The 50,867-nt window shown below is 63.9% G+C and carries 53 protein-coding genes and 1 pseudogene; 36 read left to right on the top strand and 18 right to left on the bottom strand.

Annotated features, from left to right (window positions below):
* The 11 genes from msrB to VNS12_RS03445 form a co-directional block, all read left to right on the top strand.
* Positions 1 to 362 (top strand): peptide-methionine (R)-S-oxide reductase MsrB (gene msrB, locus VNS12_RS03495; RefSeq protein WP_325486455.1); only part of this gene is annotated, 362 nt, incomplete at its 5' end.
* A gap of 81 nt (positions 363 to 443) precedes the next feature.
* Entirely contained in the window at positions 444 to 1,148 is a 705-nt protein-coding gene (locus VNS12_RS03490; RefSeq protein ID WP_325486454.1) for a glutamine amidotransferase-related protein, read from the top strand.
* A gap of 200 nt (positions 1,149 to 1,348) precedes the next feature.
* On the top strand, positions 1,349 to 2,635 hold the full coding sequence (locus VNS12_RS03485) for an extracellular solute-binding protein (RefSeq protein ID WP_414693054.1): 1,287 nt from the start codon (positions 1,349 to 1,351) through the stop codon (positions 2,633 to 2,635).
* A gap of 97 nt (positions 2,636 to 2,732) precedes the next feature.
* The gene (locus tag VNS12_RS03480) at positions 2,733 to 3,623 is read left to right on the top strand and encodes a carbohydrate ABC transporter permease (RefSeq protein ID WP_325486452.1); all 891 of its coding nucleotides are present in this window, start codon (positions 2,733 to 2,735) and stop codon (positions 3,621 to 3,623) included.
* On the top strand, positions 3,620 to 4,462 hold the full coding sequence (locus VNS12_RS03475) for a carbohydrate ABC transporter permease (protein WP_325486451.1): 843 nt from the start codon (positions 3,620 to 3,622) through the stop codon (positions 4,460 to 4,462). Before VNS12_RS03480 ends, VNS12_RS03475 begins: the two co-directional genes overlap by 4 nt.
* Complete coding sequence (locus tag VNS12_RS03470) at positions 4,459 to 5,340, top strand: ROK family protein (protein WP_325486450.1); 882 nt, start codon at positions 4,459 to 4,461, stop codon at positions 5,338 to 5,340. Before VNS12_RS03475 ends, VNS12_RS03470 begins: the two co-directional genes overlap by 4 nt.
* Positions 5,337 to 6,083 (top strand): GntR family transcriptional regulator, encoded by a 747-nt coding sequence (locus tag VNS12_RS03465; protein ID WP_325486449.1) that lies wholly within the window; start codon positions 5,337 to 5,339, stop codon positions 6,081 to 6,083. The genes VNS12_RS03470 and VNS12_RS03465 overlap by 4 nt, the downstream gene beginning before the upstream one ends.
* 21 nt (positions 6,084 to 6,104) lie before the next feature.
* Positions 6,105 to 6,896: an SIS domain-containing protein gene (locus tag VNS12_RS03460; RefSeq protein WP_325486448.1), complete on the top strand. Its 792-nt coding sequence runs from the start codon at positions 6,105 to 6,107 to the stop codon at positions 6,894 to 6,896.
* Positions 6,897 to 6,977: 81 nt separating this feature from the next.
* Positions 6,978 to 8,066: an ABC transporter ATP-binding protein gene (locus VNS12_RS03455; protein ID WP_325486447.1), complete on the top strand. Its 1,089-nt coding sequence runs from the start codon at positions 6,978 to 6,980 to the stop codon at positions 8,064 to 8,066.
* On the top strand, positions 8,063 to 9,211 hold the full coding sequence (nagA, locus tag VNS12_RS03450; protein ID WP_325486446.1) for an N-acetylglucosamine-6-phosphate deacetylase: 1,149 nt from the start codon (positions 8,063 to 8,065) through the stop codon (positions 9,209 to 9,211). The genes VNS12_RS03455 and nagA overlap by 4 nt, the downstream gene beginning before the upstream one ends.
* A gap of 17 nt (positions 9,212 to 9,228) precedes the next feature.
* Positions 9,229 to 9,621, top strand: coding sequence for a GFA family protein (locus tag VNS12_RS03445; protein ID WP_325486445.1), 393 nt, complete (start codon positions 9,229 to 9,231; stop codon positions 9,619 to 9,621).
* Positions 9,622 to 9,727: 106 nt separating this feature from the next.
* Here the strand turns inward: VNS12_RS03445 and VNS12_RS03440 are convergent, their stop codons facing one another.
* Positions 9,728 to 10,423 (bottom strand): fumarylacetoacetate hydrolase family protein, encoded by a 696-nt coding sequence (locus VNS12_RS03440; protein ID WP_325486444.1) that lies wholly within the window; start codon positions 10,421 to 10,423, stop codon positions 9,728 to 9,730.
* A gap of 70 nt (positions 10,424 to 10,493) precedes the next feature.
* On the bottom strand, positions 10,494 to 10,922 hold the full coding sequence (locus tag VNS12_RS03435; protein WP_325486443.1) for a VOC family protein: 429 nt from the start codon (positions 10,920 to 10,922) through the stop codon (positions 10,494 to 10,496).
* A 98-nt stretch (positions 10,923 to 11,020) separates the two neighbouring features.
* Here VNS12_RS03435 and VNS12_RS03430 point away from each other — a divergent pair, with 98 nt between their 5' ends.
* The gene (locus VNS12_RS03430; RefSeq protein ID WP_325486442.1) at positions 11,021 to 11,947 is read left to right on the top strand and encodes a LysR substrate-binding domain-containing protein; all 927 of its coding nucleotides are present in this window, start codon (positions 11,021 to 11,023) and stop codon (positions 11,945 to 11,947) included.
* Here the strand turns inward: VNS12_RS03430 and VNS12_RS03425 are convergent.
* Both VNS12_RS03425 and VNS12_RS03420 read right to left on the bottom strand, forming a co-directional pair.
* A complete protein-coding gene (locus VNS12_RS03425; protein ID WP_325486441.1) occupies positions 11,944 to 12,717 on the bottom strand; it encodes an HpcH/HpaI aldolase family protein in 774 nt (257 codons plus the stop codon). The two genes, VNS12_RS03430 and VNS12_RS03425, sit on opposite strands and share 4 nt — an antisense overlap.
* Positions 12,718 to 12,762: 45 nt before the next feature.
* Positions 12,763 to 13,749: a LysR substrate-binding domain-containing protein gene (locus VNS12_RS03420; RefSeq protein WP_325486440.1), complete on the bottom strand. Its 987-nt coding sequence runs from the start codon at positions 13,747 to 13,749 to the stop codon at positions 12,763 to 12,765.
* 160 nt (positions 13,750 to 13,909) lie between these two features.
* Here VNS12_RS03420 and VNS12_RS03415 point away from each other — a divergent pair, with 160 nt between their 5' ends.
* The 9 genes from VNS12_RS03415 (at position 13,910) to VNS12_RS03375 (ending at position 22,307) form a co-directional block, all read left to right on the top strand.
* Positions 13,910 to 14,728, top strand: a complete 819-nt coding sequence (locus VNS12_RS03415) for an aspartate dehydrogenase (RefSeq protein WP_325486439.1) — start codon at positions 13,910 to 13,912, stop codon at positions 14,726 to 14,728.
* A gap of 9 nt (positions 14,729 to 14,737) precedes the next feature.
* Entirely contained in the window at positions 14,738 to 15,523 is a 786-nt protein-coding gene (locus tag VNS12_RS03410; protein WP_325486438.1) for an SDR family oxidoreductase, read from the top strand.
* 29 nt (positions 15,524 to 15,552) lie between these two features.
* Positions 15,553 to 16,227: an RraA family protein gene (locus tag VNS12_RS03405; RefSeq protein ID WP_325486437.1), complete on the top strand. Its 675-nt coding sequence runs from the start codon at positions 15,553 to 15,555 to the stop codon at positions 16,225 to 16,227.
* A 64-nt stretch (positions 16,228 to 16,291) separates the two neighbouring features.
* The gene (locus VNS12_RS03400; protein ID WP_325486436.1) at positions 16,292 to 17,569 is read left to right on the top strand and encodes an RNA polymerase subunit sigma-70; all 1,278 of its coding nucleotides are present in this window, start codon (positions 16,292 to 16,294) and stop codon (positions 17,567 to 17,569) included.
* 67 nt (positions 17,570 to 17,636) lie between these two features.
* Positions 17,637 to 18,101, top strand: a complete 465-nt coding sequence (locus VNS12_RS03395; RefSeq protein ID WP_325486435.1) for a RidA family protein — start codon at positions 17,637 to 17,639, stop codon at positions 18,099 to 18,101.
* A gap of 42 nt (positions 18,102 to 18,143) precedes the next feature.
* Positions 18,144 to 19,235: a hypothetical protein gene (locus VNS12_RS03390; RefSeq protein WP_325486434.1), complete on the top strand. Its 1,092-nt coding sequence runs from the start codon at positions 18,144 to 18,146 to the stop codon at positions 19,233 to 19,235.
* Between the two features lie 160 nt (positions 19,236 to 19,395).
* Positions 19,396 to 20,928: a tripartite tricarboxylate transporter permease gene (locus VNS12_RS03385; RefSeq protein ID WP_325486433.1), complete on the top strand. Its 1,533-nt coding sequence runs from the start codon at positions 19,396 to 19,398 to the stop codon at positions 20,926 to 20,928.
* Positions 20,925 to 21,449, top strand: a complete 525-nt coding sequence (locus VNS12_RS03380; protein WP_325486432.1) for a hypothetical protein — start codon at positions 20,925 to 20,927, stop codon at positions 21,447 to 21,449. The genes VNS12_RS03385 and VNS12_RS03380 overlap by 4 nt, the downstream gene beginning before the upstream one ends.
* Positions 21,450 to 21,455: 6 nt before the next feature.
* Positions 21,456 to 22,307, top strand: coding sequence for a sulfite exporter TauE/SafE family protein (locus tag VNS12_RS03375; RefSeq protein WP_325486431.1), 852 nt, complete (start codon positions 21,456 to 21,458; stop codon positions 22,305 to 22,307).
* Here the strand turns inward: VNS12_RS03375 and pip are convergent, their stop codons facing one another.
* The 8 genes from pip to recQ form a co-directional block, all read right to left on the bottom strand.
* Positions 22,308 to 23,270, bottom strand: a complete 963-nt coding sequence (pip, locus tag VNS12_RS03370) for a prolyl aminopeptidase (protein WP_325486430.1) — start codon at positions 23,268 to 23,270, stop codon at positions 22,308 to 22,310.
* Entirely contained in the window at positions 23,263 to 24,474 is a 1,212-nt protein-coding gene (gene pqqE / locus VNS12_RS03365) for a pyrroloquinoline quinone biosynthesis protein PqqE (RefSeq protein ID WP_325486429.1), read from the bottom strand. The genes pip and pqqE overlap by 8 nt, the downstream gene beginning before the upstream one ends.
* Positions 24,471 to 24,797 (bottom strand): pyrroloquinoline quinone biosynthesis peptide chaperone PqqD, encoded by a 327-nt coding sequence (gene pqqD / locus VNS12_RS03360; protein WP_414693053.1) that lies wholly within the window; start codon positions 24,795 to 24,797, stop codon positions 24,471 to 24,473. The genes pqqE and pqqD overlap by 4 nt, the downstream gene beginning before the upstream one ends.
* Positions 24,794 to 25,558: a pyrroloquinoline-quinone synthase PqqC gene (gene pqqC / locus VNS12_RS03355; protein ID WP_325486428.1), complete on the bottom strand. Its 765-nt coding sequence runs from the start codon at positions 25,556 to 25,558 to the stop codon at positions 24,794 to 24,796. Before pqqC ends, pqqD begins: the two co-directional genes overlap by 4 nt.
* Entirely contained in the window at positions 25,555 to 26,463 is a 909-nt protein-coding gene (gene pqqB / locus VNS12_RS03350; RefSeq protein WP_325486427.1) for a pyrroloquinoline quinone biosynthesis protein PqqB, read from the bottom strand. The genes pqqC and pqqB overlap by 4 nt, the downstream gene beginning before the upstream one ends.
* A gap of 28 nt (positions 26,464 to 26,491) precedes the next feature.
* Positions 26,492 to 26,572 carry a pyrroloquinoline quinone precursor peptide PqqA gene (pqqA, locus tag VNS12_RS03345; protein ID WP_041528725.1) on the bottom strand — a complete coding sequence of 27 codons (81 nt, stop codon included), beginning with the start codon at positions 26,570 to 26,572 and terminating at the stop codon, positions 26,492 to 26,494.
* Between the two features lie 135 nt (positions 26,573 to 26,707).
* Positions 26,708 to 27,712, bottom strand: a complete 1,005-nt coding sequence (locus tag VNS12_RS03340) for a LysR family transcriptional regulator (protein WP_325486426.1) — start codon at positions 27,710 to 27,712, stop codon at positions 26,708 to 26,710.
* 86 nt (positions 27,713 to 27,798) lie between these two features.
* Positions 27,799 to 29,634, bottom strand: coding sequence for a DNA helicase RecQ (gene recQ, locus VNS12_RS03335; RefSeq protein WP_325486425.1), 1,836 nt, complete (start codon positions 29,632 to 29,634; stop codon positions 27,799 to 27,801).
* Between the two features lie 141 nt (positions 29,635 to 29,775).
* On the opposite strand from recQ, the gene VNS12_RS03330 reads away from it, so the two are divergent.
* Positions 29,776 to 30,318 carry a TRAP transporter small permease gene (locus tag VNS12_RS03330; protein ID WP_325486424.1) on the top strand — a complete coding sequence of 181 codons (543 nt, stop codon included), beginning with the start codon at positions 29,776 to 29,778 and terminating at the stop codon, positions 30,316 to 30,318.
* Complete coding sequence (locus tag VNS12_RS03325) at positions 30,315 to 31,637, top strand: TRAP transporter large permease (RefSeq protein ID WP_325486423.1); 1,323 nt, start codon at positions 30,315 to 30,317, stop codon at positions 31,635 to 31,637. The genes VNS12_RS03330 and VNS12_RS03325 overlap by 4 nt, the downstream gene beginning before the upstream one ends.
* Here the strand turns inward: VNS12_RS03325 and VNS12_RS03320 are convergent, their stop codons facing one another.
* A complete protein-coding gene (locus VNS12_RS03320; RefSeq protein ID WP_325486422.1) occupies positions 31,638 to 32,498 on the bottom strand; it encodes an SMP-30/gluconolactonase/LRE family protein in 861 nt (286 codons plus the stop codon).
* A 177-nt stretch (positions 32,499 to 32,675) separates the two neighbouring features.
* On the opposite strand from VNS12_RS03320, the gene VNS12_RS03315 reads away from it, so the two are divergent.
* From VNS12_RS03315 to VNS12_RS03290, 6 genes are all read left to right on the top strand, one after another.
* On the top strand, positions 32,676 to 33,698 hold the full coding sequence (locus tag VNS12_RS03315; RefSeq protein WP_325486421.1) for a TIGR03557 family F420-dependent LLM class oxidoreductase: 1,023 nt from the start codon (positions 32,676 to 32,678) through the stop codon (positions 33,696 to 33,698).
* Positions 33,698 to 34,507 (top strand): coenzyme F420-0:L-glutamate ligase, encoded by an 810-nt coding sequence (gene cofE, locus VNS12_RS03310; protein WP_325486420.1) that lies wholly within the window; start codon positions 33,698 to 33,700, stop codon positions 34,505 to 34,507. Before VNS12_RS03315 ends, cofE begins: the two co-directional genes overlap by 1 nt.
* 449 nt (positions 34,508 to 34,956) lie before the next feature.
* Positions 34,957 to 35,883: a putative F420-0 ABC transporter substrate-binding protein gene (locus tag VNS12_RS03305; RefSeq protein WP_325486419.1), complete on the top strand. Its 927-nt coding sequence runs from the start codon at positions 34,957 to 34,959 to the stop codon at positions 35,881 to 35,883.
* A 2-nt stretch (positions 35,884 to 35,885) separates the two neighbouring features.
* Positions 35,886 to 36,944, top strand: coding sequence for a putative F420-0 ABC transporter permease subunit (locus VNS12_RS03300; protein ID WP_325486418.1), 1,059 nt, complete (start codon positions 35,886 to 35,888; stop codon positions 36,942 to 36,944).
* On the top strand, positions 36,941 to 37,747 hold the full coding sequence (locus VNS12_RS03295) for an ABC transporter ATP-binding protein (protein ID WP_325486417.1): 807 nt from the start codon (positions 36,941 to 36,943) through the stop codon (positions 37,745 to 37,747). The genes VNS12_RS03300 and VNS12_RS03295 overlap by 4 nt, the downstream gene beginning before the upstream one ends.
* Positions 37,748 to 37,929: 182 nt before the next feature.
* Positions 37,930 to 38,931 (top strand): TIGR03842 family LLM class F420-dependent oxidoreductase, encoded by a 1,002-nt coding sequence (locus VNS12_RS03290; protein ID WP_325486416.1) that lies wholly within the window; start codon positions 37,930 to 37,932, stop codon positions 38,929 to 38,931.
* A 280-nt stretch (positions 38,932 to 39,211) separates the two neighbouring features.
* Here VNS12_RS03290 and argE read toward each other — a convergent pair whose 3' ends face one another.
* The 4 genes from argE to eutB all read right to left on the bottom strand — a co-directional run bounded on the left by argE (position 39,212) and on the right by eutB (position 43,665).
* Positions 39,212 to 40,402: an acetylornithine deacetylase gene (gene argE / locus VNS12_RS03285; RefSeq protein WP_325486415.1), complete on the bottom strand. Its 1,191-nt coding sequence runs from the start codon at positions 40,400 to 40,402 to the stop codon at positions 39,212 to 39,214.
* 68 nt (positions 40,403 to 40,470) lie between these two features.
* Positions 40,471 to 41,655: a M24 family metallopeptidase gene (locus VNS12_RS03280; RefSeq protein ID WP_325486414.1), complete on the bottom strand. Its 1,185-nt coding sequence runs from the start codon at positions 41,653 to 41,655 to the stop codon at positions 40,471 to 40,473.
* Positions 41,656 to 41,683: 28 nt separating this feature from the next.
* A complete protein-coding gene (gene eutC / locus VNS12_RS03275; protein ID WP_325486413.1) occupies positions 41,684 to 42,676 on the bottom strand; it encodes an ectoine utilization protein EutC in 993 nt (330 codons plus the stop codon).
* On the bottom strand, positions 42,676 to 43,665 hold the full coding sequence (gene eutB / locus VNS12_RS03270; protein WP_325486412.1) for a hydroxyectoine utilization dehydratase EutB: 990 nt from the start codon (positions 43,663 to 43,665) through the stop codon (positions 42,676 to 42,678). Before eutB ends, eutC begins: the two co-directional genes overlap by 1 nt.
* Positions 43,666 to 44,064: 399 nt before the next feature.
* Here eutB and ehuB point away from each other — a divergent pair, with 399 nt between their 5' ends.
* The 6 genes and pseudogenes from ehuB (at position 44,065) to VNS12_RS03240 (ending at position 48,028) form a co-directional block, all read left to right on the top strand.
* Complete coding sequence (gene ehuB, locus VNS12_RS03265) at positions 44,065 to 44,925, top strand: ectoine/hydroxyectoine ABC transporter substrate-binding protein EhuB (protein ID WP_325486411.1); 861 nt, start codon at positions 44,065 to 44,067, stop codon at positions 44,923 to 44,925.
* 174 nt (positions 44,926 to 45,099) lie between these two features.
* The gene (gene ehuC / locus VNS12_RS03260) at positions 45,100 to 45,771 is read left to right on the top strand and encodes an ectoine/hydroxyectoine ABC transporter permease subunit EhuC (RefSeq protein WP_325486456.1); all 672 of its coding nucleotides are present in this window, start codon (positions 45,100 to 45,102) and stop codon (positions 45,769 to 45,771) included.
* A gap of 4 nt (positions 45,772 to 45,775) precedes the next feature.
* Positions 45,776 to 46,468 (top strand): ectoine/hydroxyectoine ABC transporter permease subunit EhuD, encoded by a 693-nt coding sequence (gene ehuD / locus VNS12_RS03255; protein ID WP_325486410.1) that lies wholly within the window; start codon positions 45,776 to 45,778, stop codon positions 46,466 to 46,468.
* Complete coding sequence (gene ehuA / locus VNS12_RS03250) at positions 46,465 to 47,244, top strand: ectoine/hydroxyectoine ABC transporter ATP-binding protein EhuA (RefSeq protein WP_325486409.1); 780 nt, start codon at positions 46,465 to 46,467, stop codon at positions 47,242 to 47,244. The genes ehuD and ehuA overlap by 4 nt, the downstream gene beginning before the upstream one ends.
* A 256-nt stretch (positions 47,245 to 47,500) precedes the next feature.
* Positions 47,501 to 47,641: pseudogene (locus VNS12_RS03245) on the top strand (winged helix-turn-helix transcriptional regulator); the annotation flags it as partial.
* A gap of 114 nt (positions 47,642 to 47,755) precedes the next feature.
* Positions 47,756 to 48,028 carry an Lrp/AsnC ligand binding domain-containing protein gene (locus VNS12_RS03240; protein ID WP_325486408.1) on the top strand — a complete coding sequence of 91 codons (273 nt, stop codon included), beginning with the start codon at positions 47,756 to 47,758 and terminating at the stop codon, positions 48,026 to 48,028.
* Between the two features lie 12 nt (positions 48,029 to 48,040).
* Here the strand turns inward: VNS12_RS03240 and VNS12_RS03235 are convergent, their stop codons facing one another.
* A complete protein-coding gene (locus VNS12_RS03235) occupies positions 48,041 to 48,970 on the bottom strand; it encodes an aldo/keto reductase (RefSeq protein WP_325486407.1) in 930 nt (309 codons plus the stop codon).
* A gap of 223 nt (positions 48,971 to 49,193) precedes the next feature.
* On the opposite strand from VNS12_RS03235, the gene VNS12_RS03230 reads away from it, so the two are divergent.
* Entirely contained in the window at positions 49,194 to 50,684 is a 1,491-nt protein-coding gene (locus tag VNS12_RS03230; RefSeq protein WP_325486406.1) for an NAD-dependent succinate-semialdehyde dehydrogenase, read from the top strand.
* The last annotated feature ends 183 nt before the right edge of the window (positions 50,685 to 50,867 follow it).

The following is a 50,867-nucleotide window of genomic DNA, read 5'->3' as shown; positions in this document are numbered from 1 at the left end:
AGTGGCGCGAAAAGCTCAGCGACATGCAGTATTTCATCCTGCGCGAACACGGGACCGAACACGCGTTCACCTCGCCGCTAGACAAGATCTACGATCCCGGGACCTACCACTGCGCTGGCTGCGATCAGGCGCTCTATTCCTCGGAGGTCAAATTCGACAGCCGCACCGGCTGGCCCAGCTTCTGGGAGGCGCTGCCCGACGCGGTGGGAACCTCCATGGATACGACCCTGTGGATTCCCCGCGTCGAATGCCATTGCGCCAATTGCGGCGGGCATCTGGGGCACATTTTCGATGACGGTCCCCCGCCCACCGGCAAGCGCCATTGCATCAACGGCGTAGCCCTCTCGTTCGTCGCCGCCTGACCGCTGGCAGCGGCCCGGGGCTTGCCAAGCCTTGCCGCGACTGCCATCAAGCCGTCCCGTTACGGCTCTGGGAGGACCGCAATGAAGCTGACGATTTTGGAAACCGGCTTTGTGCCGGCGTCGCTGGCTGACACTTTCTCGACCTATCCGCAAATGATTGAAGCCGCCCTCAAAAGGGGAGGCGCCACGCCCGAGATCACCGTGGTCGGCGTGGCGCAGGGCGAAGCGCTGCCCGACCCGCAAACGCTGGAGGCGGTGGTGATCACCGGGTCCTCGGCGGGGGTTTACGAAGACCACGCCTGGCTGCCGGGGCTGCGCGACTTTCTCCGCCGCGCCTATGCAGCCCAAACCAGAATGATCGGCATCTGCTTCGGCCACCAGATCATCGCCGACGCGCTGGGCGGCGAGGTGCGCAAATCGGAAAAGGGCTGGGGGCTGGGCCGCCATACCTATGATGTGCTGGCCGCACCACCGGTGTTCGATCCCGGGGTCAAAACCCTCTCGATCGCCTGCTCGCATCAGGATCAGGTGATCACCCCGCCCGATGGCGCGAGGGTGGTGCTGCGCTCGGAATTCGCCCCCAATGCGGGGCTGCTTTATGACAATGACGCCATTCTCACCCTCCAGCCGCATCCCGAATTCGAGGACGATTACGCCCGGGCGCTGATCGATCTGCGCGAAGGACGAGCCCCGGAGGCGACGCTGGAAAAGGCGCGCGACTCGATGGCAACGCCTTCGGACAGCGCGATTTTGGCGCGCGCGGTGGTGGATTTCCTGTCGCGCTAAACGGCTGATTCCTCGCTCGAACTGAAAGGAAGATCCTCGCAGATGGAGCGGGGGCGGGTGTTCGGCACTCTTCAATCCTGACATTCGAATGCGGACTGCGCTTTGGGGCGCGGTCCGCTTTTTTTGTGCATTGACAGGACGACATGTTGTTATAACCTATTTGCGAAGGTCGGAGGGACCTTTTTCCACTCCAAAGGGGAATGAACGTGAAACTTCATCATGCATTATCGTTGTCGCTCCTCATGGGCATTTCGGGGACGACATTCGCGCAGGCGGTTGAGATCAGCTATCTCACGCACTGGGCACCCGAAACCGTGGCGCTGCTCGAACAGGCAGCAGCCCGCTACAGCGAAGAAAATCCCGATGTCTCGGTGAGCGTGCGCGCCGTGCCGTTCGGTGATCTGTTGACGACGATCCGCTCGCAGACCGGGTCTGCCGGTCCCACCATTTCGGGCATTTACGACCTGTGGCTGCCCGAACTGGTGCGCGACGGGCTGGTCGATCCGGCCCCCGAAGCCGCTGCGGGCGACGTCAACGCCGCCTGGCCGTCGGGTATCGCCGCCGCCGCGACCGTGGACGGGACGGTTTATGGTTTCCCCAACGAAATCAACGTCTATGCGCTGAACTACAACAAGGCGCTGTTTGCCGAAGCCGGCATCGACGCAGCCCCGGCCAATTGGGATGAATTCCTCGCAGCCGCTGAAGCGCTGACCGATGAGAGCAAGGGCCAGCAGGGCTTTGGGCTGATCAACTCGTGGAACTCGGGCGTCGTGCATCCCTTCGCCTCGTTCCTCGTCTCTAATGGCGGTGCGCTGATCGACGAGAACGGCCCAGCGCTTGATACGCCGCAGGCCGGTGAAGTGTTCGGGCTCTATGAGCAATTGGTGTCCAATGGCTGGTCGCGCCCGGAAATGGGCACCGCCGACGCCAATACCACCGGCCCCTATCTCGACAATTTCGTCTCGGGCCGCACGGGCATGATCGTCATGGCCAACTGGTGGGAAAGCGCCCTGCAAGGGGGCATGGGCGACAATTTCGCCAATGTCGGCACCGCGCCAATTCCTGTTGGCCCCTCGGGTGACGCGCCCAGCTCGATCTCCTATTCCTGGCTGACCGTGGTCAACGGTTCGGCGTCCGACGCAGAACAGGACGCCGCCTGGGGCTTTTTGAGCTGGCTCAATGGCGAAGGCACCGGCGAGAACGGCAGTTCGGCCATGGCCGATATCCTGCTCTCGATGGGCATCCTGCCCTCGCGCAGTTCGGACGTCGAGGCTAATGCCAGCGCTTTGGATCGCGAATTCCTCGCCGGCTATGTCTCGGTGCTTGAAAACGCCCAGGCGTTCCCGCTGGTGCTGGGCGGACAGGAGTTCACCGACGCCATCCAGCAGGTGCTCGAAAGCCTCGAATACGGTCAGATCACAGCCGAGGAAGCGCAGCAGGACGCGCAGGCGGACGCCGAAGTGATCCTCGAACGCGCCGCGCGCTGATCGCTCTTTAACCCGTGCCGGGCGCAGTGGCGTCCGGCACGTCTCAATCGTTTGCTGCCCGCCCGGCGGGCGAAAGTTCCTCGTATTCGGCACATCCATGCGGTCACACTCCTCAGCCAATGTCGCGGTCATGCTCGGACCGGCGGTGCTCCTGATCGGCATCTTCATTCTGGTGCCGATGGTGCTGACCGTCTGGCTGTCGTTTCACGACTGGTCGTCCCAGACCGGGTTCAACGCGGCCAGATTTGTCGGATTGCGCAATTACGAGGACTTGTTCGCGCCGATTTCCGTGGGCCGGGATTTCCGCCGGGCGTTCGTCAATACCGCCATCTATACCGGGCTGTCGGTGATCATCATGATCCCGTTGTCGGTGTTGCTGGGGCTGCTGGTGCACCAGCGCGAGGTGCGGGGTGGCCAGTTCCTGCGCACCGTACTATTTGCCACCTATATGGTGCCCATGATCGCGGTGGCGCTGGTGTGGTCAAAGCTCTATTCGCCCACTGAAGGGCCCCTCAACCAGATTTTGGGATGGCTGGGCCTTGGCCCGCAGCCCTGGCTGTCGTCGCCCGATACGGCGCTCTATTCGCTGGTGGTGCTCAATATCTGGCAGCAGATCGGCTATTTCACCGTGCTGACCGTGGCCGGGCTGACCCAGATTCCGGCCTCGCTCTATGAGGCAGCGCGGATCGATGGGGCCAACCGCATCCAGTCATTTTTCGGCGTGACGCTGCCGCTGCTGCGCCGCACGCTGCTGTTTTCCTCGGTCGTGGCGGTGATCAACGCCGTGCAGGTGTTCGAGCCGGTGGTGCTGATCACCCAGGGCGGGCCTGCCGGATCGACCAATGTTCTGACCTATCACATCCGCCGGGTCGGCATCGAGCGCGCCCAGGGCGGCATGGGATCGGCCATGGCCGTGGCCATGATGCTGGCGCTGATCGTGGCGGTGGTGGCCATCTTTGCCTTCAACCGCAGGGGAGAAGAGCAATGAGCGCACAACGGGTCTCCGGGATTGGCCGGTCGGCGATGGTGCTGTTGATCATCGTGCTCGCGGTTGTCGCCGCCTTTCCGCTGGTCTGGATGGTGCTGTCGAGCCTGAAAACCCCGCAGGAAAGCATGCAGGTGCCGCCGGTGTGGCTGCCCGCCGATCCCAATCTGGATGCCTATGGCGAAGTCTATGGGGTGATCGACGCCGGGCGCTCGATGCTCAATTCGGCGATTATCGCCGTCTCGGCCACGCTGGGCATTCTCGTCACCTCGCTGATGGCCGGGTATGCGTTCGCCAAATACCGGTTCCCGTTCCGCAACCTTGTGTTCGCATTACTGATCAGCACCATGTTCCTGCCGCCCATCGTGACGCTGATCCCGCTCTATCGCATGGTCAGCGAAATGGGATTGGCCGGGACGCTGTTGGGAGTGGTGCTGCCGCAACTGGGCAATGCCTTTGGCATTTTCCTCATGCGCCAGTTCATCGCCGGGGTGCCCGATGACCTGATCGATGCGGCGCGGGTGGATGGGGCGTCCGAACTGCGCATCGTCTTTACGGTGGTCGCGCCGGTGATCGTTCCGGCCATCGCCGCGCTGGCGCTGTTCGCCTTCACCTTCCACTGGAACACCTATCTGTGGCCGCTGACCGTGTTGCAGGGCAATACCGACAACTATCCCATCGTGCTCAGCCTGGGCCGCCTGCTCAGTTACAATCGTGGCGCGATGAACACCGGGCTGGTGATGGCCGGGGCGACGCTGGCCGTGCTGCCGCCCCTGGTGCTGTTCGTCTTCTTGCAGAAGTTTTTCGTCGACAGCATGGTCGGCTCGGGGGTGAAGGGATGACACCAGCCCTCGCCATCGATCTGGGCGGCACCAATCTTCGCGCCGCGCTGTTTCAAACCCATGAGATCGCGCCGGACGCCGTGCCGCCGCATCTGGTCCAACAGGCGGCACCGCAGAACCTCGATGCCTTCCGGCAGACCGTGGAAACACTGCTCGACCAGACCGGCGCGGGCGCTCTGGGCATCGCCGTACCGGGGCTGGTGGAAGGCACCGTCTGCCGCTGGGCCCCAAATCTGCGCTGGCTCGATGATGTGGATTTCGCCGCGCTGTTCCCCGACGTCCGGGTCGCAGCGGGCAATGACGCGCAGTTCTCCCTGCTGGCCGAAGCGGCTGTCGGGGCTGCGCAGGGGGCCGACAACGCGATCCTTCTGGCCATTGGCACCGGGATCGGGTCGGCGCTGCTTGCCGATGGGCGCATCGTGCGCGGGGCAGGGGGCACCGCCGTATCCTTTGGCTGGGCCTGCGCGCGTTACGACGAAGCAGGCGATCCCCAGCATGGCTGGCTGGAGCGGCACGCGTCCGGGCGGGCGCTGGATCGCGCGGCGCAGGAGCTTGGCCTTGCCGATGGCGCGGCGCTTGTCGCTGCCGCCCGCCATGGCGAGGACGCGCCAAGAGCCGCACTGGAAACGGTCGGGCAAATCCTCGGGGCAGCGCTCAGTGGCGCGGTGGCGCTGACGGGCACCGACCGGGTGGTCATCTCGGGCGGGGTATCGAGTGCGCTCGACCTGTTTGGCCCGTCCCTTTTGCACCAGCTCCAGGCCCACCTGCCGCCACATCTGCGCATGGTCTCTCTGACGGCAGGGGGCTTTGGCTCTCAGGCCGCCCTCTGCGGTGCTGCGTTGGCTGCGTATCAACACTCAATCTGGGAGGAATCGTGAGCGAACCTCTGCGAATCCGCAAACCCGATCGTCGCCGACCCGAGCCGCTCTGGCATCAGGCCGAGCAGGCCCTGCGCGCGCTCATCACCGAGGGCGAATGGCAGGACGGCGACCAGCTGCCCAATGAAACGCGGTTGACCGAAATGCTCGAAGTGAGCCGGATCACCGTGCGCCACGCCCTGCGGCGGCTCGAAGAAGCGGGGCTGCTGCGCCGCGAGCATGGGCGGGGCACCTTCGTGCGCCGTTCAACCATCGTTGCCGGTATCCGCGGGCTGACCAGCTTTACCGACGAGATGACCAATCTGGGCGAGGTGATCGGCACCCGCGCCACCGAGGGCAGCGAAGTGCCCGCCGACGAAGAGGTGGCTGAGGCCCTGCAATTGGCCATCGGCGATCCGGTGGTGCGCCTGCGCCGCCTGCGGCTGGGCAATGGCAACCCGATCGGGGTGCAGACGGCCTATCTGCCGGTCGATCGCGTGCCGGGGTTCCTGCCGCTTCAGGGTGAGTTGGCCTCGCTCTACAACACCCTGCGCGATCGCTACGGCATCGTGCCCACCGAGGCTGACGAGCTCTATCGGGTCGGCGCGGTGGAGGCAGGCGACGCCGGACTGCTCGAAGTCGGTGCCGGAACCGCAGCGTTCATCGTGCGCCGCACCACTTTCGATGCCAGCGGCCCGTTCGAATACGTCCAATCCACCATGCGGGCCGACCGCTACGAAATCCGCTCCAAACTGTTTTACTGAATCACACGAAAGGCTCCCCAAATGTCCCTTTACATTTCCAAGCTGACCGCCCTGGCCAATGAGGCCGCCGAGGTCAATGACAAGGCCCTCGACGAGGCCGCAGCGATCATGGCCGAGACGGTCGAAAACGGCGGGTTGATCCACCTTTACGGATCGGGACACTCGGTGCTGCCGGCGCAGGAAACCTTCCCGCGCTATGGCTCCTACATCGCGTTCCACCCGCTGACCGATCCGCGGCTGATGTGGCACAGCGTGCTCGCCGCCGGCGGTGTGCGCGAACTGCTCTGGCTGGAGCGCACCGAAGGCTACGCGGAAAAGTTCCTCGATCACCAGCCGATCAATCCGGGCGACACGCTGGTCGTGTTCGGCCACAGCGGCACCAACGCGTCGGGCATCGACACCGCGCTCTATTGCAAGAAGCGCGGCGTGAAGGTGATCGCGGTCAACAGCGCGTTTAACCGGGGCAAGCCCTCCAAACACTCGTCCGGCAAGCTCTTGGCCGACACTGCCGATGTCGCCATCGACACCCGCTCGCCGATCGAAGACGCGATTGTCGATGTAGATGGCTGGAGCCGTCCGGTCGGCGGGTCGTCCACCGTGTTGGCCATGATGCTGATGCATGAGATGTCGGCGCGCACCGCCGCCATTCTGGGCAAGAAGGGCATCGAGCTGCCGGTGTTCGCCTCGCCCACCATCGAAGGCGTCACCCTGCACGATACCGACGAGATCTACGGCCAGTATCGCGAAAAGCTGATCGACGCGCAGACCAAGCATCTCGACTTTTTCAAGGAGCGCATGAGCGGCAAGGAATAGCCCCCGACACAGCACAGTCCGGATCGTTTCGGTAACTTGCCTGAAACGATCCGGAAACCGCTATCGGGAGAAGGATACGATATGGCCAATGTAAAGCTTGAGGGCATTTCCAAGTCCTACAGCGTGGTCGAGGTGCTCAAAGACATCGACCTCGACATCGCCGATGGCGAGTTCTGCGTGTTCGTGGGGCCATCGGGGTGCGGGAAATCGACCCTGCTGCGCATGATTGCCGGGCTGGAGGATATCACCTCGGGCACGCTGTCGATCGGCGGGCGCAAGGTCAACGACCTCTCCCCCAAGGAGCGCGGCATCGCCATGGTGTTCCAGTCCTACGCGCTCTATCCGCACCGCACGGTGCGCGGCAATATGGAATTCGGGCTCAAGCTGTCCCGCCTGCCGCGCGCCGAGATCGACAAGCGCGTGGCCCGGGCGGCGAAAATGTTGCAGATCGAGCATCTGCTCGATCGCCGTCCCTCGCAGCTGTCCGGCGGACAACGCCAGCGCGCCGCCATCGGGCGCGCCGTGGTCCGCGATCCGTCGGTGTTCCTGTTCGACGAACCGCTGTCCAACCTCGACGCTGCCTTGCGGGTCAGCACCCGCCGCGAAATCGCCGATCTGCATCGCGAGCTTGGAGCCACGATGATTTACGTCACCCACGATCAGGTGGAGGCGATGACGCTGGCCGACCGGATCGTGGTGCTCAATGACGGGGTGATCCAGCAGGTCGGCTCTCCGATGGCGCTCTATGAGACGCCGGCCAACCTCTTCGTCGCCCAGTTTATCGGCTCGGCGCGCATGAACATTTTCGATGCGACCGTCACCGCGCTGTCGGACCAGACCGCCGTGCTGGCGGTGGCCGAACTGGGCGAGGTCTCCATTCCGGTGCGGGGCCGCACACTGGCCAAAGGCGATGCCGTCAAATTCGGCATCCGCCCCGAACACCTCTCACCCGCTTCCGATGGGCCCCATAACGCGCAGGTGCGCGCTGTCGAGCATCTGGGCGATCAGGTGCTGGTCGAGGCGGCGCTGGCTGATGGCACGGCGCTGCTGCTCAAGGCCCCGCCCTCGGCGCAATTGGGCCATGGGGAGGCCATGCGCTTTGCGCTCGATGCGCAGGCGGTGCACCTGTTCGATGCCGATGGGCGGGCCATCGCCCCTGTCGCACCATGACGCTCACCGCCTTCGCCGCCCCGCAGATCTTTGACGGGCATCGCTGGCATACGGACTGCGCGCTTTTGGTTGAAGGCGCGATCGTGCAGGCCATCCTCCCCCGCACCGATCTGCCCGAGGTCAGCCGCACGGTCGACTGGGATGAGGGCATGATCGTGCCGGGGTTCGTGGATATCCAGACCAATGGCGGCGGCGGGATTCTCCTCAATGACGACCCGACGCCCGAAGGGCTCGAACGGATTTGTGCGGCGCAGTTTGCCTATGGCACGACGGCGCTGCTGCCGACCCTGATTACCGATACGCCCGAAATCACCGCCGCGACCCTCGACGCGGGCCGCGAGGCGCAGCGCCGACAGATGCCCGGATTTGCCGGGCTGCATCTGGAGGGCCCGCATTTGTCGGTGGCGCGAAAGGGGGCGCACAAACCCGACTATATCCGTCCGATGACCGACGCCGATTTCGCGCGCCTTGCGGATGCCAGAGCGGAGCTTGCGACGCTGTTGACCACCATCGCGCCCGAAACCGTGCCGCCAGCGCGCATCCGCGATCTGGTGCAGGCGGGCCTCATCGTCTCGCTGGGCCATTCGGATACCGACGCGGCCACGGCCAAGGCGGCGTTTGCGGCCGGGGCGAGCATGGTCACTCATCTGTTTAACGCCATGAGCCCGTTGGGCAACCGCGAGCCGGGACTGGTGGGCGCGGCGCTGGAAGCGGGGGTCTGGGCCGGGCTGATCGCCGATGGCATCCACGTTCACCCCACCACCATCGCGCTGGCGCTGCGGGCGCATCAGGGGCCGGGGCGCATATTGCTGGTCTCCGACGCCATGGCGCAGATCGGCACCGACATCACCCAGTTCCTGCTCGATGGCGCCACGGTAATCCGCCGCGACGGCGCGTTGCGGCTTGAAGATGGCACGCTGGCCGGGGCCGATCTGACCATGATCGATGCCGTCAAATTCATGCACCGTGCGCTCGAAATGCCGCTTAACGAAGCGCTGCGCATGGCCGCGCTCTATCCGGCGCAGGCCATCGGACGCAGCGACACGCTGGGGCATTTGCAGCCCGGCGCCGATGCGTCCCTGCTGCATCTCGATGCCGGGCTTGATGTAGGGTCTGTCTGGATCGGGGGTAGGGAGATACAATAACCTGGAAGGAGGCCGCCATGGAAACGGTTGCAGGCGGATGCCTGTGCGGCGCGGTGCGGTTTGTGGCGACCGGACAGCCCTACCGGGTCGGCATCTGCCATTGCCTGGACTGCCGCAAGCACCACGGCGCGCTGTTTGCGGCGTCCGCCATCTTTCCCGCCGATGCGGTGACCGTCTCGGGGGAGACCCGACAGTATCAGGGGCGCTTTTTCTGTCCCCGGTGCGGCTCGTCGGTGTTCGCCCGCACCGGGGATGAAATGGAAATCCATCTGGGGGCGCTGGATAGCCCCAATCAGTTCGTCCCGACCTATGAACTCTGGACCGTGCGGCGCGAAGCCTTTTTGCCGCCGTTCCCCTTGGCCAGACACTATGAGCGCGACCGCACAGCAACCGGACGGCGCGAAGACTAGAGCAATTCCTGATCTGATTGAATCAGATCAGGTGCCCTAAGTCCTTGTTTTATCGCGCTTCCGAACCGAACAGGTGGTATCCACCTGTTCTGGAAACGCTCTAGCCTCAATCCCCCGCGACGATGGTGATGTGCAACTCTGCCAGCCCATCGACATGGGCCGAGACCGTATCGCCGATATCGAGCCTGCCGACCCCGGAGGGGGTGCCGGTCATGATCAGATCGCCCGCGCGCAGTGCAAACGAGTGCGAGAGGACGGACAGCATTTCCGGTACGCTCCAGATCATCTGATCGAGATCGCCGTGCTGACGCACTTTGTCATTGACTGACAGGGTGATGGTGCCATTGCGCTTGTGGCCGCAGGCCTCCACCGGGGTGATGGGGCCGACCGGGGCGGAACAGTCGAACGCCTTGCCCATCTCCCAGGGGCGTCCGAGCTTTTTGGCCTCGGCCTGCAGATCGCGGCGGGTGAGATCGAGCCCCACGCCATAGCCAAAGATCAGGTCCTCGGCGGCGTCCACCGCAATATCGCGCCCGCCGGACGCAAGGGCGACGACCATTTCCACTTCATAGTGCAGGTCGCTGGTCTGGGGCGGGTAGGGGACGGCGCTGTCGGTGCAGAGGCAGGAGGCGGATTTGAAAAAGAAGAACGGCGGCTCGCGGGTGGGATCGTGCCCCATCTCGACAGCGTGCTCGGCGTAATTGCGCCCGATGCAGATGATCCGGCCAACGGGAAAAACCTCCGCCCGGCCCACGATGGGAAGTGCGGGAGGCGGCGCTAGGTGAAGGGCCGGTTGCGGCATCGGGGCAGGTCCTTATGGAAAATCGTTTCTGAAATGGGGTGGGCGCAAGCGCCCGTTTTTGCAAGAAGCGTCAGGCTTCAAAAATGCCCTCATCGGAGGCAAAACCCTTGAATTCGAGGGGATTGCCCGACGGGTCGAGGATGAACATGGTGCCCTGCTCGCCGGGCTGGCCCTCGAAGCGGATTTTCGGCTCCAGCACCCAGCGGGTGCCGGGATCGGCCTTGAGGCGGTCAGCCAGTGCCGTCCACTGATCCATGCGCAGCACGACGCCGAAATGGGGAATGGGCACCGCATCGCCATCGACCGTGCCGGTCTCGCTGTCGCCCAGCCCCTGAGGGCGCAAATGGGCCGACAGCTGATGGCCATAAAGATCGAAATCGACCCAATGTCCCGGCTTTTCGCGCCCGATCCGACACCCCATCACATCGCGATAGAAGGTGCGGGTCGCTTCGAGGTCGGTGACGGGAAACGCGAGATGGAACGGACGGACGTCGGACATGGGGCAGTCTCCTTGTTGCGACGCAATGTGATGGGGTCGCCTCCGGTAATCAATTGCGATATGAGAATATGCACATGCGAAAATCTCATGAGAGAGCCATGCACAATCCCAAGGCGGGCCGGATACTCGCGGCGCTGCCGGTGTTCGATGCCTGTATCCGCGCCGGCAGTTTCACCCGCGCCGCCCAGCGGCTCGATGTGACCCAGAGCGCGGTGACCCGGCGCATACAGGCGCTGGAAGCCGATCTGGGCGTGGCTCTGTTCCGCCGCGAAGGCCGTGCGCTGAAGCCGACCGAGGACGGAATGGCGCTGTGGACCTACGCGGTCGAAACCCTCAACGATCTCGACGTGGCGACCGCCGGACTGGGGCTGGGCAGCGAGGGCGTGTTGCGGGTGGGGGTGCTGCCCTCGCTGGGCGCGCTGTGGCTGATCCCGCGCCTTGACGGGTTCTTGGCCGCCAACAGCGGCACATCGGTGGAAATGGTCACCATCGACGCCGATTTCGGCACCGAGCGCAAGGACCCCATCACCTGGGACCCGGCGGCGCTGGATGTGGTGGTGACCTGGGGGCGCGGCGGCTGGAAACCGCTCGCTGCCCACCGGCTGTTCGATGAAACCATGCATGTGGTTGCCAGTCCCGGACTGATCGAGCGTCATGGCCTCGATGGTCCCGCGGCATTGGCGCGGGCGCCAAGACTGGTGCACACAACACGCCCGCGCGCCTGGGCCGACTGGGCGCACAAGCTGGGGCTCGCCATCGACATGGCCGACGCGCGGACCCTGTCGTTCGAACATTTCTTCATGGTGCTCGAAGCGGCGCGGGCAGGCCTTGGCGTCGCCTTGCTGCCGGGTTTCCTGATCGGTTCCGACCTCGCCAGCGGAGCGCTCGTCCCCATCCCCGGCAGCCAATGGCGCACCGGCGCCAGCTATTGGTGCGTCGCCAACCCGCCCGCCCGCATCACCCCCCGCGCGCAAGCTTTCGTGCGGTTTCTTGGTGGCCTCGGTGCTGGCGCGGGGATGGTCTAGCGCAGGCTGGCGGTTTTGGCGGATGCGGCCTGGAGCAGATAGCCCAGATCGGTGTTGGTGGTGACAAAGCGCGCGCCTCTTGCGATGGCGTCTTTTTGCCGTCCGAGGTCCCTGTCGCCGCCAAAGCCCGCCCACCGGCCGTGTGCGCCGCAGACCTCGAAGAAGCGATTTTTCAGGGCGGTGAATTCCGGGGCGTCGAACTGGCCGGGCATCCCCATGTCCGACAACAGGTCATTGGCGCCCAGATGCAGCACGTCCACCCCCTCGACTGCGGCGATGGTCTCGATCGCGTCCATGCCCCTCGCGGTTTCGATCATGCACACCACCAGCGTTGCCGTGTTGAGCATCACGCTGGCCTCGCCCACCGGAACGGGCCGGAAGCCAAGCGAGGCATAGGACCCCGAGACCGAGCGGCGGCCAAGCGGCGCGAACCGGGCGGCCATCACCGCTTCTCGGGCCTGCTCGGCTGTCTCCACGTCCGGCACGACGATGCCGCTTGCGCCGGCGTCGAGAATCCTGCCGATATCGGGATCGGCGCTGCCTCGCACCCGGACCAGCCCGGCGATGCCTTCGGCGACAGCGGCCTGCGCGATATCGGAAATGGTTTCGAGGGAAAACGGACCATGCTGGGCATCGATGAACAGAAAGTCATGACCGCTTGCCGCGGCGACCTTGGCGATTTCCGCGGTCCGCGACAGGCGTACGATCATGCCCAGCGCTGCCTCGTTATTGCGCATCCGGTCGATGGCTGGATTGGTGATGGTGTGCATTTTCCCCCTCGCGATAATGCAAAAAACTGGTGTTCGACACCGGCATCAGCGCAGAACCATTTCTGAACTGAGCATCAGGATTTCAGCCTGCTGGCGCATCCAGGTTCTGAAACTCTGGATTTCTGGACGGCGGAGTTCATCGGCGGCAATTAGCATTTGGTAGGTGCCGGCGCTTGGCGTGTTCTTGACATAGTCGAGATCGAGCGGGATCACGAGATCGTTGCGATGGGCGTAATTGGCAAAGATCACTGTCGGCACGATGGCCACGCCGATGCCCTGCCGTGCGGCGTCGAGGGCCATGAAAAAATGGCCGAATTCAATCGCATAGGCCATCGAGGCCGCAGGCAGGTCGTGGGAGGTCAGCCAATCGACCCAGGCGTAGGGGCGGGTGGTGGTCCTGATGAGGGGGAGGCTCACGAGTTCGGGTGGTGAAATCTGCGTTTTTTCCCCGAGCAGGTGAGGCGCGCAGACCGGCACGAGCACGTCGGGAAACAGCTCGTCGCTGACGATGCCCGACCATCCCGTCACCATGTTGAGCGAGATGCGCGGCCTGAACTTGTCATAGGCCTGCCCCGGCAAAGGACCGACCCGGATGGCGATATCGGCCTCCCGGTTGGCCAGGTCGACCGGGTCGATGGAGGACACCAGCGTTACCTCCACATCCGGGTGGTCGCGGGTGAACAGCGACAGGCGCGGCATCAGCCAGTGCGTCGACAGCGTGGGCAGGATATTGAGCTTTATGTGGCGGTGCGCGGGCCGTCGAAGCATGAGCAGTGTTGCTTCATCGATCTTGTCGAGCGCTTCGCGGACCTGCTCGAAAAAAGTTTCCCCCTCGCGGGTCAGCGCGATCTTTCGCGTCATGCGGATGAACAGCGGCTTACCGAAGAACCATTCCAGTTCCCGGATCTGCCGGCTGATCGCGCCTTGCGTGACGTTGAGTTCGTTGGCGGCCTTGGTGAACGACAGATGCCGGGCAGCGGCCTCGAAACCGCGCAACAGATTCAGGGAAGGCAGGTGATTACGTGCAGCCATGGGTCCTCCTACCCATGAGATAACATCATGCATGAGCCCCAGACAAATCGTTTGTCGCAGCATCCGCGATATCACTACGCTCCGGGCAAACAAGGAAGCAGGCAAACGATTTCCTGTCCTTCCGATATGCGTAGAAGAGTTGAGGGCGAGCGTGGAACCGGTGAAATCCAATAATGCTGAAATTAGGGTCGCGGTGGCAGGTGCAGGCGCTGCGGGCAGCGCACTTATCGAGGCTCTGGATGCCGGGGTGCCCGGCTGCGTTCTCACGGCGATTTCGGCCCGCGATATCGAGGCAGCGCGCCAGCGTTTCGCTCATCTGCAAAGCGATGTTGCGTTCGTTGATGTCGATGATCTGGAGCCCATTGCCGATCTGGTGGTCGAATGCGCCCCCGCGACGATCTTCACAAGGGTGGTCGAGCCTTTCGTCCGGGCTGGAAAGCGGGCGCTGGTCCTCAGTTCGGGCGCGCTTCTCACCAATATGCATCTGGTGGACCTCGCCCGCGAAAAGGGGGGCCAGATCATCGTGCCGACCGGGGCGCTGCTGGGCCTCGATGCGGTGACGGCTGCGGCCGAAGGGACCATCCATTCGGTCCGCATGTTGACCCGCAAGCCCGTGGCCGGTCTGCTCGGCGCGCCCTATCTGATCGAAAACGCCATCGATATCAGCGCGCTCACCGAGCCGATGCAGGTGTTCAAGGGAACCCCGCGCGAAGCCGCCATTGGCTTTCCCGCCAATCTCAACGTGGCCGTGGCCCTGTCGCTGGCGGGCATCGGGCCCGACCGCACGGAGCTCGAAATCTGGGCCGATCCCGATCTCAACCGGAACCGGCACGATATCGAGGTCGATTCCGACTCCGCCAAGCTCACGCTGTCGATCGAAAACATCCCCACCGACAACCCCAAGACCGGGCGGATCACCGCGCTCTCGGTCGTTGCCGCGCTGCGCAAGCTCAACGCTCCGCTGCGTGTAGGAACATAGGATAGCGATATGGATCTCGAAATTTCCGGACGGACGGCGCTGGTGACGGCGGGAGGCGGTGGCCTGGGCCGCGCGATCGCGCTGCGCCTCGCAGCGGAGGGGGCAACGGTCGTCGCCGCCGATATCAACCAGGAGGCGGCAGAAGCGACCCGTGCCGCGATCGTCGATGCGGGCGGCAAGGCCATGGGGCTGCAATGGGACATGGGTGATCTGAGCCTTGTCGAGCAGCGGATCGCCCAGATCGAGCGAGACTTGGCCCCCGTTGATATCCTCGTCAACATCTCCGGCGGGCCTGCGCCCTCGCTGTCGTATGAAACGAAGGCCGAGGACTGGATCGCCAGCTTTCAATCCATGGTGGCCTCAACCATCGCCATTACCAACCGCGTGCTGCCCGGAATGCGCCGGAACCGCTGGGGGCGCGTGGTCACGTCCTCGTCGTCCGGCGTGATCGCGCCGATCCCCAATCTTGCGGTTTCCAACGCCTTGCGCGCGTCGCTTCTCGCCTGGTCCAAAACCCTCGCGGCGGAGGTGGCGGCGGACAATGTGACGGCCAATATCGTGATACCGGGCCGCGTCGCGACGGCGCGCATCAGGTTTCTTGATGAAGCCAAGGCCGCGCGGGAAAACCGCTCCATCGACGATGTGATCGCACAGAGCACGACGGCAATTCCGATGCGACGCTATGGCGAACCCGAGGAATACGCCGATGCGGTGGCGTTCCTCGCCAGCAACCGCGCTTCCTACATCACCGGCACCGTTCTGCGCATCGACGGTGGCTATATCGCGTCTGTCTAGGCAGCGCTTTTTGTTATTCGAGGACCATCATGGACATTGAGACCAAGATCAGCATTCGCCAGCGTTTCCTCGCGGTCGACACGTCGAACGTCGGGGACATACTGGACGAAATGGGATTTTCCCATCAGGGACTGGCCGCAGACTTCCTGCCCTATCCCAGTGACGCTGGCAAACTCGCCGGCTGGGCCTATACCATCCGCGGCCAGCATACCCCTTTCGGCCTGGGCGGCGACGCCGACAAGATGCAGGCCTGCGCCGGACTGGAAGAAGGGGACATTTCGGTCTGGTCCGGCGATGGCGAGGGAATCTGCTATTTCGGGGAACTGATCGCCATTGGCATGCAGGAGCGCGGCTGCGTCGGCGCCCTTGTCGACGGTGGCATCCGCGATGTGCGCTGGATCGGGGAACGTAATTTTCCGGTGTTTGCCCGCTATCGGACGCCGATCCAGTCGATCACCCGCTGGAAGGTGAACGGCTGGCAGTGTCCGGTCTTCATGCGGGGCGCGACCACATCGCGCGTCAAGGTGGAGCCGGGAGATTTCATTCTGGCCGATGAGGATGGCGCTCTGGTGATTCCCGGTTCAGTAGTGGTCGAGGTGCTCGAACAGTCCGAAGCGCTCACGCGCAAGGAAATCGAAATCCGCGCCAGTCTCGATAGCGGCATGTCGCTTGCCGAAGCACTTGCCCGGTATGGGCACGTCTAGAGATGGGACAATCAGATCAGAAGACGCTCCGGGAGGGTTTTTGACCTTGGCAGTAGAAAATGGAATGCGCCGGCTCGCGCGTCTCGATATTCCCGGCGGCGGGCAGGTGACGGTGGCGGATGGCTACGCCTATGTCGGGCATCTCAACCCGCCCGCCGGCACCTCCATCATCGATATCCGCGATCCGAAAAACCCCCGTGTGGTGGGGCAGGTCACGTTGCCGGACAACCGCTCGCACACCCATAAGGTGCGGGTGATCGGCGACCTGATGGTCTGCAACGTGGAAATGCACGACAGGCATTTCCTGCGCAAGGGCCTGGAGCTGGTCGCAAGGGAGCGAGCGTTTGCCGCTGAAACCGGACGCCATCCCACCGACGCCGAACTGGCCGCACTGCTGGGTGCGCCCCTTTCACGTCTGGGCGAATTGCGGGAGGTGGCGCGGCGCGGCTACTCCGATGGGGGCTTCAGGATCTATGACATCAGCGACAAGACCAGCCCGCGGTTGCTGAGCCACAACCCGACGGGCGGCGTCGGCGTCCACCGCTTCGATGTGTGCGAGCGCTACGCCTATATCAGCACCGAAATGGACGGGTTCAAAGGCAATATCCTCGTCAATTACGACCTGAGCAATCCCGAAGCGCCCGAGGAGGTGTCGCGCTGGTGGATGCCGGGGCAGCATGTTGCCGGTGGCGAAACCCCGCATTGGGAAGGGCTGCGCCATCGCCTGCACCACACCCTTCGCCAGGGCGATGAGCTGTGGGCCGCCTGCTGGTATGGCGGCGCGCGCATCATCGATGTGGCTGATATGGCCAATCCGACCACGGTGGGCGAGTTCATCTATCATCCGCCCTATCCCGAGCCCACCCACACGTTCCTGAAAGTGCCCCATCAGATCGGGGGGCGCGATATCGCGGTGATCGCCGATGAGGAGCACCCGCACGACAACGGGCAGCCCCACGCTTTCCTGTGGGTGGTCGATGTCAGCGACTACAGCAACATCAAACCCATTTCCCAGTTCCATGTCACCGATTTCGATGCCCCCTGGGCCCGGGCACATCTCGACGCCAGCGGACACTACAATCATGAGGTGTATGGGCCTGGACTGCACCAGTTCCAGGAACGTATCGGCCCGGACGATCTGTTGTTTTGTGCCTGGTTCTCGGCCGGGATGCGGGTGGTGGATATTTCCAACCCGGACCGCCCCAAAGAAGTCGCCTCATTCCTTCCCGACCCTGCCGATGGCTTCAAGGCCCCGCAGACCAACGACGTTTTTGTCGACGATCGCGGGCTGGTCCTGACCATCGATCGGGAAAATGGGCTCGATATTCTCGAAATGACCTAAGAGCGCTTTCAGGAGTGGAGCCGGCTTCCGGTTCGAAAGCAGAAAAAATGCAGCGGAGGAGAGCAGCATGACGATCGAGGAAAGGCTGGCGGAGATGGGACTGGAGCTCCCGCCGGCCCGTGCCTGGGCCAACAGCAACCGCAAGGGGGCCGTGTGCTCGGGCAATTTGCTGTTTGTGTCGGGACACACGCCAACGGAATTTCCGGAGGGCTATCGCATCGAGGGGGCGGTGGGCGCGAGCGTGTCGACGACCGACGCGCGCCACGCAGCGCAAGGGTGTGCTCTGGCCATCCTGCGCTCGATCGTCGACGAGATCGGCAGCCTCGATCGGGTGACGCGCGTCGTCAAGCTTCTCGGCTTTGTCAAATCGGCTCCCGGTTTTCACGACCAGTTCAGCGTCATCGACGGCGCATCCGATGTTTTTGCCGGCCTGTGGGGAGAGGCCGGGGTGCACGCCCGATCAGCGATCGGGGTGTTCGAGCTTCCGCGCGGACAATGCGTGGAAGTTGAGGGGGTGTTCGAGTTCCGCTGACCGGTGGGACTTGAAATATTTTGCGGACAAAAGGAGGAAACAATGTCTGTAATTCGGAAATTGATGACCGCAACCACGGTTTTTTCCGCAGTTGCGTTTGGCGCCGCGTTCGCGGTGCAGGCCCAGTTCGACGCCGAGGCCCACTTCCGCGGCAAGACAATCACCATCGTGGTGCCCTCGGGTGCCGGGTCGGCCACCGACCTCAACGCCCGCCAGCTTGGCAACATCCTGGGCAGCAACGTGCCGGGCAATCCCACCGTGGTCGTCCAGAACATGGGCGGCGGCGGGGGCGTGACGGGCCTCAATAATTTCTATCGGACCGCAGCGCCCGATGGCCTGACGCTGCTGTTCCAGGGGGGAACCGCGTTCCGCCAGGTCCTGTCCGATATCGTGGGGGCCGAGCATGACATGAACAAGATGGAGGCGCTGGGCGGCATCGGGGGCGGCGCGGTCGTGTACGCCAACAGCGACAGCGTGCCGTCGGTCGAGGCCTTGATGGGCGATGCCGACCGGCAGTTTTTCGTTGGCCTTCGCGATATTTCCTCGATCCCGACTTTCGATATGCTCGCACGCCTGGCGATCCTCGATACCGCGTTCCGCGGCGTGCTCTATCCCGGCGGTGCGTCGGAGGCCCGGCTCGCGATTTTCCGGGGGGAGGCGGACGTTTTCAGCGAGAACGAACCGGCCTTTACCCAGCAGATCCAGCCCGAGATCGATGCGGGCACCATCCTGCCGCTGTGGCAGACCGGCTTGCTGGTGGACGGCGATCTGGTGCGTGATCCCCAGACACCGTCCGTGCCGACCTTCCGCGAGGTCTATGCGCAACTGGGCGGCGCGCCCGTCGAAGGCGTGTTGGCGGAGGCGTTGGAGATCGCCGATCTGAGCAACACGGTGTTCTTCTCGCTCTATGCGGCTCCCGAAACCCCGGACGATATCGTCGCGGTGCTCGGCGAAGCGGTCTGGGTCACGCTCAACGACGAGGACTTCCTGTCCTCCACCCAGGTGAACGGCGCGTCGTCCCACATCGTCGATGCGCTGACCGCGACTGCGGCCAGCCGGAGGATCGCCAATGTCTCGCCCGCCCTGCGCGAAGCCTATCTGGCCTGGTGGCAGAACGCCGGGCTCGATCTTTAGAGCGTTTCGAGGAAAAGCGGACCGGCTTTCCGGTTCGGAAACGCGATAAAACAAGGAGTTAGGGCACCTGATCCGGTTCAAATCGGATCAGGACTGCTCGGGTTCTCAAGCGCGTCCCGTATCCGCCATGGCGGCGGTACGGGATGGAAGGGACAATACCATGTTCGAAGCATTGCTGGCCGCATCGGTCATGCTCATCGAACCAATGAACATCGTGGCGCTGGTTGGCGGCGTGCTTCTTGGTTTGTTTTTTGGCGTCGTGCCCGGCCTGGGGGGCGTTGCCGGGCTGGCGCTACTTCTGCCGTTTACATTCTATCTCGAGTCTTCGGTGGCCATCCTGATGATGGTCGGGCTGTTCACCGCCATTTCGATCAGTGACATCTTCCCCTCGATCCTGATGGGCGTGCCCGGAAGTGCAGGCTCGCAGGCGACGATCGTCGATGGTTACCCCATGACCAAGAACGGCGAGGGCAACCGGGCGTTGGGGGCGGGTTTTGCCGCAGCGACCTTCGGCGGGATCGTCGGCGGCATCGTCCTGTTCGCGAGCCTGCCGGTTCTGCGCCCGTTCGTATTGTCGTTCGGTTCGCCCGAGTTCTTCATGCTGGGGCTGCTCGGCATCACCATGGTTGCGGTGCTGAGCAAGGGCAGCATGGTGCGCGGGTTTCTCGCCGCAGCACTGGGCCTGGCCATTTCGATGGTCGGCGCTGGTCCGCAAACCGCGCATCTGCGATGGACGTTCGACAATTTCTATCTTTCCGAAGGGGTGCCGTTCATTCCCCTCGCCCTTGGCCTGTTTGCCATTCCCGAGATCATCGAAATCTATGTGAAGGGCACCTCGATTTCCAACGCCGGGGAGCAGCCAAGGGAACGCTTCTGGTTCCGGCTGGTGTTTTCGATCAAGGACGTCATGGGCAACTGGTTCCTGGCTCTGAGGACGTCGGTGGTCGGCATCGTGGTGGGCGTCATTCCCGGGCTGGGCAATTCTGTGGTCGATTGGTTCGCCTATGGTCACGCGCTGACCTCGGAGCCCAATGCCCGCGAAACCTTCGGCAAGGGTGATGTGCGCGGCGTGATCGCCCCGGAAACCGCCAGTTCCAGCATGCGCGCCGGTGGCCTCATTCCCACGCTGGCGTTCGGGATTCCCGGCAGCCCGGCGATGGCGGTGTTCATGGGCGGCATGCTGTTCCACGACATCATCCCCGGCCCGCAGATGCTGACCCGCAATCTCGACATGACGCTGCTGATCGTGCTTGCCCTGATCGTCGCCAGCATCATTGGCGGCATCCTGTGCATTGGCCTGATCCGGGTGTTTGGCAAGGTGGCGACGGTTCCCGCGCACTATATCGTGCCTGCGATTCTCGTGGTCTGCGTCTTCGCGTCGTTCCAGGAAAACTGGGATTACCTCGATCTGCTGTTCCTGCTCGGCTTCTCGATCCTGGGCTGGAGCATGAAGGTGGGGGGCTGGTCGCGTCCGGCGCTCGTGCTCGCGGTCGTCCTTGGGCCGATCCTGGAGCAATATTACTTCTTGTCGGTCGGCCGGTTCGGGTTTGAGTGGATCACGCGTCCCGCCGTGCTGATCATCGCCGCGATCATCGTCCTCGCCTTTGTCTATGGGTTCCGTTCGGAACGCCGGGACAAATCGAAAGACACCGACACCGGTGCACAAAGCGTTTCGGAAGGAGCAGACAAGTGAAGCAAGGCTGGCTCGACAAGATACCGCTCTGGTTTTCTCCACGGATGATGTCGTGGGCAATTCTCGCCTTCTTTGCCCTCGCGCTTCTGACGATCCTGTTTCCGGACCGGCCCTGGCCGGCCCGATCCGCCATCTTCCCCATCGGGATCGTGTCGGTGGCGCTGGTCCTCTCGGCGATGGAGATTGCAATTGCCAAGATTCCCTATCTCAACGCCCGGTTTGCGCCGACAGGTGTGCTCGATCTTGGACTGCCGGAAGATGTCGATGAGACCAAGGTGGTCGGGCGCTCTAATGCGGCGATCCTCTGGCTGGTCTTCATCGTTGTCGGGTTCGCCATTGTCGGCTTTCAGGTCACCGTGGTTCTTTTCACCGCAACCTATCTGCGCGTGATGGCGAAAGCTCCACTGCTCACCACGGTGATCTATACTGCCGTCACCTGGCTGGCGATCTTTGTGGGCATTGAATCGATGATTTCGATCCCCTGGCCCAAGCCCCTGATTATGCAGTTTGTTGGTCTGTAACGCCTCATGATTATCGATATTGCCGTGTCCGATCTCATCTTTCTGGGCGTCGGACTTCTGGTGGCGGGCGGATTGACAGGCGTTCTCGCCGGCGTGTTTGGCGTCGGCGGGGGCGTGCTGATCGTCCCTGTCCTCTACGAATTGTTTCGCTACCTGTCCGTGCCCGAAGCGGTCATCATGCCGCTGTGCATCGGGACCTCGCTCGCCATCATCATTCCGACCTCGATCCGCTCGTTTCTGGCGCATCGGGCCAAAGGAGCGGTGGATGGGTCGATCCTCGCTGTCTGGGCGGTGCCGGTGGTTACTGGCGTCATCCTTGGCGGCTTTCTCGCCCGGTTCCTGCCCCAGGAGGTCTTCAAGCTGGTGTTTATCGGCGTCGCGTCGGTTTCGGCGGCGCGACTGCTGTTCGGTCGGGACGGATGGGTGATCTCGTCCGAACTGCCGGGAAAGCTCGTGATGCGGCTTTATGGCGTCATCATCGGGATATTGTCGGCATTGATGGGCATCGGGGGCGGACAATTATCCAGCCTGTTCATGATGTTTTACGGCAGGCCCATCCATCAGGCCGTCGCAACGTCTTCGGGGCTGGGCGTGCTGATCTCCATACCCGGCGCCATATCCTACATCCTCGCTGGCTGGTCGCGGGCCGCGGATTTCCCCGAAGTCGCGGTTCTCCAGCCGCCGCTGGCGCTTGGCTTCGTCTCGCTGATCGGTGCGCTGTTTTTCATACCGGCCAGCCTGCTGACCGCGCCGTTTGGCGTTGTTCTGGCGCACAGCCTGAGCAAACGCCGTCTGGAAATCGCTTTTGGGATTTTCCTCGTCGTCGTGGCGCTGCGCTTTGTGCTTTCGATAGTCTGATCAGACGCCCGCCAACTCGCTGATGGCCTGTTGCATGGCGGCTTCGACGCCGGGTTCGGTCTGGGAGTGCCCGGCTCCGGCGATCGGGATCACCTTGGCTCCGGGCCAGCGTTCGGCGAGGGCATAGGCGGTGGCGGGCGGGCAGAGCAGGTCGTAGCGGCCCTGAATGATACGGCCGGGGATGGTGCCCAGAACCGGGGCGTTGTCCATCAACTGATTGGGGGCGAGAAAGCAGTCGTTGGAAAAATAATGCGCTTCCATGGCAGGGGTGGAGGGCCGCGCCGCGCCCTGTGCCGTGATCGCCTGATGATCGAGCCGGTCATGGGGCGGAGCGATCTGCGAGAGCGCGCGCTCGGTCTGATACCAGGCCATCACCGCCGGGCGGCTCACCTCGGGATCGGGCGACAGGATGCGCCGCCAGTAGGCGTCGAGCGGCGCGTGGCGTTCGTCTTGCGGCAGCATCTCCAGAAAATCGGCATGAAGGGCCGGATAGAACCGCGAAAGGCCGGTGCCGAACGCCCATTCCAGTTCCTGCCGCGTGCCCAGAAAGGTGGCGCGCAGGACGATGCCGGTGACGCGGTCGGGATGGGCCTGGGCATAGGCCAGCGCGAGGGTCGCGCCCCACGAACCTCCCACCACCATCCAGCGCTCGATGCCGAGCCTGGTGCGGATGGTTTCCATATCGGCGACCAGATGGGCGGTGGTGTTGTTGGTACGCGCGCCGTGCGGCGTGCTGCGGCCCGCGCCGCGCTGGTCGAACAGCACCGCGCGAAACACGTCCGGATCGAACAGAAGCCGGTGGCCGGGCTGGCAGCCGCTGCCGGGGCCGCCATGCAGATAGACCGCCGGAATGCCCAGCGGGTGGCCGACGGTCTCGACGTAAAGCTGGTGCCCGTCGCCCACATCGACCATTTTTGTGGTCAGCGGGGCGAAGGGATCGGCGGCGACAAGGCCTTCAGGCATCGTCAGCGCTTTCGGCTTCCAGTGTTCCCCCGGCAAAATTGCGATAGATGAACCGGTTGGTGCCGGTCTCGGATTCCGTCTGCGCCGTCTTGAAGATCTTTTCGTGGAACGGGGAGAGCGAACAGGCCGGGTCGGTGTTGTCGGCGCTGCCGGTCAGTGCAAAGGCCTGGCAGCGGCAGCCGCCGAAATCGACCTCCTTGAAGGCGCAGCTCCGGCAAGGTTCGGGCATCCAGCCGGTGCCGCGATAGCGGTTGAAGGCTTCGGAGTTTTTCCAGATCCAGGCGATCGAATGGTTCGAGCGCACCGACATGAAATCCAGCCCTTCGATGGATTCCGCTGCGTGGCAGGGCAGCACCTTGCCCGACGGGGTGATGTTGAAGAACTGCCGTCCCCAGCCGCCCATGCATTTCTTGGGGCGTTCGGCGTAATAATCGGGAATGACGAAATCGATATCGAGGATGCCCTTGAGCCGGACTTGCGCTTCTTCAACGATCTGCGTCGAGCGCTCGATCTGTTCGATGGTGGGCATCAGCGCGGCGCGGTTCTTGAGCGCCCAGCCGTAATATTGGACGTTGGCCACCTCGATCCGGTCGGCGTCCATTTCAACGGCCATGTCGATGATCTGTTCGAGCTGATCGAGGTTCTGCCGGTGCATCACCGCGTTGACGGTGAGCGGCAGATCGAGCTCGCGCGCCCAGCGGGCGACTTCGTGCTTTTTGGCGTGGGCGTTGCGGAATCCGGCCACCCGGTCGGCCAGCGCGGCATTGCTGCCCTGAAAGCTGATCTGGATGTGGGACAGGCCCGCATCGGCGATTTCCGTCAGCTTGTCCTTGTTCAGCAGCACCGCCGAGGTGATGAGGTTGGTATAAAGGTCAAGCTCACTCGCATGGCGGACCAGTTCGACGATATCCTTGCGCGCCGTGGGCTCGCCGCCGGAAAAGTGCACCTGCAGCACACCGATCTCGGCCAATTCGTCGAGCACCTTTTTCCATTCCTCGGTGGTGAGTTCGTTGCGCGAACGCTCCATCTCCACCGGGTTGGAACAATAGGGGCACTGAAGCGGGCAGCGATGGGTCAATTCCAGCAACACCGCCAGCGGAATGCCATATTCTGCGGCGACCCGCTTGCCATCGCCTTCCAGCAGCGCAAGGCCGTCATTGGGATCGACCGCCAGGGGGGCGGATTGGGTCAGGGTCGGGCTCATGGTCGTGTTCCTCCCTTGTCAATGAGGAAGCCGGAATCGGCGAGGTCCTGGAGCATCTCGATCACATCGGCGCCGATCTGCTCTTCCGGGGCGGCGTATTTCTCTGCGAGCACCGCCGCGATCGCGGCGATCGACCGCTCGCCGTCGCACAATTGCAGCACTTCGACGGCGATCTCATCGGGGGCCAGCACCCGTTCGGGGACCAGCAGCACCCAGCGCTCGCGCGTTTCATCGAGCCGCAGCTTCACCCCGCGCGCCAGCGCCGGAACGCTGTCGAGGGTGGCGGTCATCCGCCGACGCAGGGCGGGCGCGGTCCGGATCATTGGCCAGCCGGAACGAACGCGCCGGGCGGAATATGGCCGTCCACATAGGCGTGGTGCAGCGCATCGAGTTGCACCCACAGCACGTTGGTCTTGAAGATCAGCGCGTTGCACACCAGCCGCCGTTCCTCGGGCGTTCTGGCATGCTCACGCACATAGCGCAGGGCGAAATCTGCGTCGCGCGGGGCCTGTTCCAGACGGCGGGTGAAATAGGTCATCACCGTGGGGTCGATGAAGTCGTAATGCTCCAGCATGCCGGAAATGCGCTCCTGATGCAGGTTGGGCGCAAACAGTTCGGTCAGCGAGGAGGCAATGGCTTCCAGCGGCGAGCGATCGCGCACGAAATGCACATAGGCTTCGACGGCGAACCGCGTGGCGGGCAGAATGCCTTCGGTGGATTCCACATAACCGGCGTCGAGGCCCAACCCGGTGGTCAGCTTGAGCCAGCGCTCGATGCCGCCTTCGCTGTCGAGTTCGCCGTCATGGTCGGAAATCCGGTGCCGCCATTCCACCCGCGTGGCGCGGTCGCGGAACCGCGAAATCACCACGGCGTCCTTGATGGGAATGGTGCTCTGGTAATAATAGCGGTTCAGCGCCCAGGCCTGCACCTGCCCCTTGTCGAGCTTGCCACCGTGCAGCAGGCCGTGAAACGGGTGCAGGTTGTGATAGCGGGTCGCCCCGATATGGCGCAGCGCCGCTTCGAGGTCGTCGGCGCTGTCGAGCGCGACGTCAGGGGCGACCGAAATGGACGTCATGGCGTTCATAGGGTGATCTCCAGTCCTTCGGCCGGTATGGTCCAGCCCCCGGCCTCAAGGGCTTTGCGCTCCGCCGAATCCGGGCGCAGGGCGGCATTTGAATTGTTGATGTGAAAGAAAAACTTCTGGCCGATCGCCACATCGGCCCAGGCGGGCATGGCGTCCTGCATCGAAATATGCCCCATGCGCTGACCGGTCTTCGTGCTCAGCCCGGCGGCGACCATTTCGTCGTCCTGCCATAGCGTGCCGTCGAAAAACAGCGCATCGGCACCCGCTGCGATCGCCTTGACCTCTGGCGTAACCGTGGCGCAGGCGGGCAGGAACACGACGCTTGTTCCATCGGTCTCGCTGGTGATTTTCAGCCCGAGCGTATCGCCGGCTTCATGGTCGGCAGCGCCTTCGAGAAACAGCGCCGTCTTACCCGGCGCAATGAACGGCTCGATGCGCAGGCCAGAGGCGATGCCATCGGGCAGGGTGGGGATAAACGCCGTGTCGGGCGTGATCGCCTGCCGTGTGACGACTTCGGGCCGCAAGGCGTTGAAAATCGAATTGTCCGCGAGGATCGAGAGCACCCGTTCATGGGCGTAAAGCGTGAAGGGCGAGCCTTCACGCAGGGTCAGCAGGCCGGTAATGGCGTCGATCTCGCCGCCGGTGAGGATGACCCCGGCAATCGGGGAATGGCGCAATGCGCCCGGCTTGGGGTGCAGCGCCGGAGTATTGGCAATCTGCTGGCGGATATCGGGCGACGCGTTGATGAGGAACCAGTGTTCCCCGTCGGCGCTGACCGCAGCACACGCCTGATTGGCGGCGGGGCCGGGTGCGCCGGTGCGCGCCTTACGGCAATTGTCGCAACCGCAATTCCACTGGGGAACGCCGCCGCCTGCCGCGGCACCGAGAATGATGATCTTGATCATGAAACAGGTACCGCGACAGGCAAGCCGATTACTTGCGCTTGGCGCAGGCGTACATGTTGATTTCCATGGAAACCGGGATTTCGGTGAGCTTGGGCTTGTTCCAGGCCATAGCGTTTCTCCTCGCTAAACACACGGCGATATTGCCGCGCGCTTATGCTGCGAAGAGCGCGCCCGACGCGCAATCTATGGAGCTTATATGTCGCAGGCTATGGCGAGAGGCGGCAGCTAAGCCCCCGCAAAAACGTCAGAATCTCGCCTGCTCGCCATCGTCGAGGAAGGGTGGAATGGGCAGCGTCTGGGGCAGGTCCGTTTCCCGTCCCACCGCCTCCAGCGCGTCGAGAAAGGTGCGATAGGGCTCGATCCGTTGGTACTGCGAGGGGATCAGAGCGACGATCCGGCGGGGGGCGGCGTTGACCTTGTAGAGCTTGACGCCCTCCAGCGGCTGGGCCCCATGCAGCACCGAAAGCGTGGGCACAAGGCAGATACCCGCCCCGGCCCGCACCAGCTCGGTCGCGACCTCGAAGCTGCGGCACTGGGCGACCACCTCGTGCTCGGGAAACAGCCGTTCATACCAATGCTGCACCCGCTTGGTATGCTGGGTGCCGAACGAAAACTGGATCGACTGGTTGAGCGTCGCGTAATGGGCGGCCGACAGGTCCCGGCGCGGATCGCGCACACTGGCCAGGTCGATATGGTCGGGCACCGCCAACACGTGGGCGTCGGCGAGCAGCGGGATTTGCAGGAACCCGCCGCCCGAATCCGCCACCGAATTGTCGGCCAGAAGCCCCACCGCAATGCGGCGCTCATAGAGCAGTTCGAGGATATCGGCGGGTGCCCTGTCCTGAATGTCAAAATCGATATCGGGAAACGTCTGGCGCACATGGTGCAGCGCCGCAGGCAGCAGGATGCGCAGCGCAGAGGCGATACCGGCCACCCGTATGGTCACGCGCCGCCCGGTGGTGAACTGTAGCAGCCCGTCTTCGAGATCGCGCATCCCGCGCAACACGTGCTCGGCCTTGGGCAGCAGATATTGCCCCGACTCGGTCAGTTCCATCTCCCCCGGGCGGCGGTTGAACAGCCGCGTGCCCACCATGGTTTCAAGCCGCGACAATTGCTGCGACAGCGAGGGCTGGGTGATGCCCAACTGCTTGGCGGCCTCGGTCAGGGTCGACGCCTGGGCGACGGCGGTGAAGATGCGCAATTGGTGGATCGAAATCTCGGCGGGCGCGCCAGATGCAGATTTGCTCATGAAAATCGGGCCGAATACGTGAGGGGCACCCCTTGTGTTGCCGATTGCAGCGGCTCGTTCAAGGGCATTCACCGTTGGGTGCGACCCTAGCCGTCCTCGGCAATCGCTTTGAGGAACGCCGCGCCGTAGCGTTCCAGCTTGGCGTCGCCCACGCCGGGCAGGGCCCGCAGGGCCGTCAGCGTCTGTGGTTTGTGCACCGCCATGGCCCGCAGCGAGGTGTCCTGAAACACCACATAGGGCGGCACGCCCTGGGCCGAAGCCAGTTCGCGACGGACCTTGCGCAGCCGCTCGAAGATCGCCCCGGCCTCATCCGAAAGCGTTTCGCCGCCGCCCAGCGCCCGGTGCGTGTCGCGTTGCCGCCGCTCGGGATCGCGGCGGAAGGTGACGGGCCGCTCACCGCGAAACACCTCGCGCGCGCCCGCGTCGAGATAGAGCGCGCCATGGGCCTCGTGGTTCACATGCACCAGCCCCATGGCGGTGAGCTGGCGCACAACGGAACGCCAGGTCTTGGTCGCGATGTCCTGCCCCACCCCGAACACCGGCAGGTGCTGATGGCTGAAGCGTTCGACCTTTTCCGTCGCCTTGCCGGTCACCACGTCGATCACATGCCCGGCCCCGAACCGCTGGCCGGTGCGATAGATGGCCGACATGATCTTGTTGGCCGCGTCCGTTCCGTCCCAGGTATCCACAGGATTGAGGCAGGTATCGCAATTGCCGCACTTGCCCGCATGGTCTTCGCCGAAATGCTTGAGCACGACCTGCCGCCGGCATCCGGCGGTCTCGCATACGCCCAACAATGCATTGAGCTTTGCGTTTTCCAGCCGCTTGATCTCTTCAGGCGCGTTGCCTTCCCCGATCATGCGCCGCCGCTGGCTCACATCGGCCAGCCCGTAACACATCCACGCTTCCGCTGGCTGTCCGTCGCGGCCCGCGCGTCCGGTTTCCTGATAATAGGCCTCGATGGAAGACGGCAGGTCCATATGGGCGACATAGCGCACATCGGGCTTGTCGATCCCCATCCCGAACGCCACCGTGGCCACGAGGCACACCGCATCTTCCTTGAGGAAAGCATCCTGATGGCGGGCGCGAATGTCGGCGTCGAGCCCGGCGTGATAGGGCAGGGCGGGGATGCCCTTGTCGTTGAGGAATTCGGCAATCGCCTCCACCTTGGCGCGCGACAGGCAATAGACGATGCCGCTTTCCCCCTCATGTCGTCCGAGGAAGTCCAGAAGCTGGGTCCGCGCGCTGGTGCGCTCGACAATGGTGTAGCCGATATTGGGCCGGTCGAAGCTGGTGATGAATTGCGCTGCCTGCTCCAGCCCCAGCCGCTCGATCAGATCGGCGCGGGTGGTGGGGTCCGCCGTTGCTGTCAGCGCCATGCGCGGCACATGCGGAAACAGCTCCTGCAGCTTGGACAGCTCGCGATATTCGGGCCGGAAATCATGGCCCCACTGGCTCACGCAATGGGCCTCGTCGATGGCAAACAGGGCAATGTCGAGACTGGCCAGAAGGTCGAGAAACCCCGGTGCCGACAACCGTTCGGGGGCGACGTACAGCAGGTCGATTTCGCCATCGCGCAGGGCTTGCCGCACCGCGCGGTTCTCATCCGCCGTCAGTGACGAATTGAGCGCGGCTGCCCTCACCCCGGCCTGTTTGAGCGCCTCGACCTGATCGCGCATCAAGGCAATCAGGGGCGAAATGACCACTCCGACCCCCTGACGGCACAGCGCCGGGATCTGGTAGCACAGCGATTTTCCCGCCCCGGTGGGAAACAGCACCACGGCATCGCCGCCGCCATTGACGTGTGAGATCACCGCTTCCTGCTGGCCGCGAAAGGCGTCGAGCCCGAACACCGAGCGCAGAATCTCCAGTCCGTCCCCTGTCTTGTGGGCAGGGGCTGGAGTGTTGGCAAAAAGCGACATGGAGTGGTGCAAACCCGGCGGAAAAGGAAAAACGATTCGCTTTGCATTTGACCGGTATCGCCCTTCCGGTGCAAGCCGTCGTTGGGTCGGGGTTGCGCAGCCCTCCATTTGGATTTACTCGGCGAACACGGGGGAGCACAGGTGTTCAAGGATCAATCGCCATTGGGGCGCGGCGTGCATGCGCTGGCCAAGGGAATGGCGCTGTTGGGCGGCGCGGCGCTGATCGGTCTTGTGGTGCTGGTGGTCGCCAGCGTCATCGGCCGCGCGCTGCTCTGGGCTGGCCTGCGGCCAGTGCCCGGCGATTATGAACTGGTCGAAGCGGGCACGGCCTTTGCCGTCTTTGCCTTCCTGCCCTGGGCCCATCTTGAGCGCGGCCACGCGCTGGTGGCGCTGCTCACCGACCGCTTCGGCCCCACCCTCAACCGCTGGATTCTCGTTCTCACCGACGCGATGATGCTGGCCGCCGCCGGGTTTATCGCCTGGCGTCTGTGGTTCGGGATGCTCGATAAATTCACCTATCGCGAGACCACCGTGCTGCTGCGCCTGCCGCTGGGCTGGGCCTATGCCGCCTGCTTTGCCGGGGCGGTGGTGTTTGTGATTGTCGCGCTGTTCGTTGTTGGTCGCAGCCTTGCCAATGCCGTCTCTGGACATTCCGAACCGGCCCGGGGGGCGGTCGAGCCATGAGCAATCTCGCCCTTGGCCTTCTGGCCTTTCCGGTCATTCTGGCGCTGATTTTCCTGCGCGTCCCCATCGGCCTTGCCATGCTCGGGGTGGGCGTCTTCGGCAGTTGGCTGATCACCGGTTCGCCGGTCCCGATCCTCGCCCAGTTCAAGAACCTCACCTATTCGACCTTTGCCTCCTATTCGCTGTCGATCGTGCCGCTGTTTCTGCTTATGGGCCAGTTCGCGACGCTGTCGGGCATGTCGGCGGCGCTGTTTCGCGCTGCCGCGTCGTGGCTGGGCCATCGCAAGGGCGGGGTGGCCATGGCGGCCATCGGGGCCAGCGCCGGGTTCGGCGCCATCTGCGGGTCCTCGCTTGCCACCGCCGCCACCATGGGGCAGGTGGCACTGCCGGAACTGAAAAAATACGGCTATTCCGGCGCGCTCTCCACTGGCACGGTCGCAGCGGGCGGAACGCTGGGCATTCTCATTCCCCCCTCGGTTATCCTCGTCATTTTCGCCGTGCTGACCGAGCAGAACATCGCAAAACTGTTCATGGCGGCGTTCATCCCCGGTCTGCTGGCCGCGCTCGGGTATGTTGTGGTGATCGCGCTCTATGTCCGCATCCGCCCCGGCGCGGCCCGGCCCCGGCCCCGCGTGCCCTATCGCGAGCGAGTGCGGGACCTCGCTGCGGTCTGGCCGGTGGCGCTGGTGTTCGTGCTGGTGATCGGCGGCATCTATACCGGCATCTTCACCCCCACCGAGGCCGCCGCTATTGGCGCTGCGGGCACCGGCACCATCGCGCTCGCCACCCGCAGCCTGACGAAAAAAGGGCTCGCCGACGCCATTCTGGCCACCGCGTCGTCCACAGCGATGATCTTCCTGATCGTCCTCGGGGCCGCCGCGCTCAACGGGTTTCTCGCCTTGTCGCAATTGCCTCAGTTCCTTGCGGGCTGGGTCTCCGGGCAGGGGCTCGATCCGTGGGTGGTGATGGCGATTGTCCTGATCTTCTACCTCATCCTCGGCTGCGTCATGGATTCGCTGTCGATGGTGCTGTTGACCGTGCCCATCATCTTTCCCATCGTCAGCGTCCTCGATTTCGGCCTGTCGCCCGACGACTTCGCCATCTGGTTCGGCATTCTGGTGCTGATTGTCGTCGAGGTTGGCCTGATCACCCCGCCGGTGGGGATGAACCTGTTCATCATCAATTCCATGGACAGGGACACGCCGCTGTCGCAGACTTTTCTGGGCGCGCTGCCCTTCGTCGCCAGCGATATCGTGCGCACCATCGTGCTGGTGGCGTTCCCGCCGATCACCCTGTGGCTGGTGTGGGTGCTCTATTAGCTAGAGGATCACCGCTGGTTCCGCTTGTCCGCGCCCGACTCCCTCGGCGGCAAACACCATGCCGGACCGCGGACGCGCAGCAAGGTCATCCGCATCCATCCCCTCGCGCGCCGAGGTGCAAAAAAGCGTCGAAAATTCCGGGCCGCCAAAGGCCGGACACGAGGTGTTGGGCGCATCGACTGCGATAGCCCGCAGGAACATGCCGCGCGGATCGTACACCGCGACCCGGCTCGCGCCCCATTGGGCAATCCACAGATTGCCCTCTGCATCCGTCACCGCCCCATCGGGATTGAGCCCCTCCTTGGAGAGATCGAGAAATACCTCCGGCGCGCCGGACGGCATGCCCGTCGTCCCATCCAGCGCCACCCGCCGCACTTCACCGAGTGGCGTGTCGGCAAAATAGGCAAACTGCCGGTCGGGCGAAAAGCAGATCGCGTTGGCGATGGTGATGTCGGTGAACAGCCGCTCCACCCTGCCGTTGACCAGCCGATAAATCGCCCCGGCGCGGGGTTCGGCGTCTTTGTGCATTGAGGAAAACCAGAACCCGCCCCACGGGTCGGCCCGCCCGTCATTGGTGCGCATGCCATAGCCCAGATCGAGGTCGGCAACGATGCGGCGCTCCCCGGTGTCGATAGTGAACTCGATCAGCGCCGTCTCGCTCACCACCAGCAGACGCTCACGATCGATCCAGCCCAACGCCGAGATCATGGCGTCAAAACTCCAGGCCAACTGGTCCGGGCCATCGCGTGATAAAAGGGTGCCGTTGAGGATATCGACCCAGAACAATTGCCCGCGTTCCGGGTGCCACAGCGGGCCTTCACCCAGCTCACACAAACGCTCATCGAAAACACGTGCAGTCATTCTATCACTCCCTTGTCCGGCTGGCCGAGGCGCAGTGCGATTGTAACCATCGCCGCAAGCAGCGAAAGGCCGGCAAATCCCGTGCCAAATTATTTTACCAAAAGGTCAAAATATCCTCTGTCGCAGCGCTTTGCTTTGTGCTTGACTGAGCCTTGATGCCACGGGGAGGTATTGCCGATGTCCGTCTTTAAAACCGGTCAGGAAGGGCTGATCGGCTATGCAGTGATGCTGGAGCAGTTTCACCCGATCGACTGTGTCGAACTCACCGCCTATGCGGAATCCAAAGGGTTTAACGGCGCCATGGCCGCCGACCATTTCCAGCCCTGGGTGCCCCAGCAGGGCCAGTCTGCCTTTGTCTGGAACGTCTTGACCGCCATTGGCGAACGCACCAAGGGCGATCTGGGGCCGGGGGTGACGACGCCCACCTTTCGCTGGCACCCGGCCATCGTCGCGCAAGCCTCCGCCACTCTCGCTGCCATGTATCCGGGCCGCCACTGGCTCGGGGTCGGGGCGGGCGAGGCGCTCAATGAAGGCTTCCTCGCGCAATACTGGCCACAGGCCGGCGAGCGCTCGGCCCGCATGTTCGAGGCCATCGAGATCATCCGCAAGCTGTTTGAAAATTCCGCCGCCAACAAGGATACGCGGCACACCGGCCAGTTCTACCGCATGGACGCCACGCGATTGTGGACCATGCCCGACACCCCGCCCGAAATTCTCGTCGCCACTGCCGGGCCGATCAACTCCAAAAAGACCGGCCTGTACGCCGATGGCCTGATCACCGTAGGCGCGCCCCTCGACAAGATCGAGATGCTGTTCGGGCGGTTTCATGAAGGCGCGCGCGAGGCGGGCAAGGACCCCGACACCATGCCCAAGGTCCTGCAACTGCATCTGAGCTGGGCCCCGACCTATGAGGAGGCTCTGGCCAACGCGATGACCGAATGGCCCAATGGCGGCATGAAATTCCCCAAAGGTGATATCCGCTCGCCGTTCGATTTCGAGCAGATGGCAAAGCTTGTCCGTCCCGAAGATTTCAAGGGAAGGATGCTCATTTCCCCCGATCCGGACGAGCATTTCGAAGAGATCGCCAAATTCGCCCGGCTGGGCTTTGATCGCATCTATCTGCACAATGTCGGGCGCAATCAGCGCGAATGGATCGACGCTTTCTCCGAATCCGTCCTGCCGCGCCTCGGGGCCCTGTGATGGTCGCGCGGCTGACGCTTTGGGGCATCGAGGGCATCCCCGAAATTGCATCGGGCGACGATCTGGTTGCGCTGATCGGCTCTGCCATCGAGGATTTGGCCAAGGCAGACCCTGATACTGCGCTCGCCGATGGCGACATCATCATCGTCACCTCCAAGATCGTTTCCAAGGCCGAGGGGATGCAGGTGCCCATCGCGGCGCGCGACCTGGCCATCGAAGAAGACACAGTGCGGGTTGTCGCCGAACGTCCGCATCCGGGCGGCATTACCCGCATCGTCGAAACGCGGCAGGGGCTGGTGCTTGCCGCCGCCGGGCTAGATACCTCCAACGTGCCCGACGGCTTCGCCCTGCGCCTGCCGCGTGACCCCGACGCTTCGGCCAGACTGCTATGCGAAGGGTTGCGCGCGCGTTTTGGCGTCCATCTTGGCGTGATCATCACCGATACCCTTGGCCGCCCCTGGCGCGTCGGCCAGACCGACGCGGCCATCGGCGCGGCGGGGGTGCAACTGGTCGACGATCTGCGCGGCGGCGTCGATGCCGATGGCCGCCCGCTCAACGTCACGGTCACCGTCCTCGCCGATGAACTGGCCGCCGCCGCCGATCTGGTTAAAGGCAAGGCCGCACGCGTGCCCGTCGCCATCGCGCGCGGCCTATCCCGGCTGGTCACCGACCTCGACGCCCCCGGTGCCAAAACCCTCGCCCGCCTCGGCGACGACGACATGTTTCGCTTCGGCTCCACCGAAGCCTACCGCCAGGGCTACGACGCCGCCCTGCGCGACATGGCCAAAGACCGCGAGCCGGTTGAATGACCCGCCGGGGCTTTCGCCTGCTCAGCGCCCCCCTCACCCCCGGCCCCTCTCCCACCAGGGGAGAGGGGGGCTTGTTTGGCAGGCGGTGGGGTTGGTTTGGATGCGTTGAGGAAGATGGCAGGCGCTTCCCCAAGCCCCCCTTCTCCCCTGGTGGGAGAAGGTGCCCCGAAGGGGCGGATGAGGGGGGCGCAGCATTGGCCTTTTCTACCAGTGTCAGCGATTTTCTCCCCCTCAGCACCCCCCTCATCCCCAACCCTTCTCCCATCGGGGAAGAAGGGGGCTCACTTGGCAGGCGCGTGAGTTCACTTTCCCTTGCTTTCTTGGGTGAAACGCCGCGCGGCCCCATCCGCCTCCCGTCATCCCGGGCGAAGACCCGGGAACCAGTAACCGGCAGAGTTGGCGTTCCACCTTCACCGCTGCCGCATACTGGATCCCGGCTCAAGGCCGGGATGACCGGTTGGGGATTCTTCCTGCTCAGCGCCACCCTCGCGACCCCCGCCCTTGCCACCGACTACCCCCTCACCATCCAGAACTGCGGCACCGAGGTTACCTTTTCCGCCCCGCCCCAGCGCGTAGTGACCATCAAATCCACAGCAACCGAAATGCTGCTGGCGCTGGGATTGGCGGATCGCATCGTTGGCGTCGGCTTTCAGGACGGCCCCGTGCCGCCCCAATGGGCACCGACAATCGATCTCCCGGTCCTCGCCGACCGTGTGCCCAGTCAGGAAGTGGTGCTCGAAGCCGAACCTGATTTCATCTATGGCGGCTGGGAATCCGCATTCGCCGGTGATGGGGCAGGCACTCGCGACAGCCTCGATGCACTCGGTGTCGCCACCTATGTCGCGCCCACCGCCTGCCGGGCACAGGGCGCGCCGGAAAAGCTCTCGTTTGAGGATGTGTTCGCCCAGATTCTCGAAATGGGCCGCATCTTCGATGTGGAGGATCGCGCCGCCGCGCTCATCGCCGAGCAGCGCGCGCAGTTGGCTGCGGTCGAGCCGATCACCGGCCTTACCGGCGTGTGGTATTCCTCCGCCACTTCCGTGCCCTATGTGGGCGCGGGATTGGGCGGACCGCAGATGACCATGGACGCGCTGGGCATCGCCAACATCTTCGCCGATGTCGACGATACGTGGACCTCGGCCAGTTGGGAAGCCATCGTCGATGAGGACCCCGATATCATCATCCTCGTCGACGCCCAGTGGAACTCCGTCGAGCAGAAAATCGCGCTGCTCAATGACAATCCCGCCACTGCCAATCTCGGCGCCGTCCGGCACAATCGCTATCTCACCATTCCGTTCCCCGCCGCCGAGCCGGGCATCCGCAGCGTACAGGCCACGCTCGATCTGGCCCGCCAATTGGCCGGGCTGGAGTTCTAGCCATGGTCGCTGCCCCGCTTGGCCTTTCCGCGCTCGCCCCCGCCGCCCTGCGGCGCATGCGGGGCAGGGCGGCGCTGGCGGGGCTATCGGCGCTGCTGGTGGTCTCGATCGTCGTCGCGGTGACCATCGGCCCTGCACAGATCAGTGCGGGCGAAGTCTGGACGGTCATCGCCCATAAATTGGGCCTCGTTGCCGACAGCCCGGTCTCGCGCCTGCGCGAAGGGATCGTCTGGGAGTTGCGCCTGCCGCGCGTTCTGGCAGCCGCGGCGGTGGGGGCGGGGCTGGCCATTTGCGGCGCGGTGATGCAGGCGCTGACCCGCAACCCGCTGGCCGATCCTTATCTGCTGGGCGTCTCGTCAGGCGCGGCGGTGGGGGCGGTCTCCATGCTGCTGTTGGGTGCAACGCTGCTCCTGCCCGTCGGTGCTTTTTTGGGCGCGCTGGCCGCCATGGCGCTGACCCTTGGGCTGGCGCGGGCCATGGGCGCGATCACGGCCTCGCGCGCCATTCTGGCCGGGCTGGCGGTGTCCGCGCTCGCCTCGGCGCTCACCTCGCTGCTGATTTTCTGGACTGCGACCGGCGATTCCTACCGCGAAATCCTCTCCTGGCTGATGGGATCGCTGGCGGGCACGCGCTGGACCGATGCGGCGCTGGGCTGGGCCGCATTGGCGCTGATTGGCGGGCCGTTGCTGACCTCTGGCCGCGTGCTTGATGGCTTTGTGTTTGGCGATACCGCTGCCCGTGCGCTGGGCATCGCGGTTGACCGCACCCGCTGGCTGATGCTGGGCGGAACGGCCTTGCTCACCGGTGTGCTGGTCGCCATTTCCGGGGCTATCGGCTTTGTCGGGCTGATCCTGCCCCACGCGGTGCGGCTGGTCTGCGGGGGCCGCAATCGCGATGTGCTGCCGCTCGCCGCGCTGGCGGGAGCGGTGTTCATGATCTGGGCCGATACCGCCGCGCGCACCCTGTTCGACCCGCGCGAACTGCCGGTCGGCATCGTCACCGCCATGCTGGGCGCCCCGGCGTTTTTCTGGGTGCTGATGCGCAACCGGAGGGCGACATGAGCCTTGTCGTCTCCCACGCAAACCTGTCCATCGAGGGCAGGGCGATCCTCGATGACGTCTCGTTCGCGCTCGCTCCGGGTCGTCTCAACGCTTTGATCGGTCCCAATGGGGCGGGCAAATCCACACTGTTGCGGGTGATCCTCGGCTTTGAGCCCGCCGCGCGCGCCCGGATCGAGTTCGAAGGGCAGGATTTCCTTGCCTTGCCGCGCCGCACCCGGGCCCGCATCGCCGCGCTGGTCGAACAATCGGCCACCACCGACCAGCCGCTGGCGGTGCACGATGCGGTGATGCTGGGCCGTCTACCGCATCAGGATGGCTGGGGGGCGGCGCACGATAACGACGATGAGCGGATCGTCGCCGACGCGCTCTCCCGAGTCGGCATGGAGCCGTTTGCGACGCGGCGGTTTCCCACGCTTTCAGGGGGCGAACAGCAGCGGGTCCATATCGCCCGGGCGCTGGCGCAACAGCCCCGGCTGCTGCTGCTCGATGAGCCGACAAACCATCTCGACCTGTCGGCCCAGATTGCGGTGATGGAGATTTTGCGCGCATTGGCCGATACCGGCATGACCATTCTCGTCACCATGCACGATCTCAATCTCACCGCCGCGTGGTTCGATACGGTGATTGCGCTCGACCGGGGCCGCGTCGTCGCCGAGGGCGCGCCAAAAGCGGTGATCGACGCCGGGTTTCTGGCGCGGGTCTATGGCGTGCCCGCCACCATTTTCACCAATCCGGCCTCGGGCCGACCGATGATTTCCTACGGCCCGGGAACGAATAGTGTTGCGGGGCAAATAGAAATTTGATCATCTGGTCAAATTGTCGCGCTTCCAGGAAAAGTGGCTTCCGGTTTTCCGGTCCGGAAGCGCGACAAGACAAGGAACTGGGGCGCTTCCAGGAAAAGTGGCTTCCGGTTTTCCGGTTCGGAAGCGCGACAAACAAGAAGCTTTAGGCGTCTGCGGGGGCCGACAAAAAAGGGGAGGGGCATATGGAATTCGGGATCACCTTCAAGGGGTTCGTCGATCATGATCGCGCGCGCTATCTGATCCAGGCGGCGGAATATGCCGGTTTTACCTATTGCTGGTTTTACGATTCCCACATCCTGTGGCGCGATCCCTATCCGGCGATGGCCATGGGCATGGAGTGGACCAGATCCATGCGGTTTGGCCCGCTGGTGACCAATCCCGATGTGCGTGACTGGTCGGTGGCCGCATCGCTGTTCGGCTCTTTGGCCAAGCAGAGCGGCGGTCGCTTCGATCTGGCGGTGGGCCGGGGGGATTCCTCGCGCCGCGTGATGGGGCACAAACCCGCCACCCTCAAGCGCGTCGCCGAATTCATCGCCAAGACCAAGGCCATGGTGCGCGGCGAGGAAGTCACTTATGGCGACATCCCGAACCCGGTGCAATTCCCCTGGGCTGTGGGCCACGAAATCCCTGCCTGGATCGCCGCCTACGGCCCCCTGGCCCTCAAAACCGCCGGTGAACACGCCGATGGCGTAGTGCTTCAGATCGCTGATCCGGGCCTGTGCAAATGGTTCACCGATCAGTGCCTTGAAGCGGGCAAGGCCGCTGGGCGCGACATGTCGAACTATCGCTCGATGGCTGCTGCCCCCGCCTATTTCGGCGATCGCCAGCGCGCCATTGCCGCCACGCGCTGGTTTCCGGCCATGGTGGGCAATCACGTTGCCGATATCGTGGAAAAATATGGCGCAGATTCCGACAAGGTCCCCGCCAGTTTGACCGGCTATATCGAAGCCCGGCGCGGCTATGATTATTCCAAGCACGGCCAGTCCGATAACCCCTATCTCGATTTCATCACCGACGAGATTGTCGAAAGCTTCTGCGTTCTGGGTGAGCCCGACGAACACATCGCCAAAATCCGCGATCTCGAAGCTGCTGGCGTCACCCAGTTCAACATCTACCTCGACAGCGGCGACGAAGAAGAAATCATCGCCCGCTACGGCCGCGAGGTCATCCCCGCGTTCCAGTAACCTTTACCGCTGCCTTTCTCCCTTCTCCCCCTGAGGGAGAAGGTGGATCGCCCGCAGGGCGAGACGGATGAGGGGTGCGCTGAGCATCCCCGCCCACCGCCGCGTATGCCGATATTCTGCGCACCCCTCACCCCCGACCCTTCTCCCACCAGGGGAGAAGGGGGCTCATTTGGTAGGCCCCAGCCCGGTCCCCACCGCTGTCATCCCGGACGTGATCCGGGATCCAGTAACCGGCAGCGCCTGTGCAATTTCCCCATCGCACCCAGCCTGCGCGCAAATGCTATGTCCGCGTCCCCAGCCCTTCCATCATCTCCAGACACGCGCTGAGCTGATCGAGCGCCACGAACTCATCGGGCTTGTGCGCCTGATCGATCGAGCCGGGGCCGCACACGACGGTATCGATGCCCAATTCCTGGAACAGCCCGGCCTCGGTGGAAAAGGCGACGCATTCGGTGGGGTCGGTGTTGCCGGTCAAGGCCCGCACCAGCGCCACCGCTTCCGATTGGCTCATCGGTTCGAGCCCGGCCACTTCGCCGATGGTTTCGGTGATGATCGCCGCATCCGGGTGCACGGCGCGCATGCGCGGCAGCAGGTCGGTTTCGACAAACCCGCGGATTTGCTCCTGGGTGAAGGTGAAATCGCTGGCCTGCACCGGGCGCAACTCCCATTCCACCGAGCAGGTCCCGGCAATGATGTTGCGCGCGATGCCCCCCGCCATCCTGCCGATCTGGATCGTCGACCAGGGCGGCTCGAACCGGCTCGCTTCCGGCGCGCGGGTGCGCAGCGTTGCGCCGATATCGAGCAGGCGGCTGACATAATGGACGGCATATTCGATGGCGTTCACGCCCTTGTCGGGCATCGAGCCGTGCCCTTCGAGGCCGGTGAAATGGGTGGTGTATTCGCAGCAGCCCTTGTTGCCCTCGATGATCTTCATCATCGTCGGCTCGCCGATGATGCACAGGGCAGGGCGTCTGCCGCTCGCAGCAAGGTCCTTGAGCATCACCTGAGCGCCAAGGCACCCGACTTCTTCGTCATAGGTAAAGGCCAGATGGATGGGGCGCGTCTTTGCCATATCCTCGAACTGCGGCGCAAACGCCATGGCGCAGGCGATGAACCCCTTCATGTCGCACGCTCCGCGCCCATAGATGCGACCATCGGCGTTAGTGGCGACGAACGGATCGGTGCTCCAGTCCTGCCCCTCCACCGGCACCACATCGGTATGCCCGGAGAGGACGATCCCGCCATCGGCTTCCGGGTCACCGAAGGTGGCGAACAAATTGGCCTTGTTGCCGTCCTCGTTGAGGGTGAGGTGCGTGCGCGTTCCCAACTGATCGAGGCGCTGGTTGATATAGGCGATCAGGTCGAGATTGCTCTCGGATGACACCGACTCGAACGCGATCAGATCCGTGAGGATGTCGAGCGTGTCATCGAGCAGCCTGTGGGCCAATGTCTTCTCCCGTCTTGTTGTCACCGTCACCTTCCCTCTCCCCTTAAGGAGAGAGGGCCGGGGGTGAATGGCTTTGTCCTAAGCGCCAGCCGTCAGGGTTTTACGAACAATTCCCGGGGCACATTGGCGAGGCATTCCGGCCCGCCCTCGTCGGTGATCCGCATGGTTTCGGTGGTCTCCAGCCCCCACTCCGGAGTCCAGATGGCCGGCATGAAATGGAACACCATGTTGGCGCGCAGGATGGAGGGGTCGCCGGGGCGGATGCTCATGGTGTGCTCACCCCAGTCCGGCGGGTAGGAGAGCCCCACCGAATAGCCGGTGCGCGAGGTCTTTTCGACGCCGTATTTCTTCAGCACGCCAAAGAACGCCTCGGCGATTTCCCCGCAGGTATAGCCGGGTTTGGCCACCGCCATCCCCGCTTCCATGCCCTCAAGCACCGCGTCTTGCGCGCGCAGCATGTCGTCGGGCGGGGTGCCGAGGAACACCGTACGCGAGATGGGGCAGTGATAGCGCTTGTAGCAGCCCGCGATTTCGAAAAACGTGCCTTCTCCCGAGACCAGTTCCCGGTCGTCCCAGGTCAGATGCGCCGCTGCCGCGTCGCGCCCCGATGGGGTCAGCGGCACGATGGCGGAATAATCGCCGCCATAGCCATCCGCGCCGATCAGTGCGGCGTGATAGATTTCGGCGACCAGCTCGTTCTTTCTCAACCCCGGTCGGGTCACCTCGCGAATGCGGGCGTGGGTGGCTTCGACGATCCGCGCCGCCCGGCGCATATATTCGATCTCGGCTTCCGATTTGACCGAACGCTGCCAGGTCACCACCGAGGTCGCATCGACCACGGCGACGCCGGGAATTTCCGCCCGCAGCGTTTCAAGGCAGGCGGCGGTGAAATAGTAATTGTCCATTTCAACGCCGATGCGCCGCTGGTCCCAGCCCTTGTCGCGCAGCACCCCGCACAGATGCACATAGGCGTGCTTTTCGGGGTTCTGCACGAAATCGTCGGGATACGAATAGATGGAATCGGTATTGAGCCAGGTGGTCTTTTCCGCCCCCACCGCATCCATGGGGCGGCCCCACCACAAGGGTTCCTCGGTCAACGACACGATCACCGCCTGATGCACGTAAAAGCTCCAGCCGTCATAGCCGGTGATCCAGTGCATGTTGGACGGATTGGTGACGATCAGAACGTCGATGCCCTGGGTCTGCATGGAGCGGCGCACCGCTTCCAGGCGTTCGTGATATTCGGGCAGGGTAAAGGGCAGGCGTGTATTGGGCATATCCTGTGCGCTCCAAAAAACCTGGGATTCAGGCAAAAACCGAGTGTCCCGCGCCAGCTTTTGCCGCGCGGGTGCGGGCCAGAACGGCAATCGCCGTGTCCTGAACCCCGGTGCCGGTGAGATCGGCAAAACTGATCTGCTCGTCGCTTGTCCGCCCCGCCGCCGATCCGGCGATCACCGCCCCCAATTCGGGGAAGGGACGGTCCACCTCCACCAGTCCTTTGGCAATGGCGTGGTGGAGTTCGCCCAGCCGACGGGTCTGGTGGAGGCTGTCGGCGACATAGAGCCCGGCGCGGGTGACCAGCGCCGGATCGATTTCGTTCTTGTGTTCGGCGTCCGAGCCCATGGTCGTCACATGCGTTCCGGGCCCGATCCAGTCGGCGCTGATCAGCGGTGTGGTGGCCGGGGTTGTGGTGACCACGATGTCAGCGCCCCGCACCGCCTCTTCCGCGGTGTCCGCGACCAGTGCCGCGAGACCAAAATCCTGCGCGACGGCGTTGGCCAGCGCCTCCGCCTTGCTTTTGTCCCGCGCCCAGATGCGCACGGATGTGAGGGGCCGCACCAGCGTCAGTGCTTCGAGCTGCATGCGGGCCTGCACACCGGCCCCGATAAGCGCAACCGTGTGCGCGTCGGCGCGGGCAAGGTGCTTTGCCGCCACCGCTCCCGCTGCGGCGGTGCGCACATCGGTCAAATATCCGTTGTCGAGCAGCAGCGCTTCCACCAGTCCGGTCCTGGCCGAAAGCACCACCATCAGCCCATTGGTCGAGGGCAGGCCGATCTTGGGGTTGTCGAAAAAACCGGGGCTGATCTTGATGGCAAAGCTGTCAAGGCCGGGCACATAGGCGGTCTTGACGTCCACCTCGCCGTTCGCCTCTGGCATATCCAGCCGCAGGATCGGCGGCATCACCACCTTGCCGCCCGCCAGCGCCGCAAAGGCGTCTTCGATGCAGGCAACCGCATCGCGATCGAGCGGCACCAACTGGCGCAGGTCGGCTTCGGTCAGAATCTGAACGTTACCCATCACGCGCCTCCCAACGCCGCATGTGTTCCCGCCACTATGGCCGCATGCACGCCCATGTCGATATTTTTCCCGGAGAGCACCAGCGCCGTCGGCCCTTTGGGCACGAACTTGCCGCTCAGCAGCGCCGCGATGCCCACCGCACCGGCCCCTTCGAGCACTTCGCGGTCTTCCCCATAGGCATGGGCAATGCCCAGCGCGATCTCGCGTTCGGTGAGCACGATGGTTTCATCCACCAGCCCGCGCACCATTTCAAAGGTATGGCGGTTGGCAAGCCCGATGCCGCCGCCCAGCGAATCCGCGAGCGTTTCCAACTCCTCGACCGCAACCGGCTTCCCTGCAGCGAGGCACGCGACCATGGCCGCGCCGCGCTCCATGCTCACTCCGATCACCCGCGTTTGCGGCAGCAGTGTCTTGATGGCCAGCGCCACTCCCGAAATCAGCCCGCCGCCCGAAAGCGGCACCAGAACCGCGTCGAGCGTTGGCGCATCCTCGGCGATTTCCAGCCCGATGGTGCCCTGTCCGGCGATCACCTCGGCCCGGTCGAACGGCGGGATATCCACCATGCCCTTTTCGGCGACCAGCCGGTCGACCTCCAGCTGCGCATCGTCCTGGCTCCTGCCTACGATGCGCGCCTCGGCTCCCAGCGCTCGGATCGCCGCCACCTTGTTGTCGGGCACCAGCGCCGACATGCAGATCACCGCCCGCGCCCCGGCGGCGTTAGCCGCATGGGCCAGCGCGCGTCCATGATTGCCGGTCGAGGCGGCCGCCACCCCGCGCTGGCGTTCGTCTTGTGACAGGCTGAGCACGGCATTGGTCGCGCCGCGCAGCTTGAAGCTGCCGGTGGGCTGGCGCTGTTCGTGCTTGAGCAGGATCGGCTGCCCGGTCAACGCGGTCAGCGCCGGGCTTTGGGTCAGTGCGGTGCGCTCGACATGCGCCGCGATCCGGCGGCGGGCCGCCAGAACATCACTCATTCCAACCGCAGCGGCCATACGCCTCCCCTCAACGACATGCGTTCGTGCCGATGTCGCCGGCTTATGCGCCTCAACGGGCTGCTCCGGCGAAATTCGCTTTACCGACTATGCAATTAGACCGATGGGGCGGTCCTTCCAATTTGTCGGCGGCGGGCAGATGGTCTTTCTGCCAGACCCGCGCCGATATAGATGTATCGTCCCTCGACTTGTGGCGAGAAGTTGGCATCCTACCTGCCGTATTTGAAGCATCAGGTGCTCCGGACAACAGCGTTCGGTCAGGATCATGCGGTCAAACGCCTGATCTGTTTTCGGGATGGAGGTCACCCGACTTGGATGGTCTGGGCCGATATTGGTCCGCATCTATCCGTGAACGCGCACCGTCAGCGATAACATCAAAGGACAGGAGACGTTATGCACATGGCACTCACCAAATCGCTCAAGATTACCCTTTTGGCCGGCGCCGCCGCGCTCGGCATGGCGGGGATGGCCCAGGCCGCATCGCTCGATCAGATCAAGAGCAGCGGAACGATCCGCATCGCCGTCGCCAATGAAATTCCCTACGGCTATGTCGATCCGAACGGCGAAGCCAAGGGCGCGGGCCCCGATGTTGCCAAACACATCATGGCCGAACTCGGCGTCGACAATATCGAGTGGATCACCACCGATTTCTCCTCGCTCATTCCGGGTCTGCAGGCCGATCGGTTCGACATGGTGGCCGCGGAAATGGCCATCCTGCCGGACCGGTGCGCGCAGGTGATCTATTCCGAACCCTCGACCTCCTATGGCGAGGGCCTGCTGGTCGCCTCGGGCAATCCCGCGGACGTTCACACCTACACCGATTTCGCCGAGCGCGACGATGTCACCGTGGCCATCATGGCCGGTGCCGATCAGCTTGAAATGCTCCAGGCGCTGGGCGTTCCCGAAAGCCGGATGATCACCATCAACTCCAACGCCGATGCGATCTCCACAGTCTCGACCGGGCGCGCCACAGCCTATGCCGCCACCGGCCTCACCGTGGGTGAACTGGCGATCCGCTCCAACGGAGTGGAAGCGGCGACCGGATTTGTCGATCCGGTGATCGATGGTGAGGAAGTCCGCTCCTGGGGCGGGTTCGTCTTCGCCAAGGGCTCTGAAGACCTGCGCGATGCCGTCAATGGCGTCCTCGCCGAGTATCAGGGCACCCAGGAGTGGAGCGACACCCTGGCCGGTTACGGGTTCACCGAGGCCGATATCGATGGGGTAAATCACGCCACGTCTGCCGAGCTTTGCGCCGCGTAATAAGCTCGATCCTGACGGCGGCCGGGTCGCGTCCTCCACACGCGACCCGGCCAGTCCCGGCATAAGAGCGTTTGCGGCCCGTCGCACGGACCGTCAGCGCGGCACCAGAACCCGGAGCCTTTCATTTCGATGAGGCGATGAAAGCACTCCGATAGAGACCGGACCCTGCCGATGATGCATTGGACCGAGTATTTTGGCCCGCTCATGCAGGGGGCCTGGGTCACCGTCCAGCTGACCGTTTATTCGACGATCCTTGGCGCGATCTTTGCCTTTGCCGCCGGCATTGGCAAAAGCGCCCACACTCTGGTGCTGCGCACCATATCCATCGTTTACATTGAAGTGTTTCGCGGCACCTCGCTGCTGGTGCAGCTGTTCTGGCTGTATTTCGCGCTGCCGCTGGTCGGCATGGCCATCGGCATCGATCTGCGCCTGCCGCCTGTGGTGGCCGGGGTGCTGGCCCTCTCGCTCAACATCGGGGCCTATGGCGCCGAAGTGGTGCGCGGGGCGTTGGCGGCGGTCTCCAAGGATCAGTACGAAGCGGCCCGGGCCCTCAATTTCACGCCCCGCAAGACGCTCTGGCGCATCGCCCTGCCACAGGCCATCCCCGAAATGATGCCGCCCTTCGGCAATCTGGCGGTGCAAAACCTCAAGGACACCGCGCTGGTCTCGCTGATCAGCCTGTCGGATCTGGCCTTCCGCGCCGAGCAATTGCGCAATTTCACCCAGGATTCGACGACCATCTACACCATGGTGCTGTTCATGTATTTCGGCCTCGCCCTGGTGCTCACCCTGATGATGAAGCTGCTTGAGCGGTATGTCGGCCGCTGGCGCGCCGGAGCGAGGTAGGCCAATGCTGTTCGGAATCGCATGGGACACCTCGTCCAACTGGACCTTCGCGGTCTCCATCCTGCCGATCCTGCTGCGCGGCCTGTGGGTCACCGTTCAGGCCACTGTGCTGGGCTTTTTCATTGCCCTTGTGCTGGGTCTCGTCTGGGCGGCGCTCAAGATGGTGCCCTTGAAGATCGTCTCCTGGCCGGCGGCGGTGATCACCGAGTTCATCCGCGACACCCCGCTGCTGGTCCAGCTGTTCTTTCTCTATTACGTGCTGCCCGAATACGGCATCATCTTTCCGGCGTTTCTCACCGGCGCGCTGGCTCTGGGCATCCAGTATTCGGCCTATACCGCCGAAGTGTACCGCGCCGGATTGCAAGCCATTGCGCGTGGCCAGCACGAGGCGGCGCGGGCGCTTAATCTCAAAAGCGTGCGCACCTTCACCCACATCATCCTGCCCCAGGCCGTGCCGCGCATCGTCCCCGCCATGGGCAATTATCTGGTGTCGATCATGAAGGACGTGCCGATCCTTTCGGTCGTCACCGTCCTGGAAATGCTCAACGTCGCCCAGATCATCGGCGACCGCACCTTCAACTATCTCGTGCCGCTCTCGATGGTGGGCGGGATCTACCTCATCATGACCCTTGTGGCCTCGGCGGGCGTCCGCTTCGTCGACCGCGCCCTGCCCAAGAGAGGGATACCGCTTAAATGACCGAGCCCATCATCAAGTTCGACAAGGTGATCAAGCGTTTCGATACCTTCACGGTCATCAACGAACTCGATTTCGAGGTCCAGCCCGGCGAAAAGGTCACCATCATCGGCCCCTCGGGCTCGGGCAAATCCACGGTGCTGCGCATTCTGATGACTCTTGAGCCGATCTCGGGCGGGGTGGTCTGGGTGGATGGCGAGCCGCTCTGGCACGAAAAGGCCGCCGATGGCAGCCTCAAACCGGCCAGCGAAGCCCATCTGCACCGGATGCGCGAAAAAATGGGCATGGTGTTCCAGCAGTTCAATCTGTTTCCGCACATGACCGTGCGCCGCAACATCACCGAAGCGCCCACACAGGTTCTGGGGGTTCCCAAGGCCGAGGCGCGCGAGCGGGCCGACCAGTTGCTCGACATGGTGGGCCTGCGCGACCATGCCGATAAATATCCGCACCAATTGTCCGGCGGCCAGCAGCAGCGCGTCGGCATTGCCCGGGCGCTGGCCATGCGGCCCAAAATCATGCTGTTCGACGAACCGACCTCAGCGCTCGACCCCGAACTGGTGGGCGAAGTGCTCGGCGTCATTCGTCGGCTGGCCGAAGAACACGACCTGACCATGCTGCTGGTCACCCACGAAATGAACTTCGCGCGCCAGATTTCCGACCGCGTCTGCTTTTTCGATCAGGGAAAAGTGCTCGAACAGGGCAAGCCGGAAGATCTGTTCACCGCTCCGAAAGAGGAGCGGACGCGCGAGTTTCTAAAAGCGGTGCTCGAAGGCAACTGATCCGCCTTCGCGCCGCAACAGCTTGAGGGCAGGGCGCTTTTCCGCCCCGCCACCCCCGGTCCCACCGCGCGTCTGTGCGGCGGGGGTGACGGGCTGAACTTTTTTTCCCCAAAGAATGTGGACCTTTGTCCCGCGACAGTTGTACCCTTGGAGGCATCCTTGAGCGTTTCCAGAACAAGCGGATGCCATTTGTTCGGTTCGGAAACGCGATAAAACAAGGAGTTGGAGCACCTGACCTGATTCAGTCAGATCGGGAATTGCTCCGTGTACCGGACCGGAGGGGGACGCCACCATTCGCCAAAGCCAGCTCAAGCTTGATGATCGCGATCTCAAGATTCTCTCGATACTCCAGCGCGAGGGCCGGATTCCCAAGGCGGCGCTGGCCGAGCGGGTCAACCTCACGCCCACACCCTGCTGGGAACGGCTGAAGCGTCTTGAAGATGCCGGCATCATCGAAAGCTATGGCGCGCGCATTTCCCTGCGCGCCTTCGGGCCGCTGACCATCGTTTTCGTGCAGATCGAACTGGAAAGTCATCAGGCCGAGGATTTCGCCCGCTTCGAGGCGGCCATCGCGCAAATCGACAGGATCGTCGAATGCTGGGCGGTGGGCGGTGGCATCGACTATCTGCTCAAGGTCGTCGCCAGCGATCTGGAAAACTACCAGAAGCTGATTGAAAGCCTGCTCGACGCGCGCATCGGCGTCCGGCGCTATTATTCCTATGTCGTCACCGCCCCGGTCAAGGAAACCCCGGTGCCCGTGTCGGTCATCGCCGCCGCGCAGTAGTCAATCCGTGCATTACGGCAGTTTGTGCCCCGCCGCCCGGAACAGGCGATACCAGTCCTCCCGGTCGAGGCGCACCTGGGACCCCGCCGCCGCTTCGCGCACCCGCTCCGGTGTCGTCGTGCCCAAAACCACCTGGATATTGGCCGGATGGCGGGTGATCCACGCCACCGCGATGCCGCTAGGGGTCACCTTGTGGGTTTCCGCCAATTCGTCGAGCACGGTATTGAGCTCGCGATAATGCTCCCGGTCGCCGATGAACACACCCTTGGTCACTCCACTCTGGAACGGCGACCAGGCCTGCAAGGTCATGGAATTGATGCGCGAATAGTCGATCAGCCCGTTATCGCGATCCGCCGCCTGGTCGAGCCCGGCGATATTGGCCGCCACCCCTTGCGCGATCATCGGCGCGTGGGGGATCGACAGCTGCATCTGGTTGAACACCAGTTTCTGGCGCACCGCCGTCTTGAGCAGCTCGATCTGGCCCGGCGTGTGGTTGGACACCCCGAAATGGCGCACCTTTCCGGTCTGATGCAGCGCGTCGAACGCTTCCGCCACCTCTTCGAGTTCCACCAGCGCATCCGGGCGGTGCAGCAGCAACACGTCCAGATAGTCGGTCCGTAGCGCCTTCAGCGAACCCTCGACGCTTGCCAGGATGTGCGCGGCGGAAAAATCATAAAACCCCTTCCTGATCCCCACTTTCGACTGGATCAGCACCCCGTCGCGCTGGTCGGCAGAAAGCCGTACCGCCTCGCCGAACCGTTCCTCGCACCGATGCCGCTCGCCGCCATAGATGTCGGCGTGGTCGAAAACGGTAATCCCCGCGTCCAGCGCCGTCTCGACAAGGCGGGCGATCTCGTCATTGTCCATTTTGGCAATGCGCATCATCCCCAGGATCACGCTCGATACGGTGAGGCCAGCCGGCGCAACGCTGTAGGTCTTCATGGGCGGTGTCCTTTGAACGGGGTGGGGTCGCGAAGTCCTGTCACTAGCAGGCTTCGCCCCCCAGGCGTCAATGGGGCTGCCGCGCTGGATACCGCCCCTGGCAGAAAAACCATCCGCCAATGGCTGCCGCGCCAGCAGAACCATCGTCTTTATGGCCTCAGTTCAGCCCCAGTCTCTCCCCCATTCCCGCTAGGATCGCACCGGTTTTACTGGAGGTGTGCCCATGTCCAGCCTGTCCGCCAAATATCTCCCGCCCGGCCTTGCCGCCGAGTTGAACGATCCCGAGCTTTTGTGCCAGTTGGCCCATGTGGCGGGCAGCCCGCGCGCCGCCGCGTCCGGTGCGGTTATCGAGGTCACCGATCCGGCCACGGGCGAGGCGGTCGGCACCATCGCATCGCTGAGCGCCGCTGAATCCCGTGCCGCCATCGATAGCGCGCAGGAGGCGTTCGCCGGGTGGTCAGGCCTCTTGCCGCAGGAGCGATCCACCATCCTGCGTCGCTGGTACGATCTGATCGTCGAGGCCTCCGAGGATCTGGCCCGCATCATGGTCGCCGAGCAGGGCAAGCCGATTGCCGAGGCGCGGGGTGAAATCGCCTATGCCGCCTCGTTCGTCGAGTTCTTTGCCGAAGAAGCCAAGCGCCCCAATATTGAATCGGTCACCTCCCATCTCCCCGATGCCGAGGTGGAAGTGTGGCGCGAGCCCGCCGGTGTCGCCGCGCTGATCACCCCGTGGAATTTCCCCTCCGCCATGGTCACCCGCAAGGCCGCCGCCGCGCTCGCCGCCGGGTGTACCTGCCTCGTCCATCCGTCGTCACAAACGCCCTATTCCGCCACGGCGCTGGCCGTCCTCGCCGTTCGAGCAGGCATTCCCGCCGGGGCGTTCAACGTGGTCACCGGCGCGGCGGCGACCATTGTCGAGCCGTGGACCGAGGACCCCCGCGTGCGGGTGCTGTCCTTCACCGGCTCCACCGAAATCGGCAAGCTGCTGTATCGCCAGTCGGCAGGCACGGTAAAACATCTGGTGCTGGAACTGGGCGGCCACGCCCCGTTCCTCGTCTTTGCCGATGCCGATCTGGATCGCGCCGTCGAGGAAGCGATCAAGGCAAAATTTGCCACCTCCGGGCAGGATTGCCTTGGCGCCAACCGCTTCCTGATCGACCGGCGCATCTACGACTCCTTTTGCGCCCGCTTTGCTGAAGCCACGGCAAAGCTCACCATCGGTCCGGGCATGACCAATCCCGATATCGGCCCGCTGATGAACGCCGCTTCTGTTGAAAAGCAGCGCACCCACGTCGCCGACGCGCTGGCCAAAGGCGCGCGCTGTCTCGCCGGCGGCAAGGTCGATGCCGAGGGCCCGCTGTACTTCCAGCCCACCGTCCTCGCCGACGTCCCCGCCGACGCGCTGATCATGACCGAAGAGACGTTTGGCCCGGTCGCGGCGCTGGCTCCGTTCGACACCGAAGCGGAGGCCATCGCCCGCGCCAATGCCACCGAATACGGGTTGATCGCCTATCTGCACACCATGGACCCGCGCCGCATCTACCGTGCCTCGCGCCAGCTCCAGTTCGGCATGGTCGCCGTCAATCGCACCAAGGTCACCGGCGCGCCGATCCCGTTCGGCGGCACCAAGCAATCCGGCCTCGGTCGCGAAGGCGCTCGCCTCGGCATGGAGGAGTTCACCGAGGTCAAATATGTCTGCCGCGACTGGGCATAGCGCCATGACCCCCACAAATTCAGCGCACCCTTCATCCCCGGCCCTTCTCCCTCTGGAGAAGGGAGCTCTTTTTGCAGCGCAGGCGCCAAGCTGTCCTTTTCCCTTTGAGGGATTGAGGAATGTCCCGAAGGGCCTGTGTTTTTCTTCCCTTCTCCCCTTGAGGGAGAAGGTGGGCTTTCGCGA

Source organism: Pelagibacterium sp. (assembly GCF_035555455.1).
Classification (GTDB): Bacteria; Pseudomonadota; Alphaproteobacteria; order Rhizobiales; family Devosiaceae; genus Pelagibacterium.
The sequence above is the reverse complement of the archived record's forward strand: the minus strand, read 5'-3'. Positions and strand labels throughout refer to the sequence as shown.

Coding starts and splice junctions, on each gene's coding strand:
- eutC (WP_325486413.1), bottom strand. CDS start 42,676: ATGGGTAACGTTCAGATTCTGACCGAAGCCGACCTGCGCCAGTTGGTG.
- VNS12_RS03430 (WP_325486442.1), top strand. CDS start 11,021: ATGCACAATCCCAAGGCGGGCCGGATACTCGCGGCGCTGCCGGTGTTC.
- VNS12_RS03290 (WP_325486416.1), top strand. CDS start 37,930: ATGGAATTCGGGATCACCTTCAAGGGGTTCGTCGATCATGATCGCGCG.
- VNS12_RS03490 (WP_325486454.1), top strand. CDS start 444: ATGAAGCTGACGATTTTGGAAACCGGCTTTGTGCCGGCGTCGCTGGCT.
- ehuD (WP_325486410.1), top strand. CDS start 45,776: ATGCTGTTCGGAATCGCATGGGACACCTCGTCCAACTGGACCTTCGCG.
- VNS12_RS03480 (WP_325486452.1), top strand. CDS start 2,733: ATGCGGTCACACTCCTCAGCCAATGTCGCGGTCATGCTCGGACCGGCG.
- pip (WP_325486430.1), bottom strand. CDS start 23,270: ATGCCTGAAGGCCTTGTCGCCGCCGATCCCTTCGCCCCGCTGACCACA.
- VNS12_RS03445 (WP_325486445.1), top strand. CDS start 9,229: ATGGAAACGGTTGCAGGCGGATGCCTGTGCGGCGCGGTGCGGTTTGTG.
- ehuC (WP_325486456.1), top strand. CDS start 45,100: ATGCATTGGACCGAGTATTTTGGCCCGCTCATGCAGGGGGCCTGGGTC.
- pqqA (WP_041528725.1), bottom strand. CDS start 26,572: ATGGCCTGGAACAAGCCCAAGCTCACCGAAATCCCGGTTTCCATGGAA.
- VNS12_RS03375 (WP_325486431.1), top strand. CDS start 21,456: ATGATTATCGATATTGCCGTGTCCGATCTCATCTTTCTGGGCGTCGGA.
- cofE (WP_325486420.1), top strand. CDS start 33,698: ATGGTCGCGCGGCTGACGCTTTGGGGCATCGAGGGCATCCCCGAAATT.
- VNS12_RS03395 (WP_325486435.1), top strand. CDS start 17,637: ATGACGATCGAGGAAAGGCTGGCGGAGATGGGACTGGAGCTCCCGCCG.
- VNS12_RS03405 (WP_325486437.1), top strand. CDS start 15,553: ATGGACATTGAGACCAAGATCAGCATTCGCCAGCGTTTCCTCGCGGTC.
- VNS12_RS03420 (WP_325486440.1), bottom strand. CDS start 13,749: ATGGCTGCACGTAATCACCTGCCTTCCCTGAATCTGTTGCGCGGTTTC.
- VNS12_RS03385 (WP_325486433.1), top strand. CDS start 19,396: ATGTTCGAAGCATTGCTGGCCGCATCGGTCATGCTCATCGAACCAATG.
- pqqB (WP_325486427.1), bottom strand. CDS start 26,463: ATGATCAAGATCATCATTCTCGGTGCCGCGGCAGGCGGCGGCGTTCCC.
- VNS12_RS03300 (WP_325486418.1), top strand. CDS start 35,886: ATGGTCGCTGCCCCGCTTGGCCTTTCCGCGCTCGCCCCCGCCGCCCTG.
- VNS12_RS03230 (WP_325486406.1), top strand. CDS start 49,194: ATGTCCAGCCTGTCCGCCAAATATCTCCCGCCCGGCCTTGCCGCCGAG.
- VNS12_RS03435 (WP_325486443.1), bottom strand. CDS start 10,922: ATGTCCGACGTCCGTCCGTTCCATCTCGCGTTTCCCGTCACCGACCTC.
- VNS12_RS03410 (WP_325486438.1), top strand. CDS start 14,738: ATGGATCTCGAAATTTCCGGACGGACGGCGCTGGTGACGGCGGGAGGC.
- VNS12_RS03320 (WP_325486422.1), bottom strand. CDS start 32,498: ATGACTGCACGTGTTTTCGATGAGCGTTTGTGTGAGCTGGGTGAAGGC.
- recQ (WP_325486425.1), bottom strand. CDS start 29,634: ATGTCGCTTTTTGCCAACACTCCAGCCCCTGCCCACAAGACAGGGGAC.
- VNS12_RS03475 (WP_325486451.1), top strand. CDS start 3,620: ATGAGCGCACAACGGGTCTCCGGGATTGGCCGGTCGGCGATGGTGCTG.
- VNS12_RS03470 (WP_325486450.1), top strand. CDS start 4,459: ATGACACCAGCCCTCGCCATCGATCTGGGCGGCACCAATCTTCGCGCC.
- VNS12_RS03390 (WP_325486434.1), top strand. CDS start 18,144: ATGTCTGTAATTCGGAAATTGATGACCGCAACCACGGTTTTTTCCGCA.
- ehuA (WP_325486409.1), top strand. CDS start 46,465: ATGACCGAGCCCATCATCAAGTTCGACAAGGTGATCAAGCGTTTCGAT.
- VNS12_RS03460 (WP_325486448.1), top strand. CDS start 6,105: ATGTCCCTTTACATTTCCAAGCTGACCGCCCTGGCCAATGAGGCCGCC.
- pqqC (WP_325486428.1), bottom strand. CDS start 25,558: ATGAACGCCATGACGTCCATTTCGGTCGCCCCTGACGTCGCGCTCGAC.
- VNS12_RS03235 (WP_325486407.1), bottom strand. CDS start 48,970: ATGAAGACCTACAGCGTTGCGCCGGCTGGCCTCACCGTATCGAGCGTG.
- pqqD (WP_414693053.1), bottom strand. CDS start 24,797: ATGATCCGGACCGCGCCCGCCCTGCGTCGGCGGATGACCGCCACCCTC.
- VNS12_RS03325 (WP_325486423.1), top strand. CDS start 30,315: ATGAGCAATCTCGCCCTTGGCCTTCTGGCCTTTCCGGTCATTCTGGCG.
- VNS12_RS03305 (WP_325486419.1), top strand. CDS start 34,957: ATGACCGGTTGGGGATTCTTCCTGCTCAGCGCCACCCTCGCGACCCCC.
- pqqE (WP_325486429.1), bottom strand. CDS start 24,474: ATGAGCCCGACCCTGACCCAATCCGCCCCCCTGGCGGTCGATCCCAAT.
- eutB (WP_325486412.1), bottom strand. CDS start 43,665: ATGGCCGCTGCGGTTGGAATGAGTGATGTTCTGGCGGCCCGCCGCCGG.
- ehuB (WP_325486411.1), top strand. CDS start 44,065: ATGGCACTCACCAAATCGCTCAAGATTACCCTTTTGGCCGGCGCCGCC.
- VNS12_RS03400 (WP_325486436.1), top strand. CDS start 16,292: ATGCGCCGGCTCGCGCGTCTCGATATTCCCGGCGGCGGGCAGGTGACG.
- nagA (WP_325486446.1), top strand. CDS start 8,063: ATGACGCTCACCGCCTTCGCCGCCCCGCAGATCTTTGACGGGCATCGC.
- VNS12_RS03440 (WP_325486444.1), bottom strand. CDS start 10,423: ATGCCGCAACCGGCCCTTCACCTAGCGCCGCCTCCCGCACTTCCCATC.
- VNS12_RS03340 (WP_325486426.1), bottom strand. CDS start 27,712: ATGAGCAAATCTGCATCTGGCGCGCCCGCCGAGATTTCGATCCACCAA.
- VNS12_RS03485 (WP_414693054.1), top strand. CDS start 1,349: ATGAACGTGAAACTTCATCATGCATTATCGTTGTCGCTCCTCATGGGC.
- VNS12_RS03315 (WP_325486421.1), top strand. CDS start 32,676: ATGTCCGTCTTTAAAACCGGTCAGGAAGGGCTGATCGGCTATGCAGTG.
- VNS12_RS03295 (WP_325486417.1), top strand. CDS start 36,941: ATGAGCCTTGTCGTCTCCCACGCAAACCTGTCCATCGAGGGCAGGGCG.
- VNS12_RS03455 (WP_325486447.1), top strand. CDS start 6,978: ATGGCCAATGTAAAGCTTGAGGGCATTTCCAAGTCCTACAGCGTGGTC.
- VNS12_RS03425 (WP_325486441.1), bottom strand. CDS start 12,717: ATGCACACCATCACCAATCCAGCCATCGACCGGATGCGCAATAACGAG.
- VNS12_RS03280 (WP_325486414.1), bottom strand. CDS start 41,655: ATGCCCAATACACGCCTGCCCTTTACCCTGCCCGAATATCACGAACGC.